Annotated in this window: 48 protein-coding genes (2 of these 48 only partly in view); 24 read left to right on the top strand and 24 right to left on the bottom strand. The window is 34.2% G+C overall.

The genetic code is table 11. The annotated features are described in order from the left end of the window. A protein-coding gene (locus tag ASC72_RS10165; RefSeq protein WP_056190398.1) for a PAS domain-containing sensor histidine kinase crosses the window boundary here: on the top strand, positions 1 to 912 show its 3' portion. 243 nt of this gene lie to the left of the window's left edge; 912 of the gene's 1,155 nt are visible here — the last part of the coding sequence; the start codon falls outside the window, past its left edge; its stop codon occupies positions 910 to 912. Positions 913 to 949: 37 nt separating this feature from the next. On the opposite strand, the gene ASC72_RS10160 is transcribed toward ASC72_RS10165, so the two are convergent. Together ASC72_RS10160 and greA are read right to left on the bottom strand one after the other, a co-directional pair. Next, positions 950 to 1,336, bottom strand: coding sequence for an HIT family protein (locus tag ASC72_RS10160; RefSeq protein ID WP_056190396.1), 387 nt, complete (start codon positions 1,334 to 1,336; stop codon positions 950 to 952). A 52-nt stretch (positions 1,337 to 1,388) separates the two neighbouring features. Beyond that, complete coding sequence (greA, locus tag ASC72_RS10155) at positions 1,389 to 1,865, bottom strand: transcription elongation factor GreA (protein ID WP_056190394.1); 477 nt, start codon at positions 1,863 to 1,865, stop codon at positions 1,389 to 1,391. A 156-nt stretch (positions 1,866 to 2,021) separates the two neighbouring features. Between greA and ASC72_RS10150 the strand changes: the two genes are divergently transcribed. Next, entirely contained in the window at positions 2,022 to 2,435 is a 414-nt protein-coding gene (locus tag ASC72_RS10150) for a hypothetical protein (RefSeq protein ID WP_056190392.1), read from the top strand. A 54-nt stretch (positions 2,436 to 2,489) separates the two neighbouring features. Here the strand turns inward: ASC72_RS10150 and ASC72_RS10145 are convergent, their stop codons facing one another. From ASC72_RS10145 to ASC72_RS10125, 5 genes are all read right to left on the bottom strand, one after another. After that, positions 2,490 to 4,640, bottom strand: a complete 2,151-nt coding sequence (locus tag ASC72_RS10145; protein WP_056190390.1) for a TonB-dependent receptor — start codon at positions 4,638 to 4,640, stop codon at positions 2,490 to 2,492. Between the two features lie 289 nt (positions 4,641 to 4,929). Continuing rightward, positions 4,930 to 5,334 (bottom strand): alternative ribosome rescue aminoacyl-tRNA hydrolase ArfB, encoded by a 405-nt coding sequence (arfB, locus tag ASC72_RS10140; protein ID WP_056190388.1) that lies wholly within the window; start codon positions 5,332 to 5,334, stop codon positions 4,930 to 4,932. Beyond that, positions 5,334 to 7,451, bottom strand: a complete 2,118-nt coding sequence (locus tag ASC72_RS10135) for a DUF4301 family protein (RefSeq protein ID WP_056190386.1) — start codon at positions 7,449 to 7,451, stop codon at positions 5,334 to 5,336. The genes arfB and ASC72_RS10135 overlap by 1 nt, the downstream gene beginning before the upstream one ends. Next, a complete protein-coding gene (gene pnuC / locus ASC72_RS10130; RefSeq protein WP_056190514.1) occupies positions 7,412 to 8,035 on the bottom strand; it encodes a nicotinamide riboside transporter PnuC in 624 nt (207 codons plus the stop codon). The genes ASC72_RS10135 and pnuC overlap by 40 nt, the downstream gene beginning before the upstream one ends. Before the next feature lie 25 nt (positions 8,036 to 8,060). Then, entirely contained in the window at positions 8,061 to 8,789 is a 729-nt protein-coding gene (locus tag ASC72_RS10125; RefSeq protein WP_056190384.1) for a geranylgeranylglyceryl/heptaprenylglyceryl phosphate synthase, read from the bottom strand. A gap of 95 nt (positions 8,790 to 8,884) precedes the next feature. On the opposite strand from ASC72_RS10125, the gene ASC72_RS10120 reads away from it, so the two are divergent. Genes ASC72_RS10120 through ASC72_RS10110 form a run of 3 tightly spaced genes read left to right on the top strand, consistent with a single transcriptional unit; the run spans position 8,885 to position 10,245 of the window. Then, positions 8,885 to 9,481 (top strand): Crp/Fnr family transcriptional regulator, encoded by a 597-nt coding sequence (locus ASC72_RS10120; protein WP_056190383.1) that lies wholly within the window; start codon positions 8,885 to 8,887, stop codon positions 9,479 to 9,481. A gap of 15 nt (positions 9,482 to 9,496) precedes the next feature. Then, the gene (locus tag ASC72_RS10115) at positions 9,497 to 9,850 is read left to right on the top strand and encodes a hypothetical protein (protein ID WP_241775672.1); all 354 of its coding nucleotides are present in this window, start codon (positions 9,497 to 9,499) and stop codon (positions 9,848 to 9,850) included. Next, the gene (locus ASC72_RS10110) at positions 9,847 to 10,245 is read left to right on the top strand and encodes a group III truncated hemoglobin (RefSeq protein ID WP_056190379.1); all 399 of its coding nucleotides are present in this window, start codon (positions 9,847 to 9,849) and stop codon (positions 10,243 to 10,245) included. The genes ASC72_RS10115 and ASC72_RS10110 overlap by 4 nt, the downstream gene beginning before the upstream one ends. A 155-nt stretch (positions 10,246 to 10,400) precedes the next feature. On the opposite strand, the gene ASC72_RS10105 is transcribed toward ASC72_RS10110, so the two are convergent. Beyond that, positions 10,401 to 11,051: a 4'-phosphopantetheinyl transferase superfamily protein gene (locus ASC72_RS10105; protein WP_056190378.1), complete on the bottom strand. Its 651-nt coding sequence runs from the start codon at positions 11,049 to 11,051 to the stop codon at positions 10,401 to 10,403. A 297-nt stretch (positions 11,052 to 11,348) separates the two neighbouring features. Between ASC72_RS10105 and ahcY the strand changes: the two genes are divergently transcribed. The 9 genes from ahcY to ASC72_RS10060 all read left to right on the top strand — a co-directional run bounded on the left by ahcY (position 11,349) and on the right by ASC72_RS10060 (position 17,866). Beyond that, a complete protein-coding gene (gene ahcY, locus ASC72_RS10100; RefSeq protein WP_041516432.1) occupies positions 11,349 to 12,665 on the top strand; it encodes an adenosylhomocysteinase in 1,317 nt (438 codons plus the stop codon). Between the two features lie 232 nt (positions 12,666 to 12,897). Next, positions 12,898 to 13,410, top strand: a complete 513-nt coding sequence (locus tag ASC72_RS10095) for a hypothetical protein (protein WP_131725804.1) — start codon at positions 12,898 to 12,900, stop codon at positions 13,408 to 13,410. A gap of 23 nt (positions 13,411 to 13,433) precedes the next feature. Then, positions 13,434 to 13,772, top strand: coding sequence for a hypothetical protein (locus ASC72_RS10090; protein WP_056190373.1), 339 nt, complete (start codon positions 13,434 to 13,436; stop codon positions 13,770 to 13,772). 101 nt (positions 13,773 to 13,873) lie between these two features. Beyond that, entirely contained in the window at positions 13,874 to 14,206 is a 333-nt protein-coding gene (locus tag ASC72_RS10085; protein ID WP_056190371.1) for a multidrug efflux SMR transporter, read from the top strand. Positions 14,207 to 14,463: 257 nt separating this feature from the next. Then, a complete protein-coding gene (locus ASC72_RS10080) occupies positions 14,464 to 15,309 on the top strand; it encodes a methylated-DNA--[protein]-cysteine S-methyltransferase (RefSeq protein WP_056190369.1) in 846 nt (281 codons plus the stop codon). Between the two features lie 72 nt (positions 15,310 to 15,381). Then, positions 15,382 to 16,104, top strand: a complete 723-nt coding sequence (locus ASC72_RS10075; protein WP_056190367.1) for an alpha/beta fold hydrolase — start codon at positions 15,382 to 15,384, stop codon at positions 16,102 to 16,104. 1 nt (position 16,105) lies between these two features. After that, positions 16,106 to 16,819, top strand: a complete 714-nt coding sequence (locus ASC72_RS10070) for a 2OG-Fe(II) oxygenase (protein ID WP_056190365.1) — start codon at positions 16,106 to 16,108, stop codon at positions 16,817 to 16,819. Positions 16,820 to 17,025: 206 nt separating this feature from the next. Further along, complete coding sequence (locus tag ASC72_RS10065; RefSeq protein WP_056190363.1) at positions 17,026 to 17,271, top strand: Ada metal-binding domain-containing protein; 246 nt, start codon at positions 17,026 to 17,028, stop codon at positions 17,269 to 17,271. Further along, positions 17,258 to 17,866: an alpha-ketoglutarate-dependent dioxygenase AlkB gene (locus ASC72_RS10060; RefSeq protein ID WP_056190361.1), complete on the top strand. Its 609-nt coding sequence runs from the start codon at positions 17,258 to 17,260 to the stop codon at positions 17,864 to 17,866. The genes ASC72_RS10065 and ASC72_RS10060 overlap by 14 nt, the downstream gene beginning before the upstream one ends. 4 nt (positions 17,867 to 17,870) lie before the next feature. Here the strand turns inward: ASC72_RS10060 and ASC72_RS10055 are convergent, their stop codons facing one another. Together ASC72_RS10055 and ASC72_RS10050 are read right to left on the bottom strand one after the other, a co-directional pair. Continuing rightward, positions 17,871 to 18,191 carry an MmcQ/YjbR family DNA-binding protein gene (locus tag ASC72_RS10055; protein ID WP_056190359.1) on the bottom strand — a complete coding sequence of 107 codons (321 nt, stop codon included), beginning with the start codon at positions 18,189 to 18,191 and terminating at the stop codon, positions 17,871 to 17,873. 30 nt (positions 18,192 to 18,221) lie between these two features. Then, a complete protein-coding gene (locus ASC72_RS10050; protein ID WP_056190357.1) occupies positions 18,222 to 18,977 on the bottom strand; it encodes an NUDIX domain-containing protein in 756 nt (251 codons plus the stop codon). A 243-nt stretch (positions 18,978 to 19,220) separates the two neighbouring features. Here ASC72_RS10050 and ASC72_RS10045 point away from each other — a divergent pair, with 243 nt between their 5' ends. Then, positions 19,221 to 19,478 carry a hypothetical protein gene (locus ASC72_RS10045; protein ID WP_056190355.1) on the top strand — a complete coding sequence of 86 codons (258 nt, stop codon included), beginning with the start codon at positions 19,221 to 19,223 and terminating at the stop codon, positions 19,476 to 19,478. Between the two features lie 48 nt (positions 19,479 to 19,526). On the opposite strand, the gene ASC72_RS10040 is transcribed toward ASC72_RS10045, so the two are convergent. The 11 genes from ASC72_RS10040 to ASC72_RS09990 form a co-directional block, all read right to left on the bottom strand. Beyond that, positions 19,527 to 21,755 (bottom strand): glycoside hydrolase family 3 N-terminal domain-containing protein, encoded by a 2,229-nt coding sequence (locus ASC72_RS10040; RefSeq protein WP_056190353.1) that lies wholly within the window; start codon positions 21,753 to 21,755, stop codon positions 19,527 to 19,529. Between the two features lie 88 nt (positions 21,756 to 21,843). After that, positions 21,844 to 23,268: a glycoside hydrolase family 30 beta sandwich domain-containing protein gene (locus ASC72_RS10035; protein ID WP_056190352.1), complete on the bottom strand. Its 1,425-nt coding sequence runs from the start codon at positions 23,266 to 23,268 to the stop codon at positions 21,844 to 21,846. Positions 23,269 to 23,270: 2 nt separating this feature from the next. Beyond that, the gene (locus ASC72_RS10030) at positions 23,271 to 24,110 is read right to left on the bottom strand and encodes an endonuclease/exonuclease/phosphatase family protein (protein WP_056190350.1); all 840 of its coding nucleotides are present in this window, start codon (positions 24,108 to 24,110) and stop codon (positions 23,271 to 23,273) included. Between the two features lie 73 nt (positions 24,111 to 24,183). Beyond that, entirely contained in the window at positions 24,184 to 25,263 is a 1,080-nt protein-coding gene (locus ASC72_RS10025) for a glycoside hydrolase family 16 protein (protein ID WP_056190348.1), read from the bottom strand. Positions 25,264 to 25,282: 19 nt separating this feature from the next. After that, a complete protein-coding gene (locus tag ASC72_RS10020; RefSeq protein ID WP_056190346.1) occupies positions 25,283 to 27,037 on the bottom strand; it encodes a cellulase family glycosylhydrolase in 1,755 nt (584 codons plus the stop codon). A 37-nt stretch (positions 27,038 to 27,074) separates the two neighbouring features. Next, complete coding sequence (locus tag ASC72_RS10015; RefSeq protein WP_056190344.1) at positions 27,075 to 28,541, bottom strand: glycoside hydrolase family 30 beta sandwich domain-containing protein; 1,467 nt, start codon at positions 28,539 to 28,541, stop codon at positions 27,075 to 27,077. A gap of 27 nt (positions 28,542 to 28,568) precedes the next feature. Then, positions 28,569 to 30,032, bottom strand: coding sequence for a glycoside hydrolase family 30 beta sandwich domain-containing protein (locus ASC72_RS10010; RefSeq protein WP_056190343.1), 1,464 nt, complete (start codon positions 30,030 to 30,032; stop codon positions 28,569 to 28,571). Between the two features lie 94 nt (positions 30,033 to 30,126). Continuing rightward, positions 30,127 to 31,581 (bottom strand): glycoside hydrolase family 30 beta sandwich domain-containing protein, encoded by a 1,455-nt coding sequence (locus tag ASC72_RS10005; RefSeq protein ID WP_056190341.1) that lies wholly within the window; start codon positions 31,579 to 31,581, stop codon positions 30,127 to 30,129. 151 nt (positions 31,582 to 31,732) lie between these two features. Next, the gene (locus ASC72_RS10000; RefSeq protein ID WP_131725803.1) at positions 31,733 to 32,611 is read right to left on the bottom strand and encodes a hypothetical protein; all 879 of its coding nucleotides are present in this window, start codon (positions 32,609 to 32,611) and stop codon (positions 31,733 to 31,735) included. 17 nt (positions 32,612 to 32,628) lie between these two features. Next, positions 32,629 to 34,140 carry a RagB/SusD family nutrient uptake outer membrane protein gene (locus tag ASC72_RS09995; RefSeq protein ID WP_056190337.1) on the bottom strand — a complete coding sequence of 504 codons (1,512 nt, stop codon included), beginning with the start codon at positions 34,138 to 34,140 and terminating at the stop codon, positions 32,629 to 32,631. A 13-nt stretch (positions 34,141 to 34,153) separates the two neighbouring features. Beyond that, entirely contained in the window at positions 34,154 to 37,264 is a 3,111-nt protein-coding gene (locus ASC72_RS09990; RefSeq protein ID WP_056190335.1) for a TonB-dependent receptor, read from the bottom strand. A 344-nt stretch (positions 37,265 to 37,608) separates the two neighbouring features. Between ASC72_RS09990 and ASC72_RS09985 the strand changes: the two genes are divergently transcribed. Beyond that, a complete protein-coding gene (locus ASC72_RS09985; protein ID WP_056190333.1) occupies positions 37,609 to 40,479 on the top strand; it encodes a triple tyrosine motif-containing protein in 2,871 nt (956 codons plus the stop codon). Between the two features lie 44 nt (positions 40,480 to 40,523). Here the strand turns inward: ASC72_RS09985 and murF are convergent, their stop codons facing one another. Beyond that, positions 40,524 to 41,810, bottom strand: a complete 1,287-nt coding sequence (gene murF, locus ASC72_RS09980; RefSeq protein WP_056190331.1) for a UDP-N-acetylmuramoyl-tripeptide--D-alanyl-D-alanine ligase — start codon at positions 41,808 to 41,810, stop codon at positions 40,524 to 40,526. Positions 41,811 to 41,929: 119 nt separating this feature from the next. Beyond that, positions 41,930 to 43,612, bottom strand: a complete 1,683-nt coding sequence (gene gldJ, locus ASC72_RS09975; protein WP_056190329.1) for a gliding motility lipoprotein GldJ — start codon at positions 43,610 to 43,612, stop codon at positions 41,930 to 41,932. A 214-nt stretch (positions 43,613 to 43,826) separates the two neighbouring features. Here gldJ and porU point away from each other — a divergent pair, with 214 nt between their 5' ends. From porU to ASC72_RS09945, 6 genes are all read left to right on the top strand, one after another. Beyond that, complete coding sequence (gene porU, locus ASC72_RS09970) at positions 43,827 to 47,663, top strand: type IX secretion system sortase PorU (RefSeq protein WP_056190328.1); 3,837 nt, start codon at positions 43,827 to 43,829, stop codon at positions 47,661 to 47,663. A gap of 41 nt (positions 47,664 to 47,704) precedes the next feature. Continuing rightward, a complete protein-coding gene (gene porV / locus ASC72_RS09965) occupies positions 47,705 to 48,907 on the top strand; it encodes a type IX secretion system outer membrane channel protein PorV (RefSeq protein WP_056190325.1) in 1,203 nt (400 codons plus the stop codon). A gap of 77 nt (positions 48,908 to 48,984) precedes the next feature. Continuing rightward, positions 48,985 to 49,467: a cytidine deaminase gene (cdd, locus tag ASC72_RS09960; RefSeq protein ID WP_056190323.1), complete on the top strand. Its 483-nt coding sequence runs from the start codon at positions 48,985 to 48,987 to the stop codon at positions 49,465 to 49,467. Positions 49,468 to 49,624: 157 nt separating this feature from the next. Then, positions 49,625 to 50,623, top strand: coding sequence for a pyruvate dehydrogenase (acetyl-transferring) E1 component subunit alpha (gene pdhA / locus ASC72_RS09955; protein ID WP_056190513.1), 999 nt, complete (start codon positions 49,625 to 49,627; stop codon positions 50,621 to 50,623). A gap of 6 nt (positions 50,624 to 50,629) precedes the next feature. Then, the gene (locus tag ASC72_RS09950) at positions 50,630 to 52,294 is read left to right on the top strand and encodes a pyruvate dehydrogenase complex dihydrolipoamide acetyltransferase (RefSeq protein ID WP_056190322.1); all 1,665 of its coding nucleotides are present in this window, start codon (positions 50,630 to 50,632) and stop codon (positions 52,292 to 52,294) included. 91 nt (positions 52,295 to 52,385) lie between these two features. Next, a complete protein-coding gene (locus ASC72_RS09945) occupies positions 52,386 to 54,233 on the top strand; it encodes a hydrolase/aminopeptidase (RefSeq protein WP_056190320.1) in 1,848 nt (615 codons plus the stop codon). 124 nt (positions 54,234 to 54,357) lie between these two features. Here ASC72_RS09945 and ASC72_RS09940 read toward each other — a convergent pair whose 3' ends face one another. Next, positions 54,358 to 55,602 carry a glycosyltransferase family 4 protein gene (locus ASC72_RS09940; RefSeq protein WP_056190318.1) on the bottom strand — a complete coding sequence of 415 codons (1,245 nt, stop codon included), beginning with the start codon at positions 55,600 to 55,602 and terminating at the stop codon, positions 54,358 to 54,360. 114 nt (positions 55,603 to 55,716) lie between these two features. On the opposite strand from ASC72_RS09940, the gene ASC72_RS09935 reads away from it, so the two are divergent. Continuing rightward, the gene (locus tag ASC72_RS09935; protein ID WP_026983805.1) at positions 55,717 to 56,298 is read left to right on the top strand and encodes a tRNA-(ms[2]io[6]A)-hydroxylase; all 582 of its coding nucleotides are present in this window, start codon (positions 55,717 to 55,719) and stop codon (positions 56,296 to 56,298) included. A 49-nt stretch (positions 56,299 to 56,347) separates the two neighbouring features. Further along, positions 56,348 to 57,671 carry the start of an AsmA family protein gene (locus tag ASC72_RS09930; protein WP_056190316.1) on the top strand. It continues 1,430 nt past the right edge of the window, so only the first 1,324 of its 2,754 coding nucleotides appear in the window; the start codon lies at positions 56,348 to 56,350; its stop codon lies off the right edge, out of view.

Genomic DNA, 57,671 nt, shown 5'->3' with positions numbered 1-57,671 from the left:
ATGTATGGCGATAAGATTATCAGCTCTGTCAATGTACCGGAAAGAATAATGGAAGATGAAAAAAAATCGCTTTCCTATTTAAATAATCTAAAGCGAGAAAATGAACCAATTGTTATTGAGTACGCTCCGGGGAAATTTCAGAAATTATATTATGGAAACTCTGAGTTAATCAATAAACTCAAATATTACCCAATAGCTTTACTGCTGATTATCGTTTTGTTTGGTGCGCTGATTTACAATTTTTACAAAAGCACTAAAATGGCCACGCAAAACAAGCTATGGGCGGGTATGGCAAAAGAAACGGCTCATCAAATTGGGACGCCACTTTCTTCCTTAATCGGCTGGGTCGAAATTTTAAGAACGGAAGAAATTGATCCTTCCATAACGGTGGAAATTGAAAAAGATATTGACCGATTGCAAACTATTACAGATCGTTTTTCTAAAATTGGTTCTGTTCCTGCTTTAGAAATCCATGATATTATTTCTGAAACTTTAAGTAGTTACGAATATCTGCAATCCCGATTTTCAAAACAAGTCATGTTTTCTTATGATGCTCCGAAAGAACCAATTTTCGCCATGATAAATCCAACGCTTCATAGCTGGACGATTGAGAATCTCGTTAAAAACGCTATTGACGCTATGAAAGGAAAAGGAACTTTAGATCTTCATATTGAACAAGATGTACATCATGTTAAAATAAATATCAAAGATTCAGGAACCGGGATTTTAAAAAAGCAATTCAAAACCATTTTTGAACCCGGTTTTACAACCAAAAAACGCGGTTGGGGATTAGGACTTTCTTTAACCAAAAGAATTGTAGAAGAATATCACCGCGGTAAAATAAAAGTTTTACATTCTGAAATTGGAAAAGGGACTACATTTCAGATTTCACTAAATAAAAAAGAGCAGTAAATTAATTTACTGCTCTTTTAATATACTTCTGTTTTTTTTACAAATTCGCCTGAATACTTTTTGCCAAAGCTTCAAATTCGTCTTTAGAAAGTGATACTTTATTTTGAAAACGCATTTCATCCATATGATTTAAAGGAATCAAATGAACGTGTGCGTGAGGAACTTCTAAACCAACAACTGCCACACCCACTCTTTTACAAGGAACGGTTTTTTCTAAAGCAATTGCTACTTTCTTAGAAAACTTCATTAGTCCTAAATACAATTCATCATCCATATCAAAAATCTTATCGATCTCTTGTTTTGGAATACAAAGCGTGTGTCCTTTTGCATTTGGATTTACATCTAAAAAAGCCAAATAATTATCGTCTTCTGCAATTTTATAGGAAGGAATTTCTCCGTTTACTATTTTCGTGAATATGCTCATTGTGTAATTTTTAAAAATCTAATAGTGAGATTGCTTCGTTCCTCGCAATGACTTAGTCTCTGGAGATTTCAAGAATTTCAAATTTCAGAACTCCGTTTGGAACCGTAATTTCGGCAACTTCCCCAACTGATTTCCCAAGTAAACCTTTTCCAATAGGAGACGTTACTGAGATTTTTCCAGTTTTAAGGTCGGCTTCACTTTCAGCAACAAGTGTATATTTCATTTCCATTCCGTTGCTTTGGTTCTTAATTTTTACATTAGAAAGCACCAATGCTTTCGAAACATCTAATTGTGATTCATCAATTAATCTGGCGTTAGAATACACTTCTTCCATCTTAGCAATTCTCATTTCTAATAAACCCTGCGCTTCTTTTGCTGCATCATATTCGGCGTTTTCAGACAAATCACCCTTATCTCTTGCTTCTGCTATATCTTGAGATGCCTTCGGACGCATTACACTTTTTAAATGCTCCAACTCATCTTTCAACTTTTTTAATCCTTCTGCGGTATAATAAGATACTTTACTCATAACTTCATCGTTTATATAAATACAAAAAATCCCATCGGGACGGGATTTCTTATTACAAATATACTATTATTTTTAATAGTACATAATTATATGTTAATCATATAAAATTCAAAACTAAATAATTTATTTTTGTTTCACCAATTCTTATTAAAATCAATGAAAAAATTCTGGTTCTTAATCGTATTTGTTTCTGTACTTTTCTCTTGTGGTGATAGTGAACGAAGCAATAATAATCCTAATATACCTAATTATTCCGTAAATTTATCTGTAGATATGAATCTGCCTGCTTATTCAAATCTTAAATTTGTGAGCAACGGGGTTATTGTTCCGAATTTTGGAGCAAAGGGCGTTATCATTTTTAACGCCGGAAGCGGATACAATGCATTTGATGCTGCGTGCCCAAATCAGGCTTTAAATTCTTGCACAGCTATGACTATTGATGGTATTAATGCCGTTTGCTCTTGCGATAAAACTGCATACAGTCTATTTACCGGACTTGGAGGTAAGGAATACCCATTAAAACAGTATAAAGTAGAAGTTACCGGAACGTTGATTCACGTTTATAATTAAAAACAAAAAAGCCTGAAAGTTTAAATTTTCAGGCTTTTTTGTTTTTGACCTATTTTAGAATTTCAAAGTCAGTCCGGCTAAGAAATTGATTCCTGCCTGTGGATAATAATAAGGATAAACATCCCACATTGCCCCGTTAGAAACATATTTTTTATCTAAAATATTATTTACCAAACCTGTAATCATGATCGATTTAAAAATAGATTTTGGCTTAATTTCATAAGACACATTCAAATCGTTCACAAAATAATCAGCTAGTTTTGCTGATGGCAATTCGATATTATTCATGTATTGTTCACCAACATATTTCTGTAATAACGAAATATGTAAACTTTCAAGCGGGCTATAAACAATAATATTTCCTGCGATTACTTCTGGTGAATAGGCAATTTTAGTTGTTCCATAATTCTGACCTTCAACAGCCAAATCAACATTTTTGTTACTGCTTAAAGTGAAATTAGGACGAAGTATAAATTGATCTGACAATTTAATAGTAGCATCAACCTCAAATCCTAAACGGTAACTTTTATCTGTATTGGAACGAATTGGCGCTCCAACATCGTCTAATGTTCCGGTTAAAATTAACTGATCTTTGTAAGCCATATAATAGAAATTCGAATTCAGTTGAAATTTCTCTGAATTGAATCTCCAGCCAAATTCAAAATCATTTAATTTTTCCGGTTTTACATTTCCGCCTTCGTAATCCGTTCTGTTAGGTTCACGATTGGCTCTTGCGTAGGAGAAATAAAGGGTGTTTTTTTGATTGATTTCGTAGTTCAAACCCGCTTTCGGATTAAAGAAATTGAAGTTATCATCCACTAAACCAGTTTCTGCACTATTGGCTTTATATTTTACGTTTCGATACTGTAAATCGCCATAAAAGCTTAATTTTTCTGTGAATTGGTAATTGGCTTTTGCGAAAATATTTCCGTCTGTCTTAGTTGAAAAATCATCGTAATAATGATCTCCCAATTCCGATTGAGAGGCATATCTTGCCCAGATTACTTTTCCGAAATGATCACCTTCGTATTTGTTCCAGCCTCCGCCAAAAATGACATCCAGATTCTCATCTTTATATTTCACAGAAAATGTTGTTCCGTAGAAATCATTATCCAACCATTTCTGACGCACCAAATCGGTTGTTGTTATCGCTCCAACTGGTAGTAAACTATAGTCGGCCATATCAGCGTCTTCTTTATAATTTTCGTAATATCCTTTTCCTTTGGTATAATGAACCGCCAGGTTTGAGCTCCATTTATCAGAGAACGATTCACTCCAATGCAATTGATAATGATCCTGCTGATAGTTATCAGTTTCGTTATCATAATAACGAGTATTTCCTGCTTCGTCTGTAAATTCTCCTGCAGAGTTATAGGTGCGGTTTTCATTTAGTTTTTCAGCATCAATTCCATTCCAGGACTGGTATGTTTTTTCTGTTCCGCCAAAAACCAATGCTTTAATTAAAGTGGTTTTACCAACATAAGTTCCTTGTAAAAAATAAGATTTCAAATCAGAACTCGCTCTGTCTACATAACCATCTGATTTGATTCTGGACAAACGTCCGGCCAATTCAAAATGATCGTTTAATAAACCAGTACTGAATTTTACTGTATTTTTTTGAGAATTGAAACTTCCGTAAGAACTTGAAATTTCGCCATTTGCTTTTGAAGCATAATTATCTGTCAACATATTTAAACTGGCGCCAAAAGCAGCAGAACCGTTTGTTGAAGTTCCAACACCGCGCTGTAATTGAAGACTTTCTACCGAAGAAGCGAAATCAGGCATGTTTACCCAAAATGTTCCCTGACTTTCAGCATCATTGTATGGAATTCCGTTTATAGTAACGTTAACACGTGTTGCATCGCTTCCGCGGACGCGAATTCCGGTGTAACCCATTCCGTTACCAGCATCAGAAGTAGTTACGACTGAAGGCAAATAATTCATAAGAATTGGAATATCCTGACCCAGATTTCTGTATTTGATATCTTTTTTATCCAAATTACTAAACGTAACCGGCGTTTTTGTAGTAACACGAACTGCTGAAACCAAAACCTCATCAAGAGAATTTACTTTGACAGAATCTTTTTCCTGAGCAATTGAGAATAGAGTAAAGAGTAAAGAAAATAGAGTAAAGAGAATAGACTTTTGGTTCACCTTTGAACCTTTGTAACTTAGTACCTTTGTACCTTTAAGAGAAGTTTTCATCCGTAAAAAAATTACGAATAAAAGGGGGAATTATTCTTTTTTGTTAAATTAATAAATGTGTTTCTTACGACAAGATATAGTGTGCACACTAAACCATTGTCGTTTTTTCCCTTAGCGACATTACTCGCTCAGGTTCTTTGGGTATGATCTCAGCTCGTTATTTAGAGCACCCCTTTGAGACAGTGCAAATGTAGTGTTAAAAAACAAATTCCAAAAATTAAATTCCAAATTCCAATGAGAACTACATGAAGTAAGCCTTGTTTGGAATTTGGAATTTCTAAATTGGAATTTACTCCAAATTTGGTTTCTTGCGGGATTGTTTTATTTCAGAAATATTCTTTTTGTCCTTGATTCGCTTTTTGATAACTGATTTTGGAACTTTAGTTGCTTTTCGAACTTTCGGAACATGCAATCCTTTTTTTATGATTTCTAAAAACCTTTTTATGACAATATCTTTGTTTTTAAGCTGGCTCCGATCTTCATCACAATTTAAAATCAGGATATTTTCAGTTGTTAGCCTTGGTGCAATATTCGTCAATAAAAGTGCTTTTTCTTCTTCAGATAAAGCTTGCGAAACATTCAAATCAAAAGTCAACACCACTTTTGATGATACTTTATTGACGTTCTGTCCGCCTGCACCACTGCTTCGAACGGCCTTAAAACTTAATTCAGATATGATTTTTTCGCTATCCATTACTGTGGTTGATGTGCCGCTTTTAATAAATCATTTACTGTTTTCACCGGATTAAAAGTTATCAACGGAACCGCCACAAAAACGGTAATCCAATTGGCCATTGCACCATTCCATAATCCAGGCAATTCATAACTTTTAACCATTTTTCCTTCAAAGTTTTTTTCTACAATAAACCCTGCATTTTGATCTGTAAATTGCATTAAATCAAACTTATTGTTTTTATAATTTTTAATTCCGCACACTAAATCTACCGGATTAAAATGTGTCGCTTCGTTTAAAATATTATGCTGTTTTTTATTACTCACATCAACCTGAGAAGCTTCTACAATTTGCAAAGAAACTATACCTTTATTATTCATTACCCAAAATGGTCCACCTCCGGGTTCTCCTTCATTTTTAACCATTCCGCAAACACGAATTGGCCGATCCAGTAATTCTTTTATCTTAGAAATTTTATTTTCAAAAGTAAATTTATTAAAATCATTGCTCATCTCAATATTGAGCTTATCCGATAAAAAACGTATAATTTCGTCAATATTATTGTCTTTAATTTCTTGTTTTTCAATAGCTTTAAGATAACTAAAAACTTTTTGCTGAATTTCAATTAAAATACCTGCCAACGCCTTTTTATATAAGGTAATTTTCTCAATATGATTTTGAATTACATTGTCTATATTTTTGATAAAAATAATATCCGATTCAAGCTCATTTAAATTCTCAATTAAAGCACCGTGTCCGCCTGGCCTAAAAACCAATGCATTATGTTTATTATCCCTCACAGGATTATTTTCAAGATCTACAGCAATTGAATCAGTAGCTTTATTTTGATATGAATAATTAATATTGATTCGAATTCCTGAATCCTTTTCTACTTTTTCTTTAACGAGTTCAACTGCTTGTTCAAATAAATTTTGATGCGCTTCGGTAACTGTAAAATGAAGATTAGAAACCTGGTTTGATGAAGCATAATGCACACATTCGTTTAAATGTTCTTCCAGAGGATTTGCAATATGTGTTTTATATTTATGAAAAGGTAAAACAGCCTTTGGCTTATTGGCAAAGTCAAAATGATCAGCAGATAACAATAATTTTATAAAGTAATAATTTTTATAATCTCTGTCTAGAGTATCAAAATCAGTATAAATTTCTTTTAGTTTTAAATATACAGCTTCAAAAAAAGGAAGCTTTTCCATTGCTACAATAAAAATAGGCAATTCTTTATCTTTTTTCCTATTGATATAAGCATTTATAGTTTCTTTTTCGATATTAAAATCGTTCAAAAAAGTTCGCAGGAACTTAAACATTCTTGTTGCCGCTCCAGAAGCCGGAACAAATTTCTTTATTTTTAAATTTGACTTTTGAGAGTCAAAAAAACTACTTTTTTCTTCGAATTCTACTTCTGACAAACTTAGAATTCCGTTTGTAATTGTGGCAGTGCTTACCAAATTACTTTTTGTAATTCCGTTTTTTAAAATATCTAATTGTTTTAAGATAGTAGCAAAAGGAATTCCTTTATTATATATGTAAACAAAATCTGCTGAAGAAAAGCCATGATGTTTAGCTATAGCCAAATCATCGATAATTGAAGACGCTTTTATCAGGCGACTTTCTTTATCTCCGGAAAGCGTGATAAACGGTTTATTGGTATCTATAAGACTTTGTTTGAAAACCGAAAACACTGTTTCCCGACCATTAGGTGTATCTCTGATATCATCTTTTTCCCAAGGAACATCAATATCCGTCAGAAAAAACAAATCGTATTCATGTTCCAACGCTGCCTTATTTAATAGCGGATCACAAAAACCATAATACATTTCAGAAAAAACTTTGGTAACCATTAAATTGGTATCGCAAAACAAATATTTCTTCGCTGTAGAAAGTTTTTCATTTTCTAGTGCAGTCTGACCATACGCAATAGGAAGCATATCATCAGCAATACAAATATGCTGATTTTCTTCCCATTTTTCTTGTAAATAATCACGTGCAAATTCAGGAACCCAGTCGGTTTTATAGTAATCTGCAAGTTGTTTTGCCAAAGTGGTTTTCCCTGTACTCTCGGGGCCAAATAAAGCAATTTTTATGATATTTGTTTTTTGCTGTCTAAGATTTTTCTCCATTCTAAATAAGCTGAAATAGCTAAAATTGTAAAAATTAAATACTGAAGTGACAACATTCCTAAGCCACGATAAGCATAAAGAGGCACTACAATAATATCACCAATAATCCAAAGTGTCCAGTTTTCGATTTTTTTTCTGGCCATGTACCACATTCCTGCAAAAAATATTCCAGACGAAATCATATCGACATAATTGTCATTTTTAATTTCATAATCAAAATATTTATAAATCCCGAAAACTACAAAAACAGTAACAATAAACAGAACGATCCCTATTATTTTTTCATTACTATTTGTCCTTGTAATGGGCATACTGTCCTCCTTTGTTCCACCTTTTGCCCAGACATACCAGCCATAAATACTCATTACTGAGAAATATCCGTTTATAATCATATCACCAATATAACCCGCAATATATAAAAGATATACTGAAATTACAGTAGCGATTAAGCCTGTTGGATAAACCCAGATATTCTCCTTTTTAGCAAACCAAACACTTAAAATTCCGCATACAAAAACCAAAAACTCTAAAGCAATGTGCCATAAAGGAGCATTTTTGTAACTGTCAAGAAAAAAATCAATCATTTGTGTTGGTTGTTTGGTTATGTTTTTATAATTCAAAAAAATGGCTGTCGTTTTCAAAAGCAGTTCCAATAACTACTAAATCGGCACCAGCTTTGTAGGCATTTTGAATTCCGTGCAAATCTACAATTCCTCCTCCAACAATGATAGGAATTTCGATATTTTGCGCTATTAACTGTATCATTTTCAACGGCACTGCATTCCTGGCCCCGCTCCCGGCTTCTAAATACATCAATTTATTTCCTAGCATTTCTCCGGCCTGCGCAGTTGCCAAAACCAAATCCAGGTTTTCACGATTAAGCGGTTTTGTTTTGCTAACACGTGCAACAGCTGTTTCATTGCCGCTTTCTATCAAAATATAACCAGTCGAAATTACTTCTAAATTAGTTTTTTTAAGAATTGGCGCCGCCTGAACCTGATATTCAATCAGATAATCCGGATTTCTCCCTGATAATAAAGACAGAAACAAAATTGCATCAGCCTGAGCCGAAATTTGCGATGGATCACCTGGAAATATAACAACGGGCAGGTTTGTATTTTGTTTTAATTGTGCAATTAAATCTTCTAAAATTGTAGCCTGTACAATGCTTCCTCCCACAAAAATATGTGTTGCAGGTGATTGATTTATTTTATGTAATAAATGATCTAAATTTTCCCATACAATTTTATCCGGATCTAAAAGTATGGCCAGTAATTTTTGACCATTCTTTTTAGCTTCTAAAATCTGTTGGTGTATATTGGATATTCTTTGTTTCATAACGGCCGTAAAAGTAAAAGTTTTTTAATGCAGAAGAACTATTTTGAATGAATTATATTTGTACAATCGCTTTTGATAAATAAAGAAATGAATGTATGATTACTTCTGAATTGTTAGTAAAATATGGTGCTGTAAAGAAATCTTTCGATAAAAATGAAATTATTTTTGAAGAAGGAAATTTGCCAACCCATTACTATCAAATTATTTCGGGAGAAGTAAAAATGAATAATTATAATGATGATGGTCGCGAATTCATTCAGGGAATTTTTTATAAAGAACAACCCTTTGGTGAACCTCCCCTATTTTTGAATCAAAATTATCCGGCAAATGCCATTGCGGTTGATGATTCAGAAATTTTTCTTCTTCCCAAAAATAATTTTCTGAAATTACTGGAAGAAAACTCAGTGATAAGTCTTAAAATAATTGAAAATTTAGCACAGCGATTGTACTATAAATCGGTTATGGCGGCCGAAATGTCTACTCAGGAACCAGAGCACAGAGTTTTAAAATTAATTGATCACGGAATCGCTTATTTTAATTTTAAGAAAGATACCAACGGTTTCCTTATTAATTTCACAAGACAACAAATTGGAGATTTAACCGGCCTGCGTGTCGAAACCGTAATAAGAACAATAAAAGCTTTGGAAAAAAAAGGTCTTTTGAAGATTATAAACAGAAAAGTATACAGATAAAATAGTTCCTGTTTTATGATTAAAGTCATAAAATGGAGTTCTATTGCGAATGTACCTTTGCAGTGTAAAAATCTCAATATCATGACACTATACCAAACAACATTCGAAAATTTCAATAAAAATTACATGGGTTCTGCAGCAATGGCTGTAATTGGTCAAAGCTGTTTAGGCGGCGCAGCTGCAATGTATATTCTTTCACACGGAACCTCTATTGGACAAATGATTCAACTGGCAATTATTGTTTTAGCTTGTGTTTTTGCCAACACTTCAATCTTAGCACAAATGAAACATAAAGTAGTTTTTAACCTTATTATTTTAAGCACCATATTAAGTGTTTTACTAATATTTCTGAATAGTTTTGTACTATGAAAAAACAGATAGAAAATAGAGCTGATGTCGAATTTCTGGTACATCAGTTTTATGCTAAAATAAGAGCCGATGAAGAAATCGGCTTTTATTTTAATACGATAATAAAAGATTGGGACGCACATCTCGAAAAACTGACTGATTTTTGGGAGACCAATTTATTCGCAGTAAAAAAATACAAAGGCAATCCACATGAAGTACACAACGAAGTGGATGCCCATTTTGATGGTAAAATTACTTCAAACGAATTCGGAATTTGGCTGAATCATTGGTTTCAAACTATCGATGAACATTTTGAAGGAGAAAACGCAGACACACTTAAACGCCGTGCTCGAAAAATGAGTACATTTCTGTACATGAGCATGTTTGAACATCGTAAAAAAGAAAGCCAAGTGTAGTTTTTTGTCATTTCGACCGAAGGGAGAAATCACACTAGAAGCTCCGCAATAAAATTGCCAATCTTTGTCGAGCCCCGAGTGTGATTTCTCCCTTCGGTCGAAATGACAAGATTGTGGAATTTGGAATTTCAATAATTGGAATTTTATTATAAATACTATTTCTCAAAAGCATAAACCAAAGTAAATTTCCCTTCAAAATTATCAGATTTGATTTCTTCATAATGCACATTGAAATCTTTAATCAAATCATCAAAATGTAGACTGGCCTGGGTTTCTTTTTTATTCAAAGAAAAATCTCCAACCCTAATATGATCTTTAAAACTGATCCCTTTTTCATTTCTAATTTTAAAAATCGCTTCTTTAGCACCCCAAATCACTGTAAGTTTCTTGATATATTCCTCTGAGACATTCGGATTTAAGTATTCAAATTCGGTATCGACAAATTTATCAGCAATTTTGAGGATTTTTTCACGCTGTAATTCCATATCAATTCCAACTGTTTCATGGCTGATAATAATAGCTGCAAAATGATACGAATGCGTAATCGAAATATAATTATGACAATCGAAATAAGGTTTCCCGAATTCATCATAATGTAAATCTTTATCTGTAAAACCCATTTCCTGAATCAGCATACGAACACTCAAAAAAGCACGCTGATGTAACTGAGACTTCATTCCGTCTAATCGGCGTTGCGTTTTTTCTTTTAAAACTACTTTGCTCAACAACTCCTCAAAAGATTCTGTTATTTCCCAAATTAAAAGTTTGGTTGTTTCGTTACACTGTATGGTTTTAAATAAAGGCATTACTTCTTTAATTGTAAATTATAAATGGTTAATTATGAAATTATTTTTCCTTTTGGAAACTAAACTGGTAATTTAATGTCTCGTCTTTTTAGCCCTGATGGGAACGGCATCCTTTTGTGGTGGGGTTCACCACAAAAGATATAGTGGACAGCAGGATTAGCTTCTAAAAAACAATTTACAAACTAATACTCTAAAGATTAAGAAATTAAACATTTCACAAATCTTACAGAAATAGTAAAAATTCAAAAGGTATTCCGTAAATTTGCAAAAATTTTACAATATACAAATATACTATAAATGAGTACTACAACTACGCCTTTTGTGGCTTTCAAAGTAAAAGACATTTCTCTAGCGGCTTGGGGAAGAAAAGAAATTGAACTAGCTGAAGCTGAAATGCCTGGCTTAATGGCACTTCGTGCTGAATATAAAGACGAACAACCTCTTGCAGGTGCTCGTATCGCTGGATGTTTGCACATGACGATTCAAACTGCTGTTTTGATCGAAACTTTAATTGCTCTTGGTGCTGAAGTTACTTGGTCATCTTGTAATATTTTCTCTACTCAGGATCAGGCTGCTGCTGCTATTGCTGCTGCCGGAATTCAGGTTTATGCCTGGAAAGGTCTTGATGAGCAATCATTTGACTGGTGTATTGAGCAAACTTTATTCTTTGGTGAAGACAGAAAACCATTGAACATGATTCTTGATGATGGTGGAGATTTAACAAACATGGTTATTGACCGTTTCCCAGAATTGGTTCCTGGAATCAAAGGATTATCTGAAGAAACTACAACTGGAGTTCACAGACTTTACGAAAGAGTAAAAGCCGGAACTTTACCAATGCCTGCTATCAACATTAATGACTCTGTTACTAAATCTAAATTTGATAACAAATACGGTTGTAAAGAATCTGCTGTAGATGCTGTACGTCGTGCAACTGACTTAATGTTAGCTGGAAAAAGAGTTATCGTTTGTGGATACGGTGATGTTGGAAAAGGAACTGCTGCTTCTTTCAGAGGTGCTGGATCTATCGTAACAGTTACTGAAATTGACCCAATTTGTGCTTTACAAGCTGCAATGGACGGTTATGAAGTTAAAAAATTAAACACTGTAATTGCTAATGCTGATATCATCATTACAACTACAGGAAATAAAGATATCGTTCTTGGAAGTCATTTCGAGCAAATGAAAGACAAAACTGTTGTTTGTAACATCGGACACTTTGATAACGAAATTGATATGGCCTGGTTGAACAAAAACCACGGTGCATCTAAAATCGAAATCAAACCTCAGGTTGACAAATATACTATCGCTGGAAAAGATATAATCATTTTGGCTGAAGGTCGTTTAGTAAACCTTGGTTGTGCTACAGGTCACCCAAGTTTTGTAATGAGTAACTCATTTACAAACCAAACTTTAGCTCAAATCGAATTATGGAAAAACAGTGCTGCTTACAACAATGACGTTTATATGTTGCCAAAACATTTAGATGAAAAAGTTGCTGCTTTGCACTTAGCTAAATTAGGCGTTGAATTAGAAACTTTACGTGACGATCAGGCTGCTTATATTGGCGTTCCGGTTGAAGGTCCATTCAAACCAGAATACTACAGATACTAGTAAATTTTAGATTTATCTACTTACATACTTCAAACCCGACAGATTTTAAAATCTGTCGGGTTTTGTTTTTAATCTAAAATCAGAAATCTACAATCTAAAATAATTAGGGCGTGCCACATAAATCAAGAGCTTAATTTTAATCAGATAATATACACGACTCTTAATTTTAAGCGTTACTTTTGAAATTAAAATTCCCAATACCTGCCAAATTATGAGAACACGCCTAATTTTAATGTTACTTACGCTTTTACCTTTTTTTTCAACTGCGCAATCAAGTATGCAAAGACAAATGCAGTCTAACAATGCCATGGTCAGACAGCAAAACCAAATGTTTATGTGGCAACAACAGCAACAGCGCGATATTGCCCGTAATCTTAATAACATTCAAACGTCAGAAGATAAACTGGCAAATGAAGAAAGAAAGCTAAAAAAACTACAAACCAAATCAACGGAAAAGGAAGCCGAATTAAAATCGAAACAAGAAGAATTAGCTTCTCTTGAAAAAAATTCTGAAAACAACACAGATCTTTCAAAAAAAATAGAAAAATCAAAAAAGGAAATTGCAAAGTCTGAAGAAAAGGTACTCCAATCAAAAACTGATATAGAAAAAAGTTCAAAAAAAATTCAAAATTTTCAAAGCCAAATTGCAACGGCAAAAATTAAAAAAGAAGAACTTACCAAAAAACACGAAGAAGAAAAAAGACTTAAAGAAGAGGAAAAGGCCAAAAAAGAAAAAGAAAAATAGGAAAGAAATAAATAATATTTCTCATGACAGAACAAGAAATTTCAAAAATAGCTTTCAAATTAAATTGTGAATTAGTCCATGAAATTAATTTAATGAATGCTAACAATTTAGAAACTAAATTCGGAATTAAACCCGCAGTGCTTGGTGAAATCAAAGAAGAATTGTTTGACTACTTTAAAACTGCAGCCTTTCCTAAATTAAAAATTTTAGAATCCAAATTTAGTGTCTTTAAATATGATACTACAGAAGGTTTTGGAATTGAAGCAAAACTATTTACCAACGACAACATCGAAACTGAATTGACTTTGCATACAGCATTCTATCATGATCAATTAAAATACAGATTAATTGAAGTAATGTAATTTTGTTTTTATTATAATAAGAATTTAAATACTAATTTGAAATAGAAAAATTAAAGCATTCGTTGCCATACAAAGATTAACTTTGTAAAAAAACGTAAAATATGAAAAACTTCTTCTTTTTAGGAATAGCTATTATATTCGAAATCATAACCACTTCGGCATTAAAAAAATCAGAGCAGTTTACACAACTAATTCCGAGCATCATTACTTTTATTGGATATTTTGGAGCTTTTTACTTTTTGAGTTTTGCAATTAGAACTATTCCGGTTGGAATTGCGTATGCTATTTGGTCCGGTGTTGGAATTGTATTAATTACTATTATTGGTGCTGTCTTTTTTAAACAAATTCCGGATTTACCGGCTATTATTGGATTGGCATTAATTATGATTGGTGTTGTAATCATAAATGTCTTTTCTAAAACTACGGCACATTAATTTTCAATTTTAAGAAGCATCATTTAGAAGAAATACACGAATTATATTTAGAAACAATTTCCAATCTTTGCGGAGTTTCTAATGCGGTCCTTCCTTTATCAGGATGACAATATTTCGCAAACCTTGTGACCTTGCGAGCAAAAAACATCGCAAACTTTGCATAAAATCTTCGCTCTCCTATGTGATTAAAATAAAGCAAGTTTCGGATTTTATCCCTGCAAAAACAGGTCGATATTTGCATTATAAAATTGAAAGAAATGAACACACAAGAAAACATTAATTATAATCGGATCGCAGATGCGATCGATTATATCAAAGCTAATTTTAAAGCACAGCCCAATCTTGATGAGGTTGCTGAAAAAGTGCATTTGAGTCCGTTTCACTTTCAGCGTTTGTTTACCGAATGGGCCGGCACAAGTCCGAAAAAGTTTTTGCAATATATTAGTGTCGAACATGCTAAAAAAATCCTGAAAGAAGACAATCAGGCCACTTTATTTGACGCCGCTTTCGATACCGGGCTTTCCGGAACCAGCCGTCTGCATGATTTATTCGTTAACATTGAAGGTATGACTCCGGCGGAATATAAAAACGGCGGAAAAAATTTAGAAATCAATTTCAGCTTTGCCGAAAGTCCGTTTGGAAATATTATTGTGGCTTCAACGCAAAAAGGGGTTTGTTTTATGGCTTTTGCCGAAAGTGAAGAACTCGGTTTTGAAAATTTAAAATACAAATTTCCCAACGCAGCATTCTCAAGAAAATTAGATTTGGTACAGCAAAATGCCTTATTTATTTTTCAAAACGACTGGAGCAAATTATCTGAAATCAAACTGCATTTAAAAGGAACTGATTTTCAATTGAAAGTTTGGGAAACGCTGCTTAAAATTCCAATGGGGCAATTGTCAACCTACGGCTCTATTGCACATCAAATTGACAAACCAAATGCTTCACGAGCTGTCGGAACTGCAATTGGAAGTAATCCTGTGGCATTTTTGATTCCATGCCATCGCGTTATTCAATCTACAGGAACTTTTGGTGGTTATATGTGGGGAAATACCCGAAAAACAGCAATTATCGGCTGGGAAGGTGCGCAAAGCAATTTATAATTGAGCAAGAAACGGATTTTATTATACTGACTTCGAAGGTAATTTTGTCTTATAATTTTAAATATTTAAGACATGAAAACATTCATTTTAATACATGGTTCGTGGCATAGTTCATGGAATTGGCATAAAGTAATTCCAATTTTAGAAAGCAAAGGTCACAGAGTAATTGCAATTGATTTACCAGGAATGGGAAGAGATAAAACTCCAATCAATGAAGTAACATTTCAAAAATCTGTAGCATCAATTTGCGAATTAATTGACACTTTAGATTCTAAAGTTATACTTGTTGGTCATAGCAAAAATGGAATCATGATCTCTCAGGCTGCAGAATATCGTTCAGATAAAATTGAAAAATTAATTTACTTAGCCGCTTATCTAATTCCGAATGGTAAAACTCAAAGTGAATATTCTGCTCAGGATATCAATGGTGTTTTAAAACCATTTGTAACCAGATATCCTGAATTAAATGCCCATACTCTACAACCAGAAATTTACAAGGAAGGACTTTATCATGATTGTGATGAAACAATTACTGAACTCGCAAAATTACTATTAAGTCACGAATCTGTAGAATCTGGTATTACAGCTTTAGAATTATCGGAAGAAAAATATGGAAGTGTTCCAAGGTTTTATATAGAATGTACTGAAGATAAAGAGGTAACACCTTTTATCCAAAGAAAAATGTATACGGAAACCGTTTGCCAGAAAGTATATCAAATGGAAACCAGCCACTCTCCTTTTTTTAGTCAACCTGAAGAATTATCTTCTATTTTCTGCGAAATAGCAACATCTTAAAATGCAAAATATACAATCAAAAATTGCTTCTCAAAACTGGGAAAGCATCACCGAATCTATGCACGAAAATGGATACGCAATTATTCCAAATGTGCTTGCCAACGAGCAATGTGAAGATTTAAAATTCGATTACGATAATCCAAATTTATATCGAAAAACAGTTGTTATGGAACGCTATCGATTTGGTTTGGGCGAATACAAATACTTTAATTATCCGCTTCCGGATTTGATTCAAAGCATTCGTTCTTCGATTTATCCAAAACTGGCACCAATTGCAAATGCGTGGATGAAAGTATTAAATATCAATACCTTTTTTCCCGAATCACATGACGAATTATTAAAGCAATGTCATGAAAACAATCAACTAAAAGCAACTGTCTTAATTTTAAAATATGGTAAAAGTGGTTTTAATACTCTGCATCAGGATTTATACGGAGATGTATATTTTCCTATTCAAATAGTCCTTTTCCTAAACGAACCCGATGAAGATTTCACAGGTGGCGAATTTGTCTTAACGCAGCAAACGCCAAGAGCGCAATCAAAAGCGATTGTTTTGAAACCCAAAAAAGGTGACGTTTTGGTTTTTACGACAAATTTCAGACCAGTAAAAGGATCAAAAGGATATTATCGCGTTAATATGAAACATGGCGTGAGCGAAATTCATTCGGGTGAAAGGCATACGTTGGGGATTATTTTTCATGATGCCCTGTCGTGATAAATTTAATCTCGCAAAGACGCAGAGTCGCAAAGTTTATATTTAAACATTAAGATTAATAAGGATTTGTAAATAAAATCAAACTCCTTAAAAAAACTTAAAACGTTAGCCAGGATTATACCTTTGCGACTCTGCGTCTTTGCGAGATTAATTCGTACGAATGATACACAGTTGTGCGCCTTTCCAAATAAAAATCTAATAAATAAATGATCCATCACGATAAAATTCCCGACTCCGACCTCCGAAATAAAATTAAAAATGCGGAAATTTGCTTTGGTGGAAACCGAAAACTAAAAATATACGGAACACTAAAATGTTCTTCAGGAAAAAGAATGAAACGCGAAAATCGGGTTTTCTTTTTATCTGAAAATGAAGCAAGACAAAATAGTTTCAGACCTTGCGGACATTGCATGAAAACCGAATATCAAAACTGGAAAAATGGACCTATTTAATCCGCATACAGACGAAACTACCAATTTACTTCCGAAAGATGGAACGGTGAATTATTACGGAAAATTATTCTCCAGAGAAGATTCAAATCATTATTTAGAAGTGCTTTTGAATACTATCGAATGGAAAAATGACGAAGCGATAATCTTCGGGAAATTAATTTTGACCAAACGAAAAGTGGCGTGGTACGGAGATTCTGGTTTTGAATATACGTATTCGAATACTACTAAAAAAGCACTTCCGTGGACGAAGGAATTATTAGAATTAAAAGCAATTATTGAGGAAAAAACCAGCGAAACTTTCAACTCCTGTTTATTGAATTTATATCATTCCGGTGATGAAGGAATGGCCTGGCACAGCGATGCCGAAAAAGATTTAAAAAAGAATGGAGCAATTGGTTCGGTTAGTTTTGGTGCTGAACGTAAGTTTGCTTTCAAACACAAAGAAACTAAAGAAGTTGTTTCTTTAATTTTAGAACATGGAAGTTTGTTGGTCATGAAAGATACTACACAAACGCATTGGCTCCATCGTTTACCGCCAACCAAAACAACATTAAAACCTCGAGTAAATTTGACTTTTAGAACTATCGTCAGGTAGAAAATTATTTCTTTTTTGTAATTACATTTTCATAAGATCGTATCAAGGCATCTTCGAACATTTCTGGTCTTACTTTTGAAAGTTCTACGATTGTCCAGCCTTGTTTGCCCCATTTATTTTGAATTGGGTAAAAAATCATTTCACTAGAAGCACAAAAAACAGATTGATCAATTTCGTTTAATTTTAAAACTGCCCGATTATTTTTTTCATCAAAAGTGGCGAAGATTTTCTTGTTGACACGAAAAGAAGTTTTCTCAAAATGTGGCTCTTCTGTTGCATTCGGAAACGACATCGCTAATTGTCTAAATGTTTCAATTGAGACCATAATCGTTATTTTTAAAGTTAAACCTTAATTTTACCAACCTTGATTCAAACCGTTTTTAAGGACTTCTTCGTATTTATCTTTATCAAAAGTATACAAATTTGGTGCTTTGTGAGCAACGTTACTTTTCTTTTCGTCGAGTTTTGTCAAGATTCCAATATTGGTTATTTTTCGGAGAAAATTTCTTCTGTCCAGTTTTTTATCCAATATTGTTTCATACAATTTTTGAAGTTCAGGAATGGTGAATTTCTCTGGCAATAAGTTATAACCAATTGGCATTAAATTTAATTCTATTCTCAAGGTATCTAAGGCTTTGTCCAGAATTTCTTTGTGATCCAGAATAAGTTCAGGAACTTCTTTATGATCAATCCATTCAATCACTTCATCTTTGTTTGCCGGCTTGGGAATTGTTTTTAAAAAATCAACTAAAGCATAATATCCAATCGTAACAAAACGACGCATGAGCCATTTCCCTTTTTCTTCTTCAATTTGTAAATATTCCAATACCTTTTTATCAAAGTGCTGGTCGTTACGTTTTACTTTTCCAAAAGTCGCAAATTGTCTTAAAAAAACACCATCAACTCCAGTTCTTTCGTTCAAAACCGTGACCGCCGCAACGTCAATATCCTGATCAATCGGAATAAATCCACCGGGCAAAGACCACGTTTCACTATGTGGAATTTTAATCAATAAAACCTTAAGCTGATTGTCATGAAAGCCAAAAATAACACAGTCGATCGACAGTCCGGGTTGGTAATTTTGATTGTTTTCTATAATGTCTTTTAACATTCAATTTCAATTAAATACATTTTTTTGCTGCGAATAACGTTGCAATTTAATTCATTTTTACAGAACCAAACCTTTCTTGGAATCCAAAATAAGAAATCAATAAAAACATGTGCTTAATAAAGAAGTGTGTGGATTACAATTTTAACTTAAAATTAAAATCAAATTTAAAAAAAATAAGTACATTGCGTCATTATAACACATTTAAATTATTTGTTATTTTTTAGAAAAGTCAATGCAAAAGATATGAGTACCAATCCGTTAAAAAATATAAATCAAAAAATCAGAACTAAAATCTGGACTTCCTTCGGATTTGTTTCTAAAACATATCTTTTAGAAGAATCCATAAAATATAGTCAAGAGCAGGAAAAGATTTTTAACGAGATGATTGTTGAAAATAATGCAAAAGATAAAAAAGCAAAACGCGAAGCTTTTGATAAAGCATTGTATGCAACCTATAAAGGAATTGGCGCTATGGATTTTATAAATACCGTTTTGAAATAATCCAAAACCGTTATAAAATCCATAACGCCAATTTTAATTGACTTTACTCTATTGTACTAATTCAAAGTCAGATCTTAGTTTAATATCTGCCGACGAAGCTCCGATCATTACTTCGAAATCTCCTGATTCAGCACCCCATTCTAATTTATTATTGTAGAAAGAAAGTTTCTCTTTGTCAATTGTGAATTCAATTGTTTTAGATTCTCCTGCATTTAATTTTACTTTTTGGAAATCTCTCAATTCTAAAACTGGTCTTACAACAGATCCAAATTTGTCTTTTAAATACAATTGAACTACTTCTTCTCCGGCAACTTTTCCAACATTTGATAATTGAAAAGAAACTTTAATCGTTTCGTTGCTTTTGATTTTTGTTGAAGATAATTTCAAACCTGTATAATCAAATTTCGTATAACTCAAACCATATCCGAAAGGAAATTTAGGTGAGTTTTTTAAATCGATATAAGCCGAAACATAATTTTTAGAATCTTCATCTTTAGCTGGTCTTCCTGTGCTGAAATGATTATAATAAATTGGCACCTGCCCCACTTCTCTCGGGAAAGTCATAGGCAATTTTCCAGACGGATTATAATCTCCAAATAAAACATTGGCGATTGCATTTCCCGCTTCAGTTCCTAACCACCACGTATAAACGATTGCCGGAACATTATCTGCAGTCCAGTTAAAAATAAGTGGTCTGCCCGCATTAATTAAAACGACAACCGGTTTTCCTGTTGCCTGAATCGCCTTTACTAAATCTTCCTGAACACCTGGCAAATGAAGATCGCTTCGGCTTTTTGCCTCACCACTCATGTCGCGTCTTTCGCCAATACTCAAAATAACAACATCTGCTTGTTTTGCAGTTGCAACAGCTTCAGCAAAACCATTTTTGTTGTCTCCATCCACTTCACAACCTTTAGCATACAATAATTTAGTGTTTTTACTCACTTTATTTTGCAACCCATCCCATTGTGAAATAACCCATTTATCATAATTTACATCTGGCAGCTCAACGGACCAAAACCCCATATTGGCTTTGTACTCTTTTACCATTGGACCAATAAAAGCAATTGTTTTTACACTTTTAGAAAGTGGTAAAGTCTGGTTTTCATTCTTTAACAAAACAATACTTTTTTCAGCTACTTCTAATGCTGCTTTTCTGTTTTCAGGATTGCTTAATGCTTTTTCTGCTCTCTTTTCATCAGAGTATCTGTAAGGATCATCAAACAAGCCTAACTCATATTTTTTACGTAAAATACGTTTCACCGCATCGTCGATTAAATCAATTGAAACTCGTCCGTCTTTTACCAATTGAGCAAGGTTATATCGATAAGCATTACTTTCCATATCCATATCGCTTCCGGCAGTAATTGCTGAATAAGCTGCCTCTTTAAGGTCTTTTGAATAGCCGTGTGCTACCATTTCTCCAATTGAACCCCAGTCAGAAACTACGAATCCCTGAAAGTTCCATTTTCCTTTTAAGATATCACGCTGCAAATGAGCATTTGCTGTTGCCGGAATTCCGTTTAAATCATTAAATGAATTCATAAATGTTGCCGCACCAGCATCTAAAGCCGCTTTAAAAGGAGGTAAATACGTTTCAAGTAACATTCTTTCGCTCATGTCAACGGAGTTATAATCTCTTCCGCCAACAGCAGCACCATAAGCCGCAAAGTGTTTTACGCAAGCCATAACCGAATTTAAATCGCCTAATTTGTTTCCCTGAAAACCTTTTACTCTTGCATAAGCAATTTTAGACCCCAGATAAGTATCCTCTCCGGCACCTTCCATCACTCTTCCCCATCTTGGGTCACGCCCAATATCTACCATTGGAGCAAATGTCCAGTGAATACCGTTTGCCGATGCTTCTGTTGCAGCAACTCTGGCAGCCAGTTCAATTGCTTGTAAATCCCAGCTTGCAGCCTCTGCTAACGGAATTGGAAATGTTGTTTTATAACCGTGAATAACGTCTTGTCCAAACAACAACGGAATTTTAAGACGTGATTGCATCGCTAATTCCTGATATTGTCTGGTATATTTTGTTCCGATGATATTTAGCATCGAACCCACTAAACCTGCTTTAATTTCGGCTTGTTTATTTGGATTTATAGTGATGGGCCCCGTTGCAGAATTATCTCCTGTATATTGATTAAGCTGACCTATTTTTTCTTCAATAGTCATCTTCTTCAATAAGGCATTTACTTTCTGGTCGATTGTTTCCTGTTGTGCGGCCGCAAAAAACGAGACCATCAACAAGGTAAATGCGGTTAATTTTTTCATATGAAGTTAATATTTCTTTTTAATGGAATATGGAATCGCTATTTTTCAATCCAATTTATATTTGGAATTTCATGAATTTAATTTTGAATTACCAAACGTAAGTTGCAACCGTACCAGCGTTTAAAGTAGTTGAAATTTGTTTTTGATTGTATTTGATATTGAATGTTTCTGCTACAGTTCCATCATTTTCTACAATCAGAACAATTTGCCCTGATGGTGTTTTGAAAGCGACATTATAAAGATTTCCAATAATATTACTTCCGATTCTTACTGATCCTTCCGGAACAAATTTAGAAGCATGACCGATAATATAATACCCAACTTCTCTTTTGATGTTTTGATTTTGATCAATCATCAAAGCACCTTTACAAGTAGAACAACCGCCTGGCGTAAACGGTTTGTAAAATTCATCATTTGCCAATCCCCACGAAAGCGCATTTACGCTCCAGTTACGCATTGAACCAATCACAACATTTTTTACACTCCATTTCAAATCTGATTCAAAACTGCTTTTTGATCCCGTATATTGTTCTGTAAAATATAAATCCTTGTTTGGATATGCATCATGAACAGTACTTAAAGCACTAATATCTCCTTCATATAAATGAAATGCAGAACCAGCAACAAAAGGCAATGCTTTTGGGTCATTTAAAATTGCCAAAGGATATTCCGGTTTGTTGCAATTATGATCGTAAACCACAATTTTAGTTTTAATATTTGCTTTCGCGAAAGCGGGACCTAAATTGGTTTTAATAAATTCTGCCTGCTGTTCAGCTGTCATGTACATACTAGGATTATTTCCAGGATGCAAAGGTTCGTTTTGAGGTGTAATCGCATCAATTACAATTCCCTGCGCTTTCATTGCCTGAATATATTTTACAAAATATTCTGCATAAACCTGATAATATTGCGGTTGTAAACTTCCTCCTTTTGAGCTTCCGTTGTCTTTCATCCAAACTGGTGGCGACCATGGAGAACCCATAATTCTTATCTTCGGATTAAGGACTAAAATCTCTTTTAAAACGGGCACGACATCTTTTAAATCCGGACCCAAATTAAATTTCTCCAGTTTTAAATCGGTTTGGCCTTCTGGCATATCATCATACGAAAAAACAGTTTCATTCAAATCAGAAGCACCAATGCTAATTCTCAAATAACTCAAACCGATGGCATCCTCTTTTCTCGAAAAAAGCTCCTGAAGCAATGCTTCTCTTTTCGCTTTATCCAATTTCAAAATTGTCTGAGCACTTCCACCTGTTAATGAAAATCCGAAACCTTCGATAGTTTGAAATTTCTGAGAAGCGTCAACTGAAATAGTTTGGTTTGAATTCGTTTCTGAATTAAAAACCAAATCGTTCTGTTTTTGCAATTTTGATGATTCATCTGTAGTGGTGATCCAGGATTCTGCTTTACCGGAATTGGCAACTGCATTTTTTGAAGATCCACATTTTATCTGAACTGCAATAAGAGGCAGTAAAAGTAAAATTTGAAGTTTTTTGGTGCTCTTTTTCATTTTTAATCTATTTCTATTAAAACAGGTAAATGATCTGAAGGATATTTTAAATCTTTAGAATCACTTAGCACTGCGTGTTTTTCAATTTTTAGTCCACTATTTTTTGAAACGAAAATGTAATCTATTAATAATGTTACTGGTTTATCATGTTCAAAACCGTTGAAAGTTCCCGATGGCCCAAAAGGTTTTTCTTTAGAAACAGCTCTTGTATCATCCATCACTTTTCTAATCTCTGCAATTTGTTTGGTATCAGGTTCCGAATTAAAATCTCCCATTAAAAAAACAGGATATTTTTTGCTGTTAATCGCTGCAATTTTCGAAAGCACTAACTGTACTCCTTTTACCCTTGCTTCTTCACCCATATGATCCAGATGCAGATTAAAAACCCAAAATACTTTTTTTGTTTTTAAATCGGTAAAAAGCCCGTAGGTACAAACTCTGTTACAAGCGGCATCCCATCCTCTTGAAACTACATTTGGGGTTTCTGACAACCAAAATGTATTGGAGTCCTGAACTTTAAAACGATCTTTTTTATAGTAAATCGTACAAGCTTCTCCGGTTCCTCCTTCTTCCCGTCCTATTCCAAACTTGTTATATTTTGGAAAAGCCGAGGCAATATCAATAACCTGATTTGGCAGTGCTTCCTGAACGCCAAAAATATCCGGACTATAAAATTGTATTTGAGAAGTAAAATAATCCTTTCGGTTTGGCCATGCATTTTCTTCATCAGAAGCTACATCTAAACGAATGTTATAGGTCATTAACTTTAAATTTTGACCATAAAATGAACCGCTTACCAAAAGCAGTATTACCACAAAAACAATTGTATTTATCTTTTTCATCTTTAAAAAATTTTAATCTCGTAAAGCTAGGGTTTCCCACGTCTTACTGAAAAAAATTAGTTTGAAATTTATGTTAATTAAACACCCTTACGTAATCGACTTCGAAGGTTGCAGTCGTGAAATTTGGATCAACTGTTCCTCCAAAATTCCCGCCCATTGCCAAATTCAAAATCAGAAAGAAGTTTTGATTAAAAGGCGTTGTGGCACTATTTGCATAGGTGTAAAACAATTTATCATCTACATAAAACTTAATACCTTCTGCAGACCACTCAGCGGCATAAACATGAAATTCTGTTGCCGAATTTGGAACGGTTATAATCGCAGTGTCTGGCGTATTTCCTGAACGTCCGGGCGAATGCAACGACGAATGATTTACATTTGGATTATTTCCAACCGATTCTAAAATATCTACTTCACCACACAATGGCCAGCCAGCAGTATCAATATTGTCTCCTAACATCCAAAATGCAGGCCATGTTCCGCCGCCAACAGGTAGTTTTGCACGAACTTCTGCTCTTCCGTATTTAAATGAAAACTTACCTTTTGTAAGCATTCTTGCTGAAGTGTAATGGCTGCCCATATACTCTTCTTTAATGGCTTTAATTTTTAAAGTACCATTTGAAATAATTACATTTTCAGGTCGGCTTGTGTAATATTCTAATTCGTTATTCCCCCAGCCATCGCCTGTTCCTGTATTGTATCCCCATTTCGCAGTATTTGGCGCACCATCTACATCAAATTCATCTGCCCAAAGAATTTTTCTGGCAACAAAAACGTTAACAGAAGTTGTCGTACTCACAAATTGACCTGCGGCATTGTAAGCTGAAACAATTATAGGATAATTTTTAGTTCCTGAAGCTGTAAATTCATACGTTAAATCGCCTGTTGTCAAGTCTTTTGTCTGACCATCAATCAAAACTTTATATGAAATGGCATTCGCTGCATTAATGGTAAAATGCACTTTTCCACTTCCATCTCCATCAGGATTTGCAACGGTTTTACCTATTACATCAACCTGAACCGAAAGATTTGAAGGAGCCGCAATAACCGGTGTTTCATCACCAGAATCATTACCGCCGCTGCAGGATTGAGAGACAAATGATAAAACAATTGCTAAAAAGCCTAACTTCTTAATGTGACTATTAATTTTCATTTGTTTTGATTTGAGTTAATTATTTTGAAGCACTTTTTTTATCTTCTGAAAAATCAAGAGAATTCAGATTAAAACCTCCTTTTTCGAAAACCACTTTGATTTTATTTGTTCCTGCATTCAGGTTTATTCCAGATAAAACAACCGTTTTCCATTTGTTATTATCACCTGTTGGAGCAAGTGTAATAGTTTCAGATTTATTTCCGTTTTCTGTTTCTAAATGAAGTTTACCTTCTGAACTTTCACTTGAATAACGAATAGCAACCTTGTATGTATTTTGCTTTTTAACTTCTGAAGTAAACTGCAACCACTCTCCATCTTCAATAAAAGAAACCTGATAACCGTTTGATGCTGAATCCTTACAAGGCAAAATATCAACACCATCATTTCTCATAGTATTTCCCTTATTCCATTGGTCAAAATTTCCGGTTGCCACTCTGTAATTCACAAAATCTTTATCCGAATACGCATATCCGTTTGTTCCCAAATCATATTGCGTCGCCATAATTTTTCCCGGAATTACATTTTTTTTATAGGACTTAGTATCATTAGTCTGAACTTGTCTGAACATCGCATCAATAACATCTGGCTTAACCGTTACGTTTTTCATTTTGTAATTATCTGCCATTTTCATCAGGGCTTTTTTAGCGAAATCTTCTGATGGTTTTTGTCCTCCATTTTTCCAATATTTCAATAGAATATCATATTCAGGAATTTTTGTAACCGAAGTCACGCCTGCAATATTTTCGATTTTTTTCATTGGCCAAAATGCCCATCCAATGTTATTGGTTTCCATTAGAGTAAGTGCATCTTTAAACCAAACATTAGAATTTTCTCCACTTTCTCCCAACCAAATCGGAACATTGTATTGTATTCTGTAATCCAACATTTTCTGGATAGATTCCTTGTCATTGTAATTCCAATATTTATGGAAACTCAATGCCATATTTTCATCCCATAAAGGAAAAATTCCATTGTAATTATTTCCCCAGCAATTTCCTTCAATGATAACCATGTGGTTTGTATCAACTTCACGAATTGCTTTCGTTACAGCTACCATTAAATCTCTTAATGGACCATTTGAATTTTCGTCACAACCGTTTTTATTAGTTCCTGTAAAATTCCAGTTTGGTTCATTGATAATATCATAAGCTCCAATCCAGGGATTATCTCTGTAACGTGAAGCCAATTTTTTCCATAAGGCAATCATTTTTTTCTGATTGGCTTCACTTTGCCACAATGCTGGTTTTGTAGTGTCGTAATCAGAGATTGCAGCATCGTTTCCTTGTCCTCCAGGAGCCGCATGTAAATCTAAAATAAGATAGATTTTATTTTCGGCACACCATTTCAGTAAATTATCTGTCATGGTAAAACCTTCTTCAATCCAGGTAATTTCACCATTTTTTTCTTCCTGAATTGATGGCGTATACAAATTATAATGCATAGGCAAACGAACCGAATTAAAACCCCATGCTGCCAGCGAATCGATATCACGTTTTGTGATTCCGTTTGCTTTATAAGCGGCATAAAATTCTTTCATTCCTTTTTCTCCGGCAACTTCCTGAATCTTTTGCTTAATCTGATATTGTGGACTCGCAAAAGATTGTGTCTGTAACATATAGCCTTCCTGAACCATCCAGCCACCTAAACCAAGACCTCTTAATATTACATTTTTACCGTTTCCGTCAACAATATTTTGGCCATCTCTATGCAAAAAACCTTGCCCGAAAGCGGTAATCGAAAGCAAAAGTTGTACTGCTATAATTATTTTTTTCATCTGAAAAATGATTTATTTTTCGTTATAAGTTATATGGCTATTTCCATGTATAAGTTCCAACAGCTCCTGCATCTAAAGAAGTTGTAACCCATTTATCATTGAATTTGATATTGAAGATTTGGCTTGTTGTTCCGTCATTTTCAACAATTAAAACTTTTGATCCTGATGGTGTAATAAAAGCAACATTTTGAAGATCTCCACTCGAATTACTTCCAATTCTAACAGAACCCATCGGAACAAATTTTGAAGCATGTGCAATAATGTAATAAGCAACATTACGCTGAAAAGTTTCACTTGTTGTTATTGTTAAAGCACCTTTGCACATGGTACAGCCACCATCAGTATGAGGTTCAAAAGCACCATTATTGGCTAAATTCCATTCTAATGCATTTCTACTGTAATTTCGCATTGAACCAATTATAACATTTCGAACATGCCATTTTAAATCACCATTAAAACTACCTGCAGAAGAAGTCCATTGTTCTGTGAAATAAACATTTTTGCTTGGATATGAATTGTAAACATTTGTAAGCGCGCTAATATCTCCTGCATAAAGGTGAAATGCAGATCCGTCTACAAAAGGATTGGCATCGACATCAGCCAAAATTGCTTTAGGATAATTTGGATTGTCACAGTTATGATCGTAAGCTATAATTTTTACCTTAAGATTTGCTGCTTTAAAAGCCGGACCTAAATTATTTTTAATAAAATTAGCTTGTTCTCCTGCAGACATATACATACTTGGATTGTTTCCGTCATGTAAAGGTTCATTTTGAGGTGTTACGGCATCAATTGTAATTCCTTCAGCCTTCATTTGCTGAATATATTTTACAAAATACTTCGCATAAACATCATAATATTTTGTTTGTAATTTTCCTCCTTTAAAGCTATCCAGATCTTTCATCCAAACAGGAGCTGACCATGGTGTTGCTAAAATCAAAATCTTTGGATTGATTACCAGAATTTCTTTCAAAAGAGCAATTACACCAGCTTTATCTTTATCTAAACTAAATTTTGCTAAATCTAAATCAGTATCTCCAGCAGGAAGATCATTATAGGTAAATGGAGTTGCATTTAAATCTGAAGCACCAATACTGATTCTCAGGTAACTTATGCCAATTGAATTTTCGCCTGAACCAAATAATTCCTGCAATAAGGCACTCTTTTTTGCAGCATTTAATTGATTAATCATGTCGGCGCTTCCGCCTGTTAAAGTGTAACCGAAACCATCAACAGTCTGATATTTTTGAGATTCACTTACTTCGATATTTGTATAGCTATTAGTGGCAGTTCCAAATCCTAAAATTCCGGTCTGTTTTGCCAATAAAACACTTTGATCTCCTTTTGTCAACCAGAAATCTACATCATTTGTTACTACAACTGGGGGTACAACCGGAGGGGGTGCCTGGTCTGTTGCATCGTTTGATGAGGAGCATTTTATCTGCGCGAATATGGCTATCGCAAAAAATAATGCTTTGATGGTATTTTTAAAATTTAGTTTCATTTTTTTATTTTTTAGTTAGTAGTGCCATTAGTATACAATGGTTTGCATAGCATGTGGCGGAATAGTTATAATGGTTTTTAAAGTGTTGTTTACTAAACTATAAACAACATTTTTATCGGATTGGTTCATAACGATAGTGGCAATTTTTCCGTCAGCATTTTTAAACGACGTACTTAAAAGGGTTTGATCACTAATTGTTTGATTTATTCTTTTAGCATTTGGCTGAATAAATTTTGAGAGATGACCTATATAGTAATACATTGGAGTAAAGATCAATTCGTCTTTTGATGTATCAGCATGAATCGGCGCGAAACAAAAATTTCCGACATGATTAGGTCCTCCATTTTGATCTAAGAGAATATTCCAATCTGTCCAGCCAACAGTTCCGTTATTAAAATCATTAATCATGTTAAGGCCGTAACGTTCTGCATTTCCCCAAAATTGAAATTTTGTGGCATCAAATTTTTCAACACAGCCTTCTGTAAAAATCAAATTTTTGTTTGGAAAATCCTTGTGTACATTCGCCACAGATTGAAATTGCGGAGGTCCGCCTCTCCAGGTCTCATACCAGTGAAATCCAATTCCCCAAGCGTATTTTGAAACTTCAGGATCTGAAAAAACAAGATTAGCCCTGGTTTCTAACTGATCACCACGATTGTGATCCCAAATGATAATATTTTTAGAACCAAGTCCTTCTTTTTCTAAAGTAGGTCCAAGGAAATTTTTCAGGAAATCTCTTTCAGCTTCCGGAGTGTAAATGCAAGATTCCCATCTTTGTTTGGCCATTGGTTCATTTTGAATCGTCAATCCCCAAACTGGTATACCTTCTTTTTCGTATGCTTTTATAAATTTGGCATAATAATTTGCCCATGATTGTGCGAACTCAGGCAATAAAACACCGCCGTGCAAAATATCATTATTGTCTTTCATGAAAGCTGGGGGACTCCACGGACTAACAAATAAGGTTAATTTCCCGCCGGCTGTTTCAATTGCTTGTTTGAGTAATGGAATTCTATATTTTTTATCGTGATCAATATTGAAGGTTTTTAATTCTTTGTCGCCTTCAGAAACATAAGTATAACTTTCGCTGCTAAAATCGCAGCTATGAATATTGGTTCTGGCTAATGAGTAACCAATTCCTTTGCTTTTATCGTAATAGGCAGTCAGGAATTCCTTTTGTTTTTTAGGAGAGAGTTTGGCGAAAACTTCAGCACTTGCATCTGTTATGGCACCACCAATTCCTAAAAAAGTCTGATCTGTTTTTGCAGCATCTATAACAATAGATACTGTTGAAATTGTTTGTTGCGTAGTTGAAATTAAATTGTTAGATAATGATAATCTCAAATTAGTGTTTTCGGCAGTAGTATATACCTGAACTTTTTTGTTTGATTTAGATGCAGAAACAGTAGTATTATCCACAACCTTTGATGAAGAACAACTTAATTGCAGAACTAGTATGGGAGCTATTAAAATTCTATTTATGGCTTTCATTGTTACTTTTCAAAAAAAGGATTTAATTTAAAATTCAAGTAATCGAGGGCTAAAATGGATGATTCAATTCAACCCTCTTACTCTTTATAAAACATTAATATACAAGTGTCTGTATAGCATGCGCAGGAATTCTAACTACTGTTTTTTCAGCAGCTATTATAAGATTATAAGTAACTTCTTTATCTGTTTGGTTCATAACAATCGTTGCCATAGTTCCGTCAGTATTCAAAAATGAAGTACTTAATAAAGCACTTCTGCTTACTGCAGAACTTACTCTTACAGCATTCAGGCGAATGAATTTTGAAAAATGTCCGATATAATAATAAGAAGGCGTATAAATTAACTCTCCCGTTGTAGTGTCAGCATGGATTGGTGAAAAACAAAAATTTCCAACATGATTAGGACCACCATTTTGATCTAAAAGAATGTTCCAGTCTGTCCAACCAGCAGTTCCGTTGTTAAAATCATTAATCATAGAGATACCGTACCTTTCGCCGTTACCCCAAAATTGATATTTTTTTGCATCAAATTTTTCAACACAACCTTCAGTAAACATCAAACCTTTATTAGGATAAGCCTCTTTTACTTTGGCAACATTATCAAACATTGAAGCCCCTCCTGACCAGTTTTCATACCAGTGAAATCCCATTCCCCAAACATATTTTGAAGCTTCAGGGTCAGAGTAAATAACATTGGCTCTGTGGTTCATTAAATCACGATTATGATCCCACGCGATGATTTTTACATCACCTAATTTTTCTTTTTTCAATGTTGGTCCAAGGAAATCTTTAATAAAATCTCTTTCTGCTTCTGCTGTGTAAATACAAGATTCCCATGTTTGTACAGCCATTGGCTCGTTTTGAGTTGAAGTTCCCCAAATTGGAATTCCTTCTTTCTCATAGGCTTTTATAAATTTTACATAAAAATTTGCCCAGGTCTGATAATATTCCGGCAATAATGTTCCGCCTTTCAAGACATCTTTGTTGCTTTTCATGAAAGCATTTGGTGACCATGGAGCAACATAAGTTAACAGTTTTCCTCCGGCAGTCTGAATTGCCTGTTTTATTAACGGAATGCGATATTGTCTATCATGATCAATAGAAAACGTTTTTAAATCTTTGTCACCTTCTTCAATATAAGAATAGCTTCCACTGCTAAAATCAGAACTTTGTATCGTTGTTCTTAGCAAAGAATAGCCAATACCTTTATTTTTATCGTAGTAGGCATTTAAGAATTCAGTTTGTTTTTCTTTTGAAAGTTTAGCGAAAATTTCGGCACTTGCGTCAGTAATAGCTCCACCAATTCCCATGAAAGTCTGAAATTTTTTTGATGGTTCTACAAAAACTGATGCTTCAATTTCAAGAGGTTGTTTTGATGCTGAAAAGGTTAAATTATCTGTAGAAGTAATTCTTAAATTTGAATTTTCAGCAGTAGTATAAACTGTTATTTTTTTTTCATTGGTTGTAAACTCTTTTTTTGTTTTTGGTTGTTGGGCAAAAGCCATCAACGAAAACAAAAAGCATAGAATTTTAAAACTATTTTTTTTCATTCTTTCCTTATTATTAAATTCTAAATTGAAGTTTTAAAGAAATTGTTTTTCAAAAAACAAGTTTCTTTGTGCTTAAGGATTTAAAAAATAGCCCATACTCATAATGATTATGGGCTATTTACAACCAAACTTAAACTTAACTTAATCTTTATTATTTTCCTCTAAACTCGATTTTAGTAACCGTAATTCCGTCTTTAGTAAACGTATTACCACCACTTCTGATTAGAAGATAAACTTTACCAGATTGGGCAAATTTCACAACATTCGATACTGTAGCGGTTCTATCATTTTTCACGCAACCAACAGTAGACAATTTTCCAGAGAATGCAGCTTTGGCACAACCGTCCCAAGTGCTTAATCCCATAACTTTATTGTCTTTGTATTCTACTCCAGAAGCAGGAGCAGATGTACCTGCATAAACTTCAAACCAGGTTTCATCAGAACCACTAGGACAAGAAACCAACATATCGATTGTATATTCTTTATCTTTAATAACATCAATTGCCTGGTAAATTCCTTCTTGTGCCCATCCTCCAGGAGAATGAATTGTTGCACTCTTATTGGCATATGACCAAAAAGCCGATCCATTTGCACTAAGGTTTAATACGGTCCATTTTGCCTGATCAGCTGCAGTTTCAAAAGATCCACCCTGAACTAAATTCCCTTTTAAGGGATCTGTTTTTGCTACAACAAGTTGTTGAGTAGCTTTACCAGTCGCTCCTCCGGCTCCAATAGCCGTATGTGTTATTGTATAAGTTCCTGCATCTGGCAATACGATAGTTTCATTCATTTTACCCGCATATTCACCATCGCCTGTATTCCATTTTGATGAAATAACACCTTTTGGTTGTGCTGTTAAAAGATAAGTATTTACAGCACCAGTAACTGGAGTTACAGTAAATGAAGCATCAACATTAGTAGCCGTTAAGCCATTACCATTTCCAACTTCATCTTCGCAACTTGTTAGTGTACCTAATGCTAAAGCCAGCATTAGGAATACACTTTTTTTCAAATTTATATTTAGGTTCATTTTTTTTTGGTTTTTGGTTATTCGTAATTAGGATTTTGTTTCAATTTAGTACCAGTCAATTCAACAAATGGAATTGGAAAAACTTCATCAGTACCAGCATTGAAACCTCTATCAGCTAAAGCAGTTGCAGCATCACCCCAACGTACTAAATCAAAGAATCTGTGACCTTCACCTGCAAGTTCCATTCTTCTTTCATTTTTAATAGCAGCCAATGTTACAGGAACAGGTGCCAATCCAACTCTTGCTCTAACAGCATCTAATAATGCCTGAGCTCTTGCCCCTGAACCCAGTGCTTCAGCTTCCATTAAGTACGTATCAGCAAGTCTGATGATATACGAATTTTGTTTGTAGTTTAACTCTGCAGCACCACCACCAGTACGAACATCAGATTTTCTTGGTAAAAATTTGTTTAGGAAATATCCTGTGTCCTGATAACCCGGAATATAATCTGCTTTTCCAGCTGCTTTTAATGCTTTTACATCTAAAATTGTAGCCGCAAATCTTGGATCATCTTTCATCGCATCATACAATTTTTGTGTAGGTATACTAAAACTCCATCCTGAAGGAAGATCAGGAGCTGTAGAATTTGCAGGTATTGAATAACCTCTTGGCCCTACCATAACATTTAATGAATTTCCTTCATCTCTACCAGACCCCCAGAATCCCCAATCAGAGTTACCGGCACTAGTGTGTGATACTTCAAGTAATGATTCTGCATTAAATTTGTTAGTAGTAACCCATAAGTCGCTAAAGCTGGCAAGCAATTTATTTCCATATTGATTTGTTGCTCCGGGAGTTCCGTTTACCTGTGCCAAAATAGCAGCAGCTTCAGGTTTTTTCCCTTCAAATAAATAAACTTTTCCTAATAATGCCTGAGCAGCACCTCTGGTCAAACGTCCTGATCCTGTTGTAGCATCAACACTTGTTGGTAAACCAGGAATTGCCTCTAATAAATCTTTTTCAATTTGAGCATAAACGGCCTCAGGTGTTGCCTGTTCTACATCTAAGATGCTAGCTGTTGTTAACGGCTCCAGAATTAAAGGAACATTTTTAAACAATCTTACCAGGTTAAAATAGTAAAACCCTCTTAATGCTTTTGATTCTGCTGTGAATCTTACTTTTAATGCATCTGACATATCAACACCAGACATTTTTGATAACAAAACGTTAGCTCTGTAAACACCTTGGTAGTGATCATTCCAGAAACTTCCCGGAATAAGTAGTGAACTTAATGAGTGCGTAGAGAAATTCTGAATTCCAGTACCATCCGAAGCACCACCACCACCAGCGTAAAAATCATCAGAACCGGCGTTCAGCATTGCTACTAAATTTTCAAATCCACCAGTATTTTTTCTCAACGGATCATAAACCCCAACAAGCGCGGCTGTTGCTTGTTGCTCATTAGAATAATAACTTGTTGAAAGGAAAGATCCTTTTGGCTCAATGGTTACAAAGTCTTCAGAACAAGCACCTGCCAATGCAGCGATTGCAACAGCAATGTATATATATTTAAATTTTATATTTTTCATGATTCTTTATGTATTAAAATTGTAAGTTAGCTCCAAGCATAAATGATTTTGCTTGTGGATAAATACCTCTGTCTATACCTAATACCTGACCTCCAATTTCTGGATCGTATCCAGTATATTTAGTAAACGTTATTAAGTTTTCTCCTGTAACATAGAAGCGAATCTTATCTGCACCAATTTTAGAAGACAAATTAAGAGGAAGTGTGTATCCAAATTGAACAATTTTCAAACGTACATAATCTCCTTTTTCAAGATAGAAATCAGACATTTTACTAAAGTTTCCATTTCCGTCATTGTTTGCAAGTCTAGGATAATCGTTTGATGTTCCTTCACCTGTCCAACGTCCTAAAGCTTCTGTTTGATAGTTCGCATTTAAGATATCTAATCTGCGTAATCCCTGAAAAATTTTGTTTCCGGAAGCTCCTTGAGCAAATGCCATGAAATCGAAGTTTTTGTAATCTAAGTTTACAGTTAAACCGAAAGTTAATTTTGGTAAACTTGTTCCTAAGAATTGTTTGTCGTCATCAGAAATAGAACCATCTCCATTATTATCAACCCAACGGAAATCTCCTGGTTTAGCACCTGGCTGAATTAATCCACCAGCAGCATTTGTATAAGCAGCAATTTCGGCTTCGTTTTGAAAAATACCTGCTGTTTTGTATCCAAAAAATTCATTGTATGAATGACCAACCTGAGTTCTTGTAACAGGTCCCATAGATTGGAAAGAAGCGTCTCCAATGATAAATTGAGTATCAGGTCCTACATAAGTAACTTCATTTTTCAAAGTTGCAACGTTTCCGTTTACTCCTAAGTTAAACTCACCTAATCTTTTCTTGTAGCCAAGTTCAAACTCAAGACCGCTATTGTTCATATCAGCAACGTTAGCCCATGGTTGTTCTGCAACACCTACATATCCAGGAATAACTACTGGTCTTAAGATACCTGTTGTTTTTTTCTTGTAATAGTCAAAAGTGAAGTTGAAATCATTAAACAATCTTGCATCTATACCAAAACCTACCTGAGAAGTTTCTTCCCATTTCAAATCAGGGTTGTCAAGAGTTACATTAGCATACCCAGTTGTTATAGATCCGGTATTTCCAAAAGAATAGTTATATCCACCAGATACTAAAGAGATATATCTGAAATCAGCTACCTGGTCATTACCCACAACTCCATAACCTCCACGGAATTTTAATGTATTAACTACGTTGTTTTCTTTCCAGAAATCTTCTTTAGAAACTACCCATCCAAGAGAGAATGAAGGGAAAACTCCAAATTTATTATTTTCTCCAAAACGAGTTGATCCATCACGACGAACAACTCCCATGAAAAGGTATTTCTCCTTATAATCATAGTTAAGACGGCTAAATAAAGATGTTACTTTATGCTGAATAAAATCATCTGTTGAACTGCTTCTGTCTGATTGTGGAATATCAAAATCAAATGATGCATCTTTATAACTTGTAATTGGCAAACCAAACATTGTCGCTCCAACTGCACCACCAATATTTTCAACATATGTTCCCTGTCCCAATAAAACACTCACATTATGATCACCAAATTTCTTTGCATAAGTAAGAACATTTTCAATATTCCATGCAAATGATTTATTATTGTTTTGATAATAACTATTTTTTAGTGTATTTACGTTTGCACTTAAAAAGTTTACCGGTGTAAATCCCTGGTCTCCCCAATATGCCATTTTACCACCTATTGTAGTTCTAAATTTCAAGCCATCTATAATGTTTGCTTCAAGATAAGCATTTCCAACAAAATCATCAGACCAATTGTATCTTCCTAATCTAGTTTGAACATATCCAAGAGGGTTTGTCATTTCCTGACCAACAACAGTAGAAATACCATAAGGATTTCCATTCTCATCACGCATTACAGGATTTGTAGAATATGGTGCTGCGTTAGCAACAGCCGGATCAGTAACTACCAAAGGTGTAGTAGGATCAAGGTTGATAGCTGAACTTAAAGGTCCGCCAAATTCACTGTTTTTATTACCTACATCTAAAGTCTTTTGTTTTGTGTAGCCAAAAGTTTGCCCAAAAGTAAAATATTTAGATATTTTGTGTGTAGAGTTTAAACGAAAACTCTTTTTTGTGTAATTAGAGATTTCACTTGTTACGATACCTTGTTGATCCTGAACTCCAAAAGAAGCATAAAAAGTTGAAGATTCTCCACCTCCACTAATGCTTAATTCATGAGAATATCTGTAAGCCTGATCATTAAAGATCGCATCTTGCCAATTTGTACCATTTCCTAAAGCATTAGGATTTGCATATTTAATTGCTCCGCCATCTGCTAATGATTTTTCATTCATGATAGTAGCATACTGTGTCGCATTCAATAGATCAAGTTTTTTTGCCGCAGAAGAAACTCCGGAGAAACCAGTATAGTTTACTGATATTTTACCTGATTTTCCTTTTTTAGTAGTAACTAAGATTACCCCTGTTGCAGCACGTGTTCCATAAATTGCAGCAGAAGCAGCATCTTTAAGAACCTCAATAGATTCAATATCTGATTGATTTAAATAACCAATTCCTCCAGCATCAACAACGTTACCGTCAACTACCCATAAAGGATTGTTTCCGCCATCGCCAAAAGTAGTTATACCACGAATACGAATTGTCGAAGCCGCACCCGGTTGCCCTGAACTAGAAGCAATTGTAACACCTGCAACCCTACCTTGTAAAGCCTGCTCAACTCTTCCGTTTGGTACTTTTTCAAGATCAGCCGCTTTTACACTAGAAATAGCTCCGGTTACTACTGCTTTCTTTTGAGTACCATATCCTACAACCACAACTTCATTTAATGATTGTGATTCTGGTTTTAATTGAATTGAAATCTTTGTTCTTCCATTTACTGCTTCGCTGACAGTAGCGTAACCAATAAAAGTAATTGTCAAAACACCATTTGAAGGTACTTGTATTTGGAATTTTCCATCAAAATCTGATGCTGTTGATTTTGTGGTTCCTTTTAATACAACTGTTGCACCTGGAACTGGCATTCCACTCTCATCGTTTATCATCCCATTTACCGTGACATCCTGAGCCACAGCTATAACCGAGAATAACAAAGACGAAACACAAAAAATAAGTAATTTTGTTAATTTCATTTTTCTAAAAATTTTGGTTAATTAATTAGTAATTTGATGCAATAATAATGTTATTTTTTTACTATCAACAATTAAAATTCATTACAAAAACACATCAAAGTAAAATTTATCACATTACAAAAACACATCATTTTTTTTATAATTAATTGATCTTTAATATATTAAAAACAAAATTAAAGATGTTATCAAAATGTTAATTACAAAAATAAACACTACACTAGTATTAGATTGCTTATTTTTATCAGGGAAACGTCATACTATTCGATGTAGCAATTACAAAAACACATCAAAACACTGAAAAACAATTAGTTACATAATAAAAACCGAAATAAATTAAAAAATTTATGAAATTGATTAAATCATATTTTATTATTACTTTTTTTACATTATTCTCAATATCATTTTTTGGGCAAGTTAAAAGCATCGGTTTGCCTGATGTAAGAAATTACAAGCGAAACGAATATAAAGGAGGAACACAAAACTGGAATATTGGACAGGATAAGAATGGAAACTTATATTTTGCGAATAATAACGGTCTGTTACAATTTGATGGTTCTTCATGGAGAAAATATCCACTACCTAATTTAACTTCTGTACGTTGTCTAAAAATTGATGATTCAGGCAAGATTTTCGTAGGTGGCTATAATGAATTTGGCTATTTCCAACCAAATGAAAAAGGAAAACTTAAATATACATCGTTAGCAAAGAGCGTAGATAAAAACAAAATCAAAATAATTGACTTCATCTGGAAGATTCACACCTTAAATAATGAAACTATTTTTCAGTCTTTTGCCAGAGCTTATATTTTTAAGAACAATAAATTGACCATTTTAGAAGCTCCCAAGCGATTCCAATTTTCATTCGTAGTTGAAAACAAACTCTATTTTCAGGATGAAGAAAAAGGAATATTAGAATATAAAAATGGCAAGCTATATTCCTTACCAAATACCACTAGTTTCAACAACACAGAAATCTGGGCAATGTATGCGCTTGATAAAAACAAGATCTTAATTATAACGCTTGAAAAAGGACTATTTATATACGAGAACAATACGGTAAAACCGTGGAATACTGAAGCCAATAATTTTGTCAAAAAAAACAATTCATTGGGCGGAGTTACAATTAAAAATAACTTTATTGTTTTAAACTCAGTATTAGATGGTATTGCAATTTGTGATTTTAATGGTAAAATAATCCAACATCTTAATCGCAAAAAGGGCTTGCAGAATAATACTGTCCTAACATCCTTTATTGACAATAAAAACAACCTATGGCTAGGTCTCGACAATGGTATTGCTTTTGTAAATGAAGGATCGCCTTTTACCTACTTTGGTTTCAGTTACGACATTAGTACTGTTTATGCTTCCGTGATTCATGAAGGTAATCTATATGTAGCGACAAACCAAGGCGTTTTTTATCATGCCTGGAACAACAGTTTTAAAGCTGACACCTTTAAGCTTGTTGAAGGAACCACTGCACAATCATGGAACGTACAAGTCATAGACAATGAACTAATTTGCTCAAACAACAGGGGCGCTTTAGTTATAAAAGGCGGAAGGGTAACCAATACGATAGACTCTAAAGGTTACTTCGGCTTTAAAAACATTCCAAGCCACCCCGGCTTTTTTATAGGATCAAATTATGACGGATTTGCAGTCTTCCAAAAAACACCTGGCGGATTAATATACAAGAATCAGGTTATTGGTTTTGACAAATCATCAAATAGTTTTGAACTTGACCAATCTTATTTATGGCTTAAAAAAGATGAATCAATCTATCGCATGTCTTTGAGCAATGATTTGACAACATTCTCATCCATCAAAAAAATAGACAGGCTAACTCCTAAATATAAAAACATTGGAAGTATCCAGAAAATTGACAACCAATTATACTTCCAAACCAATAATCATTTTTACAAATATTCTCAGGAACAGGATTTATTTTATGAAGATAAGAACCTGACTAAATTATTTAAAAATATTCCAATCATAAATGCTTTAAGCGAAGATTCTCAATCAAACTTATGGTATGCCTTTGATGAATCTGTTGGCGTTTTAATGAAGCGAAACAAGTATTATACTAATATTGTTGCTCCATTTTCAAATTTAACAGGGAATTTGGTTAGTAACTACTTATCCGTAAACACAATTGATTCTAAGAATATTTTTATAGGATTAACCGACGGATTAGCACATTATGACTCTGAATTGCTGAACAACTTTGTAACAAAACCGAAAGCCTTTATCAGAAGCTTTTCTTTTCCTGGCGACACCATTATTTTAGGAAATAATCAGAATAAAATTGAGAATATTCGAATTCCTTATGCATCTAATCACGTTCGTTTTACATTTTCTTCTCCAACCTATGAAAATCTCGAAAACGTTGAATTCTCCTATCAACTGGAACCTTTTGATGATAAATGGAGCAATTGGTCAACTATTTCAATTAAAGAATATACAAATCTTCGTGAAGGAGATTATAAAATGAATGTGAAAGTTAGAAACAGTTACGGAATTCAATCTGAACCATCTACGCTTTTATTCACGGTTTCTCCACCGTGGTACAGGCATTTTTTAGCCCTTATCCTTTATTTTGTTTTGATTATAGTCGGAATTTATGTTATTTCTAACCGAATTAAAATGAAGATTAGAAAAAACAAATATTACGAAACGATAGAACAAAGAAGATTGTATCTTGAAAAAGAATCAAGAATCAGACAAGAACAATATGATCTGGAAAAAGAAATTGAAAAACTGAAAAATGATAAGCTTCAAATCAAAATCTTAGCAAAAGATAAAGAACTAGTAAACAATTCCCTACAAGTTGTAAAGAAAAACAAAATCTTAAACGGAATTATTCATAAACTAAAAGAAATTGATGTTGAAGCCCTTGATGATTCTACGAAGTTTCAAGTTAGCAAACTAAATAAGAGTATTGTAAAAGAAGTAAATACTGATAAAAGCTGGAAAGACCTGGAAAAACACATCAAGAACGTTCATTTTGAATTTTTGAAGCGTTTAAAAGAAAAATACCCAACTATCTCACCACGTGAACTTGACTTATCAACTTATTTATTGATGAACATGTCAACTAAAGAAATTGCCGAAATCATGAATATTTCGACTGGAGGGGTTGAGCTGGCACGATACCGTTTAAGAAAAAAATTAGGCCTGAATAAAAAAGAAAACCTAATTGGTTTTCTAATGAGTATCTAAGAAACAAAAAAGCCATTCGTTGTCGTAGACTGGCTTTTTTGCTATTATGAAATATATTCCAAAGTTCGCTCCAAAGCCATACCTCTGGAACCTTTTATTAAAATACTATTATTTTCAAAATGTATCGTTTTCAGATGATTTGAGAAATCTTCAAAAGTCTCAAAAAAATGAATGTTTTCACTTGAAATCTTATTTTCGTAAAATGACTTCCCGATAAAATAACAAATTGATTTATTTTGGTTTATTAATGAATCAACAACGATTTTATGTTCTTGCTGACTCTCTCTTCCCAATTCAAACATATCACCTAAAACCATTACTTTATTCTCGCTATCCAATTGAAGGAAATTGGTAATAGCAACAGCCATACTACTCGGATTTGCATTATAAGCATCCAGAATAATTTGATTCGATCCCTTTTTTAATAACTGCGACCGGTTGTTTTCCGGAATATAACTTTCAATTGCTTCTTTTATAGCTTTGTCATCCACTTTAAAATAACACCCGATAGAAACTGCTGCATTAATATTATTTGCATTGTACAATCCAATTAAATGCGATTGAACACTAAATTGATCATAATCAATAACAACAAAAGGATTTGCAGTAATCTTTTTGATTTTGACATTAGCCTTATTATTATCAATACCAAACGTAAAAGATTTTATACCAACAGATTTTTCAATTTGTATAGGATCTTCAAGATTTACAAAAGCCAATTTATTATTCTTAGCCAAATACTGATACATTTCGCTCTTACCTTCTATTACACCTTCAACGCCGCCAAAACCTTCTAAATGTGCTTTTCCAAAATTGGTTATATATCCGTAATCTGGTTGAGCAATTTCACATAAAAATTCAATTTCTTTTTTATGATTTGCCCCCATTTCCACAATTCCAAATTCAGTTTCTGCATTAAAACTTAATAATGTTAACGGAACACCAATATGATTATTCAAATTTCCAACTGTAGCTTTCGTTTTGTATTTTTTAGACAAAACAACATTAATAAGCTCTTTAGTTGTAGTTTTTCCGTTACTACCTGTCAGGGCAATAATGGGTAATTTTAGATAGGCTCGGTGAAATTTTGCTAATTCCTGCAGCGTTTCTAAACTATTATGAACCAAAACTGTTCTTTCATCTATAAAATAAGATTCATTGTCTATAACAACAAATAAAGCACCTAATTCAAGTGCTTGCTTCGCAAAAGTATTTGCATCAAAATTTTCGCCTTTAATAGCAAAAAACATCGAATCTTTTTCAATTTTTCTTGTGTCAATTGAAAGAGATTTACATTGTAAAAAGAGGTTATGAATTTCCTGAATATTCATTTATAAAATTTTTAATAGACCGTAAAAATAGAAAAAAATAAACACAAAAAATTCCAAATTCCATACTGAAATGTTCAGCTTTTGGAATTTGGAATTTTTGTAATTGAAATTTCTAAGACTTAGTTTCTAGGCGATTTTCTTTTTTCAGCTTTTGAACCTACTCTAGACATAGCACATCTAAATCCGATGTAATCTGTTGCCATATCCTGAGGGAAATATCTTCTTTGAGCCGGATCTAACCAATATGCTCTGTCTCTCCAGGAACCTCCTTTGTAAACTCTTACTTTATCATCGATTAAAGTAGTACGTTTGCTAGAGTTGTCATATTTTCTAATCATCTTACCCAAACTATCAGTAGTGATATTATGTTTAGGAGAATTGTACATTGCCTGATCTGTTTTTGGTCCTGATTCAGAATCTCCAAAGTCAAAATATCTTGAAGATTGTTTGTCACCATCTCTATAATTGATATTATCGCTTGTACTGAAATTTGTTCTCAAATATGTTTCTTGTTCGTCAACTGGAACCTGAGCAATCTCTCCCGGAAGATTTCTTGCTACAACTTTACCGTTGCTTAAAGTATCATATTTAATGCTTGCTGTTGAAACGATTTCAATTTTACCGTCCTTACCAATTTTGTTCTTAGCGTATTGATTACCTCTGTAGTAGTTGAAATCATTCGCTTCATTATCAATAATTGGTCTGTAAACATCGGCAACCCATTCTGCTACGTTACCTGCCATATCGTATAATCCGAAATCATTTGGTGCATAACTTTTTACAGAATTTGTAATATCAGCTCCATCATCAGACCAACCTGCAATTCCACCGTAATCACCGTTTCCTTGTTTAAAGTTAGCCAATTGATCTCCTTTGTTTTTACGTTTTGATGAACGTGTATAATCTCCAGACCAAGGATATTTCTTTTGTCCTTTATAGATATTATATTCTCTTTGTCCAACATCAGCTGCAGCTGCATACTCCCATTCAGCCTCAGTAGGAAGTCTGTACTCTGGTAATATAACTCCTGAAGAACGTTGTGCGTACACATTTTTCTCCTCTACTACACCATCTTTATTAGCTTTTGGTCTTCTTCCGTTTGGATTTTTCTTTAATACAAGTTCTTCGTTACCACCATAAGTAGTAGAAGGCGAAGCAAGGTAAGCTTCAGTATTAAACAAACTTTCGGCACTTACGTCTGTAGTTTTAGCACCTTTTTTAAGATATCCGTCTTTTTCAAGAACAGCTTCATTTACACGGTCTGTTCTCCATTTACTAAATTCAACTGCCTGAATCCAGTTTACACCAACTACAGGGTAGTTTGCATAAGAAGGGTGTCTTAAGTAGTTGTTAGTCATCGTTTCGTTATATCCTAAACGATTTCTCCATACTAAAGTATCTGGCGATGCTCCTTCGTAAATATTCTTGTAATTTTCTTCTGTTGGAGGAAAAACTTTCTTCAACCACTCCAGGTACTCTAAGTACATACCGTTCGTAACTTCAGTTTCATCCATATAGAATGATTGTACGTGTTGTTGAGTTGGCGTGTTATTCCAATCGTGCATAACATCATCCTGTACTTTACCCATAGTAAATGTACCTCCTTCAACAAAAACTAAACCAGGACCAGCCTGTTGTTTTTTCCCTGCATTTCTGGCAGAAGTTCCATTCTGACTATCTACGTCCCAACCTGTTGCTCGAGAAGCGTGACTGGAACTCGATTTTTTGCTACAACTAGCCGTGCCTAACATCAATACCATTGACATCATTAATTGCAAGGCTACAATTTTGTTTACTTTCATACTCATTCTTAGGTGATAAATTTAGGTGCTGCAATATAATAATTAACATTTAATTAGCAACATCTGTTCTAATAATTTTATTTCACTGTTTTTTTACCAGAAAATAACCTATAGTTACGAACGCAAAAATATACTTTTTATTATTTACTATAACATGAAATACTATATTTTTACTTACTAAAATATTTTAAAAATAATTTCGTTTTTTCAACTTATGAAACAAGCCTTAATCTTACATTTTTTTCTGGTTCCAATTTTGGCTTTTTCCCAAATAAATAGGGACTTCACAATAGATTGGCAAACTAAAAAAGAAATGAGTTTTGGCGATTTTAAAATGATCGTACCTTATTTTTCAGGTAATAGTTTCAGGTATGATATTTCAAAAAAAAGCATAACATTACTGCTTAATTTGAATCAATCTGATTATTCCAACAGTTCTTCTGTTCAAATTTCCAACATTATTTATGAATCAGTCTCTATCTCTGATTTGGGTGATTTATCGCTGGGAAACATCCCCGAAAAACCAAATGAAACGTTAAAAATCGCCTCTTCAAGAGATAAAAAACAAATTTTTATCTCACTTTCACCTATTATTAAAGAAGGAAACAGCTTTAAAAGAATTCGATCATTTTCTTATAATTTAAACAATAATACATCCAAAAGCAACAGTACTTCTCTCACACAAAAATTAAATATTATTCAAAATTCAGTGTTAGCGAGTGGAGATTGGTATCGCTTTTACATCGAAAAATCAGGCGTTTATAAAATTTCAAGAGCTTTTTTGCAAAGCTTAGGGTTTGATCCTTCTAAAACTGGTCCTAAAAGAATCAAAATTTATGGCAACGGAGGAAGAATGCTTCCTTTAATGAACAACACTTATTACCCAGACGACTTAATTGAAAATGCCATTCAGATTATTGGTGAATCCGATGGCGTCTTTAACAATGAAGACTATATCCTTTTTTATGCTGAGGGAACAGACAACTGGAATACCGAGAGTCAGACAAACCTCAATTTATTTGATACCAAATCATATTATTATATAACAGTAATTGGCGGAGATGGAAAGCGAATTCCAAACCTGAATCAGCCTTCTTCAAATACCACTCTCGAGCTAAACACGTTTGATGACTATCAATCTCACGAAATCGACCAGACCAATATTGCTCATCTGGGACGTCAATGGTTCGGGGAATCATTTGATATTAATCAGGAACAGGAATTCTCATTCACTTTCCCAAATCTTGATGTTTCCGTACCTGTAAAAATTGAAGTTAGTGCTGCATCGGCTGCCTTTACTCCTACGTCATTTGCAATTGCTGCTAATGGTCAAAGTATTGGCACTATTAATTTCAATGCATTAGTTTCAAGTTCAGATATAAAGTTTTATACCGGAAAACTACCTGTTAATACCGTTTTCACAGGAACTGAAAGCGTAAAAATAAAACTTACCTATAATAATAACGGAGTTCCGGGATCGAAAGGATATCTCGATTACATCAATTTGATTGCCAGACGAAAATTATTAGGTACAGGAAAACAATTTAAATTTCAATACGATTTAGCCGGTTCAACTACCGGAATTGCAAATTACACGATTGGAAACGCTTCAGGCATTTCTCAAATTTGGGACATTACAGACCTATATAATGTATCAAAAATAGAAAACCCAAATCAGGCAACCTTCAGCTTCAAGGCTTCATTAGGAGAAGTTCGAAAATATATCGCCATTGATCCTGCAGATTATTTCACTCCTTTAAAAGAGAGTCAATCAAAAATCACCAATCAAAACTTAAAAGGAACCATATTTAAAAATGCACAAAATAGTTTTCAGGATATCGATTATGTAATTATTGCTCCAAAGTTTTTAGTTTCCCAGGCTGAAAAATTAGCTAATTTTCATCGTACTTATTCTAATTTAAACACAAAGGTAATTACCTTAGAGAATATCTATCAGGAATTCGCTTCAGGAAAACAAGACATTGCAGCTATTCGCAATTGCATTAAATACATTTATGAAAATGCTTCTTCGCCAGAAAAAAGAATAAAATATGTAAATCTATTTGGAGATGCTTCATTTGATTATAAGGATAGAATTTCGAACAACACGAATATTGTACCTATATATCATTCCTTAAATAGTAATACAATTGGAGAATCTTCATTTGCTTCTGATGATTTTTACGGGCTCATGGATCCGGATGAAGGAAATATCATTTCGTTTTTTGGCGGAATTGATATAGCCGTAGGAAGGATGTTGGTTTCAGACAATGCTCAGGCGGGAGAAATGGTTAATAAGGTATTGGAATATCATGATACAAAGTCGTATGGCAACTGGAGAAATAATGTTGTTTTAGTCAGTGATGATTCAGACCAAAGTTCTGACGCTTCTTTACAGTCGCGCCAAAATAGTTTAGCTGATGTTATTGCAACTGAAAAACCGTTTTTTAATATCGATAAAATTATTTTAGATTCTTATACTCAAGAAGCTTCAGCAGGAGGATCAAGATATCCAAAAGCAAGAACTGATCTTTTTAATGCTTTTGAAAAAGGAGCTTTAGTTTTTAATTATTTAGGACATGGTGGTGAAGATGGTTTGGCAAGTGAGCGAATTTGGGAAAAATCAGATGGTCAAAACTTAAACAACCAATATAAATATCCTTTATTCATCACTATTACATGTGAATTCTCAAGATTTGACGACCCAACAAGACCAACGGCCGGTGAATATACTTTTTGGAATCCAAAAGGAGGTGCTATTTCGATGCTGACTACGATCAGGGCAATTGGTCAGTTTAATGCCGAAAACTTCAATGATAATTTAAGCAAAAACCTGCTTTCTTACGGCTCAAATCAATACACAACAATTGCAGAAGCACTTCGAATTTCAAAAAATGAAAACCCGAGTTATTCCAGTAATGTTATTTTTTACATTGGAGATCCCGCTTTGATGTTGGCGATACCGAAACCAAGAATAAATTTAACAAAAGTAAACGATGTTGTGATTTCACAACCGATTCCAGACCTTAAATCGCTTTCAAAAATTAAAATTACAGGTGAAATTACAGATGAAAACAACACATTATTAAGCAATTACAACGGTGAATTAGCTACAGCTATTTTTGACAAATTAATTACAACTTCGACCTTAAATAATGATGGATATAGCCCTGCAATGTCATTCAAAACTCTTGGAGAAACTATTTTTAGGGGAAATGCGACCGTAACCAATGGCCAGTTTGAATTTAGTTTTGTTGTTCCGAGAGACATTCGAATTCCTGTTGATTATGGGAAAATTAGTTTTTATTCGAAAAAAAATCAGCTGTTAGAAAATCAATCGGGTTATAGTAATATTATTAAAATTGGGGGAATAAATGAAAATGCACCTCAGGACAATATTAGTCCAAAAGTGAAGTTATATATGAACGACGAAACTTTTGTTTCAGGTGGTATTACGAATAGCTCACCTTTTCTTTTGGCGCTATTAGAAGATGAAAATGGTATAAATACCGCGAGTGGAATTGGTCATGATATTGTTGCAATTTTAGATGGAGATGTAAGCAATCCGTACATTTTGAATGATTATTATCAAACAAAATTAGACGATTATACGAATGGAAATTTACGTTTTCCGTTAAGAAATCTGTCCGCAGGTATGCACACAATAAGTTTCACAGCCTGGGATGTTTACAACAATCCCGTTACAAGTGAAATACAATTTATCGTCGTTGGAGATGAATCATTGACATTAACCCATGTTCTTAATTATCCGAATCCATTTTCAACTTATACCCAATTCTGGTTTTCACATAACAGGCCTTATGAACCTTTGGATGTGCAGGTTCAGGTAATGACTATTACCGGAAAGGTTGTCTGGACAAAAAATCAAATCATTACTACGGAAGGTTTCTTATCAAGAGAAATAACCTGGGACGGAAAAGACGATTTTGGGGACCGAATTGGAAAAGGAGTTTACATTTACAAACTCACTGTCAAATCAAATTTAACAAATAAAAAAGCAGAAAAGTACGAAAAGCTTGTCATATTATAATAATATATATATTTGTATCATAAATACCATTAGCCCTATAAATGAAAAAAATATCACTTTTATTACTTTGTTTTTTAATTGTTGCATACGTTAAAGCCCAAGATCGACCTATTACAACTGGAGTTCCGTTTTTATTAGTAGCCGCTGATGCGAGAGCAGCAGGTTTGGCAGATCAGGGTGTAGCAACTTCTGCTGACGCTTATTCTCAACAATGGAATCCTGCAAAATATGCTTTTGCATTAGACAAGCAAGGTCTCTCAATTAGTTACACGCCTTATTTAACAGATTTAGCCAATGATATTTCACTTGGTCAATTAACCTATTATAATAGGATCAACGAAAAAAGTGCCTTTGCAGGAAGCTTTCGTTATTTTGGCTTTGGAGATATAGAATTAAGAACAACAGGAGATCCTAATGAAGCTGCCAGAATAGTTTCACCAAACGAATTTGCTTTAGATGGTTCTTACTCTCTAAAACTTAGCGAAAAATTTTCTATGGCAGTTGCTGGAAGATATATTCGTTCCAATTTAAAAATTGCCTCAGAAGATATTGATGCTTCCGCTGCAAAATCTTTCGCTGTCGATGTTGCCGGATTTTATCAAACAGAAGAAATTGCGTACTCAGATTTTAATGGGAGATGGAGAGCAGGTTTCAATGTTCAAAATTTAGGCCCAAAAATCAGCTATGATAATGATGATTTGAGCGCTAACTTTTTACCTGCCAATTTACGTCTAGGTGGAGGTTTCGATTTTATTCTGGACGATTATAATAAAGTTGGCGTTAGCGTTGAATTCGCTAAACTCTTAGTACCGACTCCTCCGGGACCAGGAACACCAGTCGATGCAAATGGAGATGGGGATTTTACAGATCCGGGAGATATTTCGCAGGAACAGGCTAACACTATCAATTATAACAATTACAATGATATCGGTTGGGTTGAAGGAATTTTTAAATCATTTGGAGATGCTCCGGGTGGCTTTAGCGAAGAATTAAAAGAAATTACCTATAGTGTAGCCGGAGAATATATGTATCAGGACTCATTTGCTGTAAGAGCAGGTTATTTCCATGAAAGTCCGCAAAAAGGAGCTAGACAGTTTTTCTCCTTAGGCGCTGGTTTCAAATATAATATCGTAAAAATCGATGTTTCTTATTTATTCTCTACTTCAAAAGTTAAAAATCCGTTAGAAAACACACTTCGTTTTTCTTTAACGTTTAACTTTGGCGACAAATACGAAGAATATTAAAAAGACAAAATAAAAAAAACAATAACAATCCAAATTTCTATTTTTTAGGAATTTGGATTTTTTTTCCCATAAAAACAATGAAAGAAATAAGCGTCACATCATCATTTATAGTATACGACAACTTAAAAGAGCTTACAGCTGAAATTCAGGATTTAATGAATCAGGCTGTTGAAATTCGCAAAAAAGCATACGCACCCTATTCTCAATTTAGAGTTGGAGCTGCATTACTTCTAGATAATGGAAAAATAGTTGTCGGATCAAATCAGGAAAATGCAGCTTATCCTTCGGGTTTATGTGCAGAACGTGTGGCCATCTTTTACGCGGGTAGTGTTTATCCTGAAGCTAAAATCTTAAAAATGGCAATTACCGCAGCCTCAGATACGAATAAAACTACAGCTCCAATTCCACCTTGCGGTTCTTGCCGACAATCAATTGCAGAATATGAAATCAAGCAGGACACCCCTATCGAAATCTATTTTATGGGCGAAACAGGTGAAGTTTATCAATCAGCATCCCTAAAAAATCTGCTTCCATTTATGTTTGATAAAAAGTTCTTGTAAAAAAAAGCCAAAAAACAGCGTTTAAATTTTAGTTCTTAAATGTAATGTCTTATTTTTGCATCCCGACCTTTCGGGCGCAAATTTGTGGGAGGAAACTATTTTGCGTTATAGGCAACAATTGATAACACAAACAACTTTAGCAAAAGAAAGAATTCAGATGAAAGAAGTTACAAAAGAAGTATATTTAAAGTGGTACGAAGACATGCTGCTTTGGAGAAAGTTTGAAGACAAACTTGCAGCATTATACATTCAACAAAAAGTTAGAGGTTTTCTACACTTATATAATGGTCAGGAGGCTGTATTAGCGGGTGCTTTGCACGCTATGGACTTGACCAAAGATAAAATGATTACTGCTTACAGAAACCACGTGCAGCCAATTGGTATGGGCGTTGATCCTCGACGTGTAATGGCTGAGCTTTTAGGAAAAGCAACAGGAACTTCTAAAGGTATGGGAGGTTCTATGCACATTTTCTCTAAAGAACACCGTTTTTACGGAGGTCACGGAATCGTAGGTGGACAAATTCCGGTAGGAGCTGGTTTAGCTTTTGCTGATAAATATTTTGAAACTGGCGGTGTTACCATGACTTATTTTGGTGATGGAGCTGCAAGACAAGGTTCACTACACGAAGCTTTTAACATGGCAATGTTATGGAAACTTCCAGTTGTATTTATCGTTGAAAACAACGGTTATGCAATGGGAACTTCTGTTGAAAGAACTGCAAATCACACTGATATCTGGAAACTAGGTTTAGGTTACGAAATGCCTTGCGGACCAGTTGACGGAATGAATCCTGTAAAAGTTGCTGAAGCAATGACTGAAGCAATTGACAGAGCCCGTCGTGGAGACGGACCAACTTTCCTTGAAATGAAAACGTACCGTTACAGAGGACACTCTATGTCTGATGCACAACTATACCGTTCTAAAGAAGAGGTTGAAGAGTACAAAAAAATTGACCCTATTACACAAGTTTTAGATGTAATTATGGATCAAAAATATGCTACAGAAGAAGAAATTGAAGTAATTGACCAACGAGTGAAAGACCTGGTTGAAGAATGTGTGAAATTCGCTGAAGAATCTCCATATCCTGAATTACAACAATTATACGATGTAGTATATGCACAAGAAGACTATCCATTTACACCTCATAAACTATAACATATTATGGCGATAAAAGTAACAATGCCTCGTTTGAGCGATACTATGACGGAAGGAACGGTAGCGACTTGGCTTAAAAAAGTAGGCGACAAAATTAGCGAAGGAGATATCCTTGCTGAAATTGAAACAGACAAAGCAACAATGGAGTTCGAATCTTTTAACGAAGGAACTCTTTTACATATCGGAATTCAGGCTGGAGAAACTGCTCCTGTTGATTCCTTATTAGCAATTATTGGAAACGAAGGAGAAGACATTTCGGCTTTATTGGCTGGTGGTGATGCTCCTGCTGCTAGTTCCGAAGCTTCGGAACCAAAGGCTGAAACAAAAGAGGCTCCTGCTGCTGAAGCAAAAACTGAAACTGCTGCTCCCGCAAAAGCTGCTGCTGCATTACCTAAAGGTGTTGTGGTTGTAACGATGCCTCGTTTGAGTGATACAATGACGGAAGGAACTGTAGCAACCTGGTTGAAAAAAGTAGGTGATGCTGTTGCTGAAGGTGATATTTTAGCTGAAATTGAAACGGACAAAGCTACAATGGAGTTTGAGTCTTTCAATGAAGGTACATTATTATACATCGGAATACAGGAAGGAAATACAGCTCCTGTTGATAGCTTACTAGCCATCATCGGACCTGCCGGAACTGACATTTCCGGAATTGCTGAAAACTATACTGCCGGAGGTGCTGCAACTGCAAGTACTCCTGCAACTGAAGAAAAAGCTGCTCCCGCTGCTGAAAAAGCTACTGAAGCTGTTGCAGATACTTCCTCAAACGGAGGAAGAATTTTAGCTTCACCATTAGCTAAAAAAATCGCTTCTGACAAAGGAATCCAATTAACTCAGGTTAAAGGATCTGGAGAAAACGGACGTATCGTAAAAAGCGATATCGAAAACTTTACTCCATCTGCACAAGCTCAGCCTGCTGCAACTTCTGCTGCTAAACCACAAGAAGCTGCTGCTCCTGCTGCACCAAAAGTATTTGTTCCTGCCGGAGAAGTTTTCACAGAAGAGATCAAAAACTCTCAAATGCGTAAAATTATCGCAAAACGTCTTGCTGAATCATTATTTACTGCACCTCACTATAATTTAGTGATCGAAGTAAGCATGGACGAAGCTATGGGTGCAAGAGCGACAATCAATACGGTTCCTGACACAAAAGTATCTTTCAACGATATGGTAATTAAAGCTTGCGCTTTAGCCTTAAAAAAACATCCAAAAATTAACTCTCAGTGGAAAGAAGATGCTATCATCATCAACCACCACGTTAATATTGGTGTTGCCGTAGCAGTTGAAGACGGATTAGTAGTACCTGTATTGAAATTTACAGACGCTATGAGTTTATCTCAAATTGGTGCTTCAGTAAGAGATCTTGCAGGAAGAGCTAAAAACAAAAAACTTGGACCACAAGAAATGGAAGGAAGTACTTTTACAGTATCTAACCTTGGAATGTTTGGTATAACTGAATTCAATTCAATTATCAACCAACCTAACTCTGCTATCCTTTCTGTAGGTGCAATTGTGGAGAAACCAGTAGTTAAAAACGGTCAGATTGTAGTTGGAAACACAATGATGTTATCATTAGCTTGCGACCACAGAACAATTGACGGTGCAACTGGTGCTCAGTTCTTACAAACATTAAAACAATACATCGAAAGCCCAGTTACAATGTTGGCATAATCGCTGTTAATTTTATATTTAAATCCCGTTTTGTTTATTCAAAACGGGATTTTTTATTTAATTTCATCCTCAAAATTCAATACTTCATAAAATGAAAAAACTAATCCTTGTAACTTTATTCCTGACAGCCATAGCCTGTGAGAAAAAAGAGCAAACCGAAAAACCAGCTGTTGTTACAGATGAACACTCCTTCTCTAAACCAGAACTTGCAGTAGTAAAACATTTGGATCTCGACATCAAAGTTGATTTTGACACACAGACTATTTCAGGAAAAGCTTCCTGGCAAATTGATAATATTAGTAAAGGAAATGAAATTATCTTCGATGAGAATACACTAAACATTACCAAAGTAACTTTAGGAGACGAAGAAAAGGAAACGAAATTTGAATTAGGTGCAGCAGTTGAATTCCACGGAAAACCGCTTCACATTACAATTGAACCAAATACAACGAAAGTAAATATTTATTACAGTACCTCAAAAGAAGCGATTGCATTACAGTGGTTGAATCCACAGCAAACGGCAGATAAAAAGAAACCTTTCCTATTCTCTCAGGGAGAAAGTATTTGGTCACGTACCTGGATTCCATGTCAGGATTCACCTGGAATTCGTTTTACTTACAATGCAAAAGTTACGGTTCCTAAAGATTTAATGGCAGTAATGAGCGCTGTAAATCCACAAAAGAAAAATGATACCGGAGTTTATACTTTCAAACAAGACAAAGCAATTCCGTCTTATTTAATGGCGATTGCTGTTGGAGATATTGAATTCAAATCGATTGACAATAGAACTGGTGTTTACGCAGAACCTTCTTTAATAAATAAAGCAGCCTGGGAATTTGCCGAATTAGGAAAAATGGTTCATGCTGCAGAAAAACTTTACGGTCCATACCGTTGGGGACGCTATGATGTCTTGGTTTTACCTCCGAGTTTCCCTTATGGTGGAATGGAAAATCCAAACCTAACTTTTTTAACTCCAGGCGTAATTGCAGGAGATCGTTCTTTAACTAGTTTATTAGCACACGAATTAGGTCATAGCTGGAGCGGAAACTTAGTTACTAATGCAACCTGGGATGACATTTGGTTAAATGAAGGATTTACAACTTATGTTGAACACCGAATCGGAGAAGAAATTTTCGGCAAGAAAGAAGCCGAAATGCAGGATGTTTTAACTCGTAAAGATTTGGATGACAATATTGCTGAATACGGAGCAACCAATCCTGATACAAGATTAAAAGTAAGCCTTACCAACAGAAACCCGGATGATGGAATCAGTCAAATTCCATACGTAAAAGGATACAACTTCCTGAAAGTAATTGAAGCCGCTGTTGGCCGTGAAAAATTTGATCCGTTTATTAAAAACTATTTTGATGCACACGCTTTTCAATCTATCACAACAGAAGACTTTGTAAAATACCTAAAAGAGAATCTTATTAAAGATGACAAAGCGCTGGCTGATAAAATCAAGTTAGATGATTGGATTTACAAACCTGGAGTTCCATCAAACATTACAGCTGTTTCTTCTGAAGATTTTATTGCAATAGACAATATTCAGAAAAACTGGAGAACAACCGGCGTTAAAGGATTGAGCGAAAAGATAAAATCAACTACAGAAAAGCAGCATTTTATCGATTATCTTCCGTCTGATATTACTGCTAAAGAAATGACTGCTATTGATAATGAATTCAGCTTTACTAAAAACGGAAACTTCGTTATCAAACGTCAATGGTTCATTCAGGCGATTCGTCATCAATACAAAACGGCTTATCCTGCGATCGAGCAATTTATGATTGCAACGAGCAGAACTGGATCATTGATGTCGCTTTATAAAGAAATGGTTAAAACTCCGGAAGGAAAAATCTGGGCAAAACAGATTTTTAATAAAGCAAAATCTGGCTATCATGCAACAACCGTACAGGCTGTTGGTGATTTATTGAAATAGTTTTCAGTCACAGTTTACAATTTACATCCCCGGTTGTTCATTTAATCGGGGATTTTTTTAAAACCAACGCCGATGTTTCGCCTCAATTGTACCGAGAAACAGTAGGATTTGGAAAAATGACAGGCTAATTTTTGTTTTTAGCTTCAATCCACTTCGCCATATATTTGGTGCTTTTTAAAGTATGGTGCTGCAACAAACTTCCCATAAAATTTTGAAGACGGTGGCTTTCAGAATCATTCAGCAGCGAATTGATTTTCGCTATTAAAGCAGTCGAGTATTTGCTTAACTGATAACATTCATTGACGATTGCAACTCCATTTTTTTGAGATTGTTTCCACAAATTTTCATCATGATATAATTCAACTGCTTTTTTCGCAAATGTTTCAATATCATCTGTAATAAAACCATTCCAGGGTAAATTCGCGTACATCGCCTCAGAACCAATTGTAGTCGTCATACTTGGCGTACCGCATTGCATGGCTTCTAATAATTTTCCTTTTAAACCTGCTCCAAAACGAATCGGTGCTAAAACCACTCTGGCATTTTTTACTACTTCATTCGCATCTACTGCCCTTCCCTTAATAAAAAAACTATTTTTTGATTGATGTAATTGCAATACTTTTTGCGATGGATAAGCGCCGTAAACTTCTAAAACGGCTTCTGGAAATTGATTTTTAATCAAAGGCCAAATCGATTCTTTTAAATATTGAATAGTATTCCAGTTGGGTTCGTGAAGAAAATTTCCGATGAAAACAAAATTTTTGCGTTCCTCAAATAAAGGCAATTTCAAAAGATCCAGGTCAGACATCTCATAAACCAAAAATGGCAAATAATACAATACATCCGAATCAATTTTAAAAACCTCCTTCAAAACATTCATTTCAAATTCAGAAATAATAAAAGACAAATCGCATCTTAAAATACTGGCAATTTCACGTTTTGCTACTTCTTCAGATAATAAATCATTTAACTCAAAAGTTCTGTTTTCTTTAAATGCTTTTTGCCTTGCAACGCGCAAACAATGTAAATCTTCAGTATCTAATAATCGAATCGCTTTTGAACAACTTTCAGCCACACGCCAGCCAAATTGCTCTTCAATCATAAATCGATCAAACAAAACAACATCCGGATTAAGATCCATTATAAAATCATCAAAACTTGAATTATTCAATTCGATTGATTTTTTTTCTACTCCAAGTTCAGATAAATCAACCATAAAATCGCTATCTAAAGCCGGACTTGCAAATGTAATTTCAAATCCATTTTCCTTAAAAATAGAAATCAATTGCATCATTCTGCCACCAGCCGCAGACGAATTTGGTTCGGGCCACACAAAACCAATAATTAAAAGTTTTTTTATCTGATTCATTTTAATTGTTTCAAGTTACAAAATAATACTATTTTACGCGGATTTGCACCATATTTACTGACTTTCGGTCATAAAAAAACACTAATTTTGCAAAATACTTTTTTCTATAAAATTATGCTAGGATTAAAATTAGCCACAGACCCGCGTTGGGTAAATATAGTCGAATCAAACATCGAAGAAATTTTGACGGATCATGCCTGGTGTGAGCAAAAAGCAGCTTCAAATGCCATCAGTTTAGTTACTTATAACTCTGAATTAGAGGAATTAGTAACCGAAATGCTTGTTATTGCTAGAGAAGAACTAGAGCATTTGCAAATGGTTCATGACCTAATTAAAAAAAGAGGGCTGACTTTAGGACGTGAGAGAAAAGATCATTATGTAAATGAACTTTTTAAATTTATGAAAAAAGACGGAAGCCGAAAAGACGCACTTTGCGATCGTTTATTATTTTCGGCCATGATTGAAGCCCGAAGCTGTGAGCGTTTTAAAGTTCTTTCTGAAAATATAAAAGATGAAGAATTAGCAAAATTCTATCGTGATTTAATGATTTCTGAAGCCGGGCATTATACCACTTTTTTAGGATTTGCAAGAAAGTACGCTGATAATGTTGATGTTGACAAGCGTTGGAAAGAATGGATTGAATATGAAGGTTCGATTATTACGAATTACGGAAAAAACGAAACTGTTCACGGATAAATTATTTTCTTATCCGAATCTTATCTATCTCTAAATACTACAATTTGTTATGACTACAAGTAAAACGAAGTCCATTTTATTAAAAATCGCTAAATATTTTGGAATAACCTTCGTCGTTATTTTAGGATTGCTTTTCTTGACACCAATAATTTTTGCCGACACAATTAAAGAGCAAATTAAAAAAACTGCCAACGAAAAATTAAGTGCAGAGTTGAATTATTCTGATGTTTCCGTTTCATTTTTTCATCATTTTCCGTCGTTGACTTTAACTTTAAGCGACCTAAATCTTAACGGATCTGCTCCATACAAAAACGAAAAATTCATTACAGCAAAAGAGGTTTCCTTCGGAATAAATGTAGCCAGTTTGGTTTTTAGTAAAACAGTAAAAATTGATCAAATTTATTTATCAGATTCCTTTATTAATGTAAAAGTCAATGCAAAAGGTGAAGCCAATTATAACGTTTACAAATCTTCATCTCAAGTTTCCAATCCAAAAGACAGCACCGAGACAGCTTTAAAACTGGAACAAATTGAAATTCTAAACAGTAAAATTATTTATGATGACCAATCGACAAAAGTTCATTTTGATGCCTTTGGATTTAATTATAAAGGAAAAGGAAATTTAGATAAAGCCGTTTTCGATTTATATTCTGTTGCAAAGATTGAAAAACTAAATATCATTTACGAAGGCGAACCTTATTTAATGAATAAAAAGGTTGATGCCGATTTAATTACCAAAGTAAATGTAAACTCTCTATCTTTTTTCTTCCAACAGAATAACTTGAAAATCAATCAGCTTTTGGTTGATTTTAAAGGAAATTTTGACTTCTTGAAAGACGGTTACAATATGGATTTTGTTATAAAATCGGACAACAGTAATTTAAAGGATGTTTTCTCCGCTTTTCCTCCAAAATATATTACCTGGCTTTCAAAAACAGAGATAAAAGGAAACACAAACTTGCTTTTTACTCTAAAAGGAGATTATATCGCTTCGCAAAATATTGCTCCAGATCTTAATTTAGACATTAAAATAGACAGCGGATTTGTGAATTATAATAAAAGCCCTTTTCCGGTTTCTAACCTGAATCTTGATATAAAAACAAAAGTCCCATCCTTAAATCCGGACCTCTTAATTGTCGATGCTAAAAATTTATCTTTAAACATTAATAAGGATTATTTAAAATCTAAATTTTACGTAAAAGGCGCCAATACTCCAGATATCAATGGCGAATTTAAGGCTAAAATTGATCTTGAAAAACTAACAAAAGCCTTAGGAATTCCTGACATTGAACTAAAAGGAAATTTAGTTGGAAACGTAAAAGCAAATGGAAAATTTGATCAAAAAAACAAGCTTTTTCCCGTTACAAGCGGCA

Source organism: Flavobacterium sp. Root420 (assembly GCF_001427905.1).
GTDB lineage: Bacteria > Bacteroidota > Bacteroidia > Flavobacteriales > Flavobacteriaceae > Flavobacterium.
Note: the sequence above shows the minus strand (reverse complement) of the source record. Positions and strands in the feature narration are given on the sequence as shown.

Excerpts from the sequence above, each read along its gene's own strand:
- ASC72_RS10160 (WP_056190396.1), bottom strand. The coding sequence starts at position 1,336 with ATGAGCATATTCACGAAAATAGTAAACGGAGAAATTCCTTCCTATAAA.
- greA (WP_056190394.1), bottom strand. The coding sequence starts at position 1,865 with ATGAGTAAAGTATCTTATTATACCGCAGAAGGATTAAAAAAGTTGAAA.
- ASC72_RS10150 (WP_056190392.1), top strand. The coding sequence starts at position 2,022 with ATGAAAAAATTCTGGTTCTTAATCGTATTTGTTTCTGTACTTTTCTCT.
- ASC72_RS10145 (WP_056190390.1), bottom strand. The coding sequence starts at position 4,640 with ATGAAAACTTCTCTTAAAGGTACAAAGGTACTAAGTTACAAAGGTTCA.
- arfB (WP_056190388.1), bottom strand. The coding sequence starts at position 5,334 with ATGGATAGCGAAAAAATCATATCTGAATTAAGTTTTAAGGCCGTTCGA.
- ASC72_RS10135 (WP_056190386.1), bottom strand. The coding sequence starts at position 7,451 with ATGGAGAAAAATCTTAGACAGCAAAAAACAAATATCATAAAAATTGCT.
- pnuC (WP_056190514.1), bottom strand. The coding sequence starts at position 8,035 with ATGATTGATTTTTTTCTTGACAGTTACAAAAATGCTCCTTTATGGCAC.
- ASC72_RS10125 (WP_056190384.1), bottom strand. The coding sequence starts at position 8,789 with ATGAAACAAAGAATATCCAATATACACCAACAGATTTTAGAAGCTAAA.
- ASC72_RS10120 (WP_056190383.1), top strand. The coding sequence starts at position 8,885 with ATGATTACTTCTGAATTGTTAGTAAAATATGGTGCTGTAAAGAAATCT.
- ASC72_RS10115 (WP_241775672.1), top strand. The coding sequence starts at position 9,497 with ATGATTAAAGTCATAAAATGGAGTTCTATTGCGAATGTACCTTTGCAG.
- ASC72_RS10110 (WP_056190379.1), top strand. The coding sequence starts at position 9,847 with ATGAAAAAACAGATAGAAAATAGAGCTGATGTCGAATTTCTGGTACAT.
- ASC72_RS10105 (WP_056190378.1), bottom strand. The coding sequence starts at position 11,051 with ATGCCTTTATTTAAAACCATACAGTGTAACGAAACAACCAAACTTTTA.
- ahcY (WP_041516432.1), top strand. The coding sequence starts at position 11,349 with ATGAGTACTACAACTACGCCTTTTGTGGCTTTCAAAGTAAAAGACATT.
- ASC72_RS10095 (WP_131725804.1), top strand. The coding sequence starts at position 12,898 with ATGTTACTTACGCTTTTACCTTTTTTTTCAACTGCGCAATCAAGTATG.
- ASC72_RS10090 (WP_056190373.1), top strand. The coding sequence starts at position 13,434 with ATGACAGAACAAGAAATTTCAAAAATAGCTTTCAAATTAAATTGTGAA.
- ASC72_RS10085 (WP_056190371.1), top strand. The coding sequence starts at position 13,874 with ATGAAAAACTTCTTCTTTTTAGGAATAGCTATTATATTCGAAATCATA.
- ASC72_RS10080 (WP_056190369.1), top strand. The coding sequence starts at position 14,464 with ATGAACACACAAGAAAACATTAATTATAATCGGATCGCAGATGCGATC.
- ASC72_RS10075 (WP_056190367.1), top strand. The coding sequence starts at position 15,382 with ATGAAAACATTCATTTTAATACATGGTTCGTGGCATAGTTCATGGAAT.
- ASC72_RS10070 (WP_056190365.1), top strand. The coding sequence starts at position 16,106 with ATGCAAAATATACAATCAAAAATTGCTTCTCAAAACTGGGAAAGCATC.
- ASC72_RS10065 (WP_056190363.1), top strand. The coding sequence starts at position 17,026 with ATGATCCATCACGATAAAATTCCCGACTCCGACCTCCGAAATAAAATT.
- ASC72_RS10060 (WP_056190361.1), top strand. The coding sequence starts at position 17,258 with ATGGACCTATTTAATCCGCATACAGACGAAACTACCAATTTACTTCCG.
- ASC72_RS10055 (WP_056190359.1), bottom strand. The coding sequence starts at position 18,191 with ATGGTCTCAATTGAAACATTTAGACAATTAGCGATGTCGTTTCCGAAT.
- ASC72_RS10050 (WP_056190357.1), bottom strand. The coding sequence starts at position 18,977 with ATGTTAAAAGACATTATAGAAAACAATCAAAATTACCAACCCGGACTG.
- ASC72_RS10045 (WP_056190355.1), top strand. The coding sequence starts at position 19,221 with ATGAGTACCAATCCGTTAAAAAATATAAATCAAAAAATCAGAACTAAA.
- ASC72_RS10040 (WP_056190353.1), bottom strand. The coding sequence starts at position 21,755 with ATGAAAAAATTAACCGCATTTACCTTGTTGATGGTCTCGTTTTTTGCG.
- ASC72_RS10035 (WP_056190352.1), bottom strand. The coding sequence starts at position 23,268 with ATGAAAAAGAGCACCAAAAAACTTCAAATTTTACTTTTACTGCCTCTT.
- ASC72_RS10030 (WP_056190350.1), bottom strand. The coding sequence starts at position 24,110 with ATGAAAAAGATAAATACAATTGTTTTTGTGGTAATACTGCTTTTGGTA.
- ASC72_RS10025 (WP_056190348.1), bottom strand. The coding sequence starts at position 25,263 with ATGAAAATTAATAGTCACATTAAGAAGTTAGGCTTTTTAGCAATTGTT.
- ASC72_RS10020 (WP_056190346.1), bottom strand. The coding sequence starts at position 27,037 with ATGAAAAAAATAATTATAGCAGTACAACTTTTGCTTTCGATTACCGCT.
- ASC72_RS10015 (WP_056190344.1), bottom strand. The coding sequence starts at position 28,541 with ATGAAACTAAATTTTAAAAATACCATCAAAGCATTATTTTTTGCGATA.
- ASC72_RS10010 (WP_056190343.1), bottom strand. The coding sequence starts at position 30,032 with ATGAAAGCCATAAATAGAATTTTAATAGCTCCCATACTAGTTCTGCAA.
- ASC72_RS10005 (WP_056190341.1), bottom strand. The coding sequence starts at position 31,581 with ATGAAAAAAAATAGTTTTAAAATTCTATGCTTTTTGTTTTCGTTGATG.
- ASC72_RS10000 (WP_131725803.1), bottom strand. The coding sequence starts at position 32,611 with ATGAACCTAAATATAAATTTGAAAAAAAGTGTATTCCTAATGCTGGCT.
- ASC72_RS09995 (WP_056190337.1), bottom strand. The coding sequence starts at position 34,140 with ATGAAAAATATAAAATTTAAATATATATACATTGCTGTTGCAATCGCT.
- ASC72_RS09990 (WP_056190335.1), bottom strand. The coding sequence starts at position 37,264 with ATGAAATTAACAAAATTACTTATTTTTTGTGTTTCGTCTTTGTTATTC.
- ASC72_RS09985 (WP_056190333.1), top strand. The coding sequence starts at position 37,609 with ATGAAATTGATTAAATCATATTTTATTATTACTTTTTTTACATTATTC.
- murF (WP_056190331.1), bottom strand. The coding sequence starts at position 41,810 with ATGAATATTCAGGAAATTCATAACCTCTTTTTACAATGTAAATCTCTT.
- gldJ (WP_056190329.1), bottom strand. The coding sequence starts at position 43,612 with ATGAAAGTAAACAAAATTGTAGCCTTGCAATTAATGATGTCAATGGTA.
- porU (WP_056190328.1), top strand. The coding sequence starts at position 43,827 with ATGAAACAAGCCTTAATCTTACATTTTTTTCTGGTTCCAATTTTGGCT.
- porV (WP_056190325.1), top strand. The coding sequence starts at position 47,705 with ATGAAAAAAATATCACTTTTATTACTTTGTTTTTTAATTGTTGCATAC.
- cdd (WP_056190323.1), top strand. The coding sequence starts at position 48,985 with ATGAAAGAAATAAGCGTCACATCATCATTTATAGTATACGACAACTTA.
- pdhA (WP_056190513.1), top strand. The coding sequence starts at position 49,625 with ATGAAAGAAGTTACAAAAGAAGTATATTTAAAGTGGTACGAAGACATG.
- ASC72_RS09950 (WP_056190322.1), top strand. The coding sequence starts at position 50,630 with ATGGCGATAAAAGTAACAATGCCTCGTTTGAGCGATACTATGACGGAA.
- ASC72_RS09945 (WP_056190320.1), top strand. The coding sequence starts at position 52,386 with ATGAAAAAACTAATCCTTGTAACTTTATTCCTGACAGCCATAGCCTGT.
- ASC72_RS09940 (WP_056190318.1), bottom strand. The coding sequence starts at position 55,602 with ATGAATCAGATAAAAAAACTTTTAATTATTGGTTTTGTGTGGCCCGAA.
- ASC72_RS09935 (WP_026983805.1), top strand. The coding sequence starts at position 55,717 with ATGCTAGGATTAAAATTAGCCACAGACCCGCGTTGGGTAAATATAGTC.